This window comes from Spirosoma migulaei (assembly GCF_054776855.1).
In genome coordinates, this window is the sequence record NZ_BAAHBG010000002.1 from 258,718 (window position 1) to 315,820 (window position 57,103).

Genomic DNA, 57,103 nt, shown 5'->3' on the forward strand with positions numbered 1-57,103 from the left:
ATTATTTCTCATCTAAGTCAATGCAAACCAGCCTGTTGTTAATAGACACTTCTTAGCCTTAATTAGGTCTTACTAATGGATAAACTGCCGTTTACTTCTCTTTTAGCCTTCTTTTTACTGACTGGTTTTGTGCTTTATGCACGGCCCTATAAGCTTCTAAGCAGGAAAGTGGGCAGATTAACTTTACTAACTGTTACCCATAATTCCTTGCCTACTACTTTCAATTAACGCCTTTATGCAAATCAGGGAAACCAGTAACGAGGGGGCAGTCAGTAACCTGTACCGAAATTATGTCCTGGCGATGTTGACGCTGGTATACGTCTTCAACTTTGTTGATCGTCAACTCCTGGTTATCCTCCAGGAGTCGATTAAACGAGATTTACACTTATCCGATACCCAGCTTGGCGTGCTTTCTGGGTTTACGTTTGCTCTATTTTACGTCACCCTGGGCATCCCTATTGCACGTTTGGCCGACAAAACCAACCGCAGGAATACCGTAGCAGCCTCCTTAGCCATATGGAGTATAATGACTGCTGGCTCGGGTCTGGTAAGAAACTACATTCAGTTACTATTGGCCCGTGTTGGCGTGGGGATTGGGGAAGCAGGAGGAAGCCCTCCGGCTCATGCGATGCTATCCGATTACTTCCCGCCTGAAAAACGATCTACGGCACTCTCAATCTACTCAACAGGTATTTATTTCGGGATATTGACGGGTTTTTTACTGGGTGGTTATTTGAACCAGCGTCTTGGATGGCGAACCGCATTTTTCGTGGTGGGTATACCGGGCATTATTTTTTCATTTCTGTTTTACACGTCGGTGAAAGAGCCTCAACGTGGAGTAATGGATAGGGATGAAGCACTGGTAATTGACCCTCCTTCGTTGCGTGAGGTGCTAAAGCGGTTGTACTCAACCAAAACCTTTGTTTACCTGGCAATGGCTACAGGTCTGCATGTTTTTTGTATATATGGGCTGCTTAATTGGGCTCCTTCTTTCCTGGCGAGGCTTCATGGAATGACGCAGTCAGAAATAGGCGCTTTACTTGGTCCGATCTTCGGCATTGGTGGAGCAGTTGGTTCGTTCGCTGGTGGGCTCCTGACGGATTATTTGGGGAAAAGGGATAAAGGGTGGTACCTGAAAGCTCCGGCTTATGCAATTATTGTCTCTATCCCATGTGCAGCCGGAGCACTTTTTCTGCAGAATACAGTGTATTCGGTAATCTGTTTAGGCTTGAGTGCGTCGCTTCATAGTATGTATCTGGGGCCATCTGTTGCCGTAGCTCATAGTCTTGTTCCGGCTTCAATGCGTTCCCTTACGTCCGCTATCCTGTTTTTTGTGCTCAACTTTATCGGTTTAGGGTTTGGACCCCTGGTTGTCGGCATGATTAGCGATCAGCTCACCCCGTCTCTGGGTATCGAATCCCTGCGATGGGCCATGTCGATCATAATCATTATAAGTTTTGGATCGACCGCACTCTTTTTAATTGCTGCCAAAAAACTAGCAGTCGATCTAAAGCTGGCGAGATAAGCCTCTGTGCGATGAATTAGTCTGGCCCTGGAAATTACCTGGCTTTTCCGCTATTGCCCTTAAGTGATTTTATTAACTATCTGTTTTTGATACATCCCAACCTAAAAACTATGAATCGTTACGTAATCGCTCTGTTTTCTCTATTTGCCTTTATTCCGTACTCAACTACGGTACAAGCCCAATCAAAAGCCTTGACGGAAGCTGCTCCTGGGGCTGGTGGGTTTTCTGTAGCCCGCCTTGCTCGATTGGATTCAAGTATGAATGACTGGGTCAGGCAGAAATGGGTGAATGGTTCTGTGGTCCTTATTGCCCGACACGGCAAAATTGTTTTCTATAAGGCTCATGGATACAATGATCCAACTACGAAAGTGCCGCTCAATAGAAATGGGATCTTTCGTGTGGCTTCACAAACAAAAGCACTCACTACGGTGGCCGTAATGATGTTGTGGGAAGAAGGGAAGTTTTCGCTGGACGATCCAGTTTCCAAGTTCATTCCCTCCTTTGCTAATGAAAAAGTGCTGGCTACCTTCAATCCAAAAGATACCACATACACTACTGTTCCGGCTAAACGGCCCGTCTCTATTCGCGATTTATTAACCCATACATCGGGTCTGGGGTATCCAGCAATTGGTACTCCTGCGGAAAATGCCATTTATGCAAAAAACTATGTTACCGGAGGAGTTGGTGTTAAGGGGCAAAAACTTTCCGATGCAATGAACCGCCTGGGCAGCTTACCACTCTTTTTTCAACCCGGTGAACAATGGAAGTATGGGTTGAATATGGACGTATTAGGCTACCTGGTTCAGCTCTGGTCAGGTATGACCCTGGACGTTTTTTTTGAGAAGCGTATTTGTCAGCCCCTTGGAATGAAAGATACCAATTTTAATGTGCCGCCCGAAAAAGGCTCCAGACTGGTCAACTTTTTCCTGGGCGATTCTACCGGAACGATAAAAAAGCAGGAATCGGTTTTTGGCGGATCGCTTGATATGAATTATCCCCTCCAAAAAACCGACTATTTTTCGGGTGGTGGCGGTTTGTCATCCACTATTTATGATTATGCTATTTTCCTGCAGATGTTGTTGAATGGTGGGGAATACAACGGTGTGCGCCTGTTAGCCCGCAATACGGTTCGTATGATGACCATGAATCAAATTGGCAACATGAGCCCTACTATGGGTGACCATGCCAGTGAGAACAAATTTGGCTTTGGCTTTTTCATTATCTCTGAAAATGGCAGTAGGTTTACCCCCAGCCAAGCCGGTACTTACTCCTGGGGTGGGGTGTTTTCTACCTCTTACTGGGTTGATCCAAAAGAGAATTTGCTGGTATTGATATACCGGCAAATGTGGGGGCCTTATATTACGAATATAGACAAAGTAGTTAAGCCTTTAGTGTACCAGGCAATTAATGATTGATACGGAACGAATACGGGACATAGGGAACTGTATCGTGAAAGCAGAATCGGTTTGGCAGTCCGGCGCAACGTACACAAATAAGCTGTAAGTCTACTATAGAAAAGTCGAATATTCTTCTGATAATCAACTTTTTACATATAAAGTTATTTGGTCAATACGGGAGCTATTCCAGGGGTGTAATTGTTATTAATTCAGTGTGGGTAATGTGCTGTTTAGCTCGATAGTTACCCGCTCTTCTACTCCGTTATGACGTCTGAATTAATGCCTATTTTGCCAGTTCTATCAACCCCTCAGCCCCTTGTAAAGTCACCCCGTTTTTGGATGCCCAGGCGGGTCGTTTTTACGGCCGATGCCCTCAAGGAGCCCTATGGCCAGGCTATCTATGAACGCATATCGGCGCTTGATTTACCCATCGAAATCGCCAAAAACAACCGTATCATCGGGCTTCGCGGGGCCGATGAACGCGAGACCTATCGAATTGCCAAGAATACCTTAGCCATTGTGAATGCTCCGCCGGGTGCCTTTAAGTTCCAACCCATTCCCCCCTCGGCCGACTGGCAAATGAACCTGGCCGAAGGTTGTCCGGCCCATTGTCAATACTGTTATTTAGCCGGAAGCTTAGCTGGTCCGCCCGTCGTGCGGGCCTACGCCAATCTGCCTAAGTTGCTCGCGCACACTGCTACGTACGAGGGCACTTATCCACCCAACCGGAGCTGGCAGGGTTATGACGTGAACCGCCCCACCACCTTCGAAGTTAGCTGTTACACCGATGTGTTAGGCATTGAACACCTGACCGGTGGCTTAGCCGAGTCTATCCGTTACTTCGGAACACGGCTAGTAGGCCACCGTGAACGCGGGCAGTTGCGCTTTGTGTCTAAGTACGATCAGGTGGATAGCCTGCTCAACCTGCCCCACAATGGGCAGACCCGCGCGCGCATCAGCCTTAATGCCGATACCATAGCCCGGCGTTTGGAGGGTGGAACGGCTTCGGTAGAGTCGCGGTTGCAGGGCCTGCGCAAACTAGCCCTACCGAAGCAGTTGGGCGGTGGGGGATACCCCATTGGTGTTGTTATTGCGCCTATTATGCCCATTCCCGATTGGCGTGAGCACTACGCATCCCTGCTCGATCGCATCGCTGAGGTTATCGACTTCCCCTGCGATATGAATGCTGAGTTCATTAGCCACCGCTTTACACCTGGTTCCAGGAACATCTTGTTGGCATGGTACCCTAATACGTCGCTGGAGATGGACGAAACGAAGCGTGCCGAGAAGCGCAACAAGTTTGGTGGCACTAAATATGTTTATCGCCCCGAGGAGATGAAAGAGATGAAGACTTTCTTCTATGCCGAATGGCAGAAGCGTTTCCCCGAAGCGCCAGTACTTTATTGGACATAAGGGGAATGAGCCGTGGCTTTGCGACGGACCAAAGTTGGCAGCCGTACGTTTCCTGGCCTGTCTTGGGCCTAAACGGGAAAATAGGCACTAAAGGTAGTGCCCAGACCAGGTTGGCTCGTGGCGGTAATGGCTCCTCCATGATTACTGACTACCTTTTCGCAAATGGCTAAACCCACTCCCGTACCGGCAAACTCGTTTTTGCCGTGCAGACGCTGAAAGACCTGAAAGATCCGATCCAGGTATTTTTCATCGAAACCAATTCCGTTATCAGTCACATCAAGGCGGTGGTAAGCCAGGGCAGGGCGTTTTGGGCTAACGCTGGCTGGCAGGTTTTCAAAGGCAACCCAACTGGCGCTCACTTCAATTAGGGGCGCAACCCCAGGCCGACGAAATTTTAAGGCGTTACTGAGGAGGTTCCGAATCAGTTGCTGTAATTGTAAGCGGTCTCCTTCAAGTGTGGGTAACTGGCCAATCACAATTGTAGCCCCACTTTCTGCGATCATCAAGTCCAGATCGAGCAATACGGTCTGAACAATCGTGTCCAGCGATATGGGCGCACTGGTATCTCGGTGCGTAGAGATCCGTGAAAAGCTAAGTAAGTCCCGAATCAGCGTAGACATGCGGCTGGCTGCCGATTGCATTCGTTCCAGATAAACCAGTTCATCGCCTTCGGAACTGGCATACCTGGTCTTTAACAAATCGCCAAATTGCTGAATCTTACGTAGGGGCTCCTGTAAATCGTGACTGGCAATGTAAGCAAACTGTTGTAAGTTTTCGTTGGATCGCCGTAAATCCTCATTCGAAATTTCCAACTGCTGGGTACGTTGCGTTACCTGCTGCTCCAGAGCGAATTGGGCCCGCCGTTGCTGGGTCACATCCTGTACCATGCCGCTAATCTTGTAGGCCTGACCGGCCTGATTGACATACGCTTTTCCGTGGGAGTGCAAAATTCGTTCTGCTCCATTGGAGTCTGATACGCGGTATTCAACATCATAATGTCCATCAGAGCCGCCGGAAATGGCTTGCTGCATGGATGTCCGAACGAGTGCCCAGTCTTCTAACCGCACGAGTCGAAAAGCAAGCTCAGTGGTAATGGGTTCAGTGGGACCAATGCCATGCCAGGCGCGTAGCCTGGATGAGTACTCAATATGGCCCGTGGTCAAATCATAGTGCCAGGTGCCCAATTGGGCCAGCTCGATGGCCGATTGGAGTCCTTCCTGGGCCTCTTCTGTAAGCTGGCGGGTGAGTACCTGCTGGGTAATGTCCTGAGCGGTGCCCGAAAACCGATAAGCCCGTCCCTGCTCATCGAAATAGGCCTGCCCTTTGGCCAGTAACCAGCGGACCTGGGTATCGTCCTGACGGATAATTCGGTACTCGATTTCATAGTGCCCGCCCGATTCTGGATTCAATGCCCACTGCATGGCTTTCTGAACCCGTTGCTGATCCTCGGCGTGTACATACTGCATGAGCTGTTCGGGTGACTTAAAGTCCCGGACATCCGTTCCGGCAAACCCATAGAGTTCTTGAGTGCGCTGATCCCACCAGGCAACCTGAGTCCGGAAGTTTAAATCCCAGGTACCAATACCAGCTGCCTGGAGGGCAAATCGCAATCGTTCATTTTCGGCCCCCTGGTCTTGGTTGGGGGGTGTACTACTAACTGCCATCCGTCTCCTGTATTAGTGCCTGATGATTGCTACCCTGAACATATAGTTTACCTGTCTCAAGCTCAACTTTTCCTGGTGAGGTTTGTTTGGTCAGGTTTTAGTTTATGGGTTAGTGGTCATTTTTTGCGCGATAAGGCCGCTCCCTCACTCGACGGTGTTTAGTTAAAGCGGGGTATCTACAGGTAACGTTCTCCCTTCAGTTAATAAGCATAAATAAACTTGACGAGCTACGTATGGAAACAATCGATGAATTCTTTGAGCACACAATTCAGGATATCTACTCTGCCGAAAAACAAGCGCTGGAAACCATGCCCCAGCTTGTTGAGCGGGTACAAAGTGAACAACTTCGGCAGGCGTTGCAGGTTCATCAGCGCGAATCTGAAAGCCAGGTTACTCGGTTGGAACAGATAGCCAAACAATTGGGTATTGACCCGGATGGCGAAACCTGTATGGCCATGCAGGGGCTTATTGAAGAAGCTCAGGACTTGCTGGATCAATTGGAAGATGGTCCCCTGGCCGATGCGGCTATCATTGGCGCTGCCCAGAAGCTGGAGCACTACGAAATTGCCAGTTATGGTACGGCCCGAACCCTAGCCCTCCAAATCGGGCTGGAGGAGATTGCTAACTTGCTGGAAACAACGCTCAGGGAGGAAAAAGCGGCCGATGCCAAGCTAACGGTTATTGCTACTAAAACGGTTAACCCCAAGGCAGTTCTTTCCTAGAGGTATTGCGTTAACCTGGTGAAGGCTAATTTTATGGTTTACACCGTATATCCATGCGTTGTAAACCTCGCCAACCGTCGTTCATAAATAGGGGGGAACGACGGTTGGCGAGGTCCGTTGCCTCGTAGGAGACGGCCCGTTTCCAACTATAGGAAGTAGGAGATGTTGGACTCTTGAACAAGTGTTCCAGGTTTTCAACTAAACCACAAGGTCATGATTTTAAAAATGGACAGGCTTCCTATTGAGCTGCCTATACCCAAAAACCCTTCAGCCAACGATGCGGCAGCCATTCAGGAACTGCTAGGTGGAAAATTCGGTGAGATGTCAACGCTGATGAATTATACCTACCAATCGTTCAACTTTCGGGGGCGCAAGAAAATTCGTCCGTTCTATGACGTAATCGCGAGTATCGCTGGTGAAGAATATGGCCATATCGAAGTGGTAAGTTACGCCATTAATCTGTTGCTGACAGGGGTAACGCAACGGGGATTTGATCCCGTCTCGGCTCCGCTGGCTGATGCTACGAATTTTCGCAATACGTATCATACAATGGCTAGTGGACAGGGGGCGCTGCCAATGGATTCGATGGGCAATTTCTGGACCGGACAGAATGTATTTAGCAGTGGTAATCTGAAGCTGGATCTGCTCCATAATTTCTTTCTGGAATGTGGGGCACGGGCCAATAAGATAAAGGCCTACGAAATGGTATCGGACTCAACGGCCCGAACAATGGTAGGCTACCTGCTGGTACGTGGTGGATTGCACGTAGTGGCCTATGCCAAAGCGCTGGAAAAATTGACGGGTGTGGAAGTTACCAAACTCCTGCCGATTCCGAATCTGAGCAACAATGCCTTTCCTGAAGCTAAGAAGTTCATGGAACAGAAACTTCATTTGTCCTTATACACCTTCAGCCAGGAAGATTATACGCAGGCGGGTCTGATCTGGAATGGCCCGCACCCAGATGATGGACAAGAATGTTTCGTAGTAGAAGGCGGAATGCCCGGCTATCCCGTTCCTGACCTGGAGGAGGAGCCACAACAGAGTGCGCCGGGGGCGGAAGATTTTGATCCGCAGGTGTTCTCCGATATGGCTAAAAAGATGGGTATTAAATACGAATATTAAACGTCAAGCAGCCAATCTTTTTTACGATTTTCAGCACCCACTCCTGTTCCTGATTTTGTAAAGGCCTCACGTGGGTGATGTAAATCTAGTATTTGGACGGCTTCTACCCCTAAATCCCCTGAAGGGGACTTTGTCTAAGCATGAGCAAAGTCCCCTTCAGGGGATTTAGGGGTAAAAAAGCTTACTAAAACTCCTAGTGGATCAATTTCTCAAATCCCCTAAAAGAATAGGAATATGAGTGAGGGCTGGAAATATATAGAATCTGAATCCGTAAGCGGCTATTGGGGAAGTTGGATAACAACAGTAGCTATACCTCGGTTGAGCCCCGATTCCATTCCAGCCGGAGTCGTAAATGACCCTGAACCTGATACTCCTGATACGTTTTAGCGGTTTCGCTGGGCTTGAGTGGCTCACTGTTGGCAGCGTCTTCATCGTACAGATCTACCGGGGGGAGCGTTCCACTTTTAGCGAATAACCGCACCCGGCAAGTGCAACTGCTGGTGCCAGCCAGTCGAATCACCGCATAGCCACTCGTTTTCGTGATCAACTGGTATTCAGCCTGATAAACGGGATAATCCGAAAATGCCATGATCGGAACGTCTGGAAACCGCTTGTAGGCATAGCTGGTCAAAATATAGGCCAAAGCGCCCCCATACACTTCCTGCCCAACGGAACCGGCCTGTTTCCAGCCCGTCGGCATATCTTCCAGCGGAATGGGCAAGTCGCGAATGATGCGCCCTTCCTTGGGGGATTGACTGACCGAATCAGCAGCCAGTTCCGATGGATAATAATAGCGGCCCCGGTGTAGCAAGTATTTCATATACTCCGAAAAAAACAGTCGGATGGAGTCGGGAACATCACGCCCTACCTCCTTGAGATAGTTGATCATGGTAGCCACAATTTCACCCTCTTCGTAGGCCGCCAGATACGGGGCATCCCGGAGAGGAGCCACGCCCAGAAACGTACTCCGATCAGTGCCAAACCCGAACTGACAGTCCCAGATCCATAGTCGGGCAATAACGTTGGCCAGACCTAGTCGACTCAAATCGAAATACAATCGGTTGCCGGTAATTTTCCACAACTTGGCCAGCGTGAGCGCACTCATGATCGTGATATTGCTCTGATAGAGTAGTTCAAACCCTTTACCCCGGAGCCGCTCAGCCGAAGCGAAGGCTTCGTCCAGGTAACGGGCTTCTTTCGTGAATTCATAGACCTGTACCATCACGTGGGTGTACAGACCAGCTACGTCCAGCTCCCCGCCTTTCCCGGTATCGGTTTCGGCCTTGACCACCTCCAGCGTTCGTACATCGTAAAATACCGGCCAGTCATAGTTGAAATGATGAGCCGCCTTGATAACGAACTCCAGCGAGTTAACTAGTAAGTCCTTGGCCTGGGCATTGCCCTGATGGGCTAACCGACCTAAATTCATCAACGTATGCAACAGGTACCAGGAGTCGATTTTAGTTGGGTCTTGTTCCTCACTACGACTAGCCTTATCCTCGGTAAATGTACCGCCGGGTAACCATCGCATAAGCGTTTGCCGGTTCTCATCATAAAACGAGGGCAGGCTCTGTTGCAGGCTCTCGACCAAGGGCACCGGTTTTTCACTCCAGTGCTGATACTCCCAGAGCGGCACTAGAATAGCCAGTTGCACCATGCTTTCGGGTGGCTTATAGGTTGCATCGACGTAGGCATTCAGATAGAAGTGCTTTTTAATCATTCGCCCGCAATCCGCCGATTCGCTTAAAGCCTCGATTGTTCGTTCGGCCGCTTTGGGCCAGTGATAATACTGGGTTTGGGATTTAGGAAGATGAAGATAAATGCTGGCCATCGCGTCCAGAAACTGGTCCGCGGCTTCGAACTCGCTTTGGGGAATCCGGTCGCTTAAATAAAGAAAGGCATCCGAGATCGTCAGTTCCTGTCCGGCTGGCAATGGGGAGGTGGCCGCTGGTAAGGCGAAGCCTACTTCGGGCCACTGCACACTGACTGTACCGGAGGGTTCGGTTTGAGTTGTCTGGAAATAGTCATTCAGCGCCGTAAAGTTCTGGAAGTATACCAAGGACCCTTCGGCTGGATTGGCAACGGATAAATAGGCTAGTCCGGAGGTTGGCCCAGACTGCGTCACATAAACCATGCCCTGGGTTGTGGCCGGGTTATAGTCCTTATCCAGCACATACACATCCCGTGGGAACGCCTGAACAGTAAAGGGCTGATTGGGTGTCAATGAAGTTGTATAGCGGAGTAGCGGGTAATCACTCCTGGGCAATTCGACGGTTACCTGAAATTGCCCAAGAGCGCCCTCAATCAGGTACTCGACTTTTGTCTTACTTATTTTACCCACCTTGTAGCCCTTGATCATCTGCGGATCAAAGCAGGTGCGAATGGCTAACTGGCCCAACTTGCCAATGGTGTACAGTAGCCAAAATGAATTGGTCGTCAGGCAAATAGCTAAGTGTCCCGTTTCAAGTTGCACATGGGCGTCGGCCCGGTGGGTAGCCTGTTTAAGCTGGTCATTGATCCCCGTTACCCATTGGGATGTTTCTTCAGTTTTGGTAAAGGGTTGCCAGTAAGTCGGACTGTTGTACGGTTTAGTACGCATTGGCTAGTGCTTGGTCAACGTAGATTCTGTAGACTCTAATTGATTCTATCGCTTCTGATAATCAGTACAATAGGATCGGTAGAATCTAAATTAGGAGAGTACCAGGTAATCCGTTAGAAGTTGCCACTGGATTTTCTGATAAAATAGCCATCCTGTTTCGGCAATGAGCGTATTGACAAGGGCTCGATCGCCAGCCTGTGGCTGCTGGTTGTTAATGCCTTCCTGTTTGCCAATCTGGAATGCGCTGAGTGTACACCCCGCAACCTCTACCCGAAACGTGCTGCGAGCCTGATCATTAAAAAAATGCTCGATCTGGTCCGGCTTATTCGCCATCGGATCAGGGCTTGGTTGAACCGTGAACTCCGCCCGCGTTTTGTCTAGCGACTTATGGATGACGCGCACCCAATTTTCGGGCGTTGGGCCAGGTAACAGAATCTGAATAAAATCGCCCACGTCGACCGGGCCGTCTGGTTTTAATTTGCCAACCGGGCTATACAGCGCAAAATCTGCCGAAATACTGGACAGGGCCGACCAGCCATTCACATTCAGTAGTTTCGCTACCGACGAGCCGAACGCTGCGCCTGCCGCCAATTCATCCGGAAACGTAGTGTGACTCACATAGATACTGTCTTTGGTTGCCTCGCCCTGCACTACGTTCGCTTCGTGTTGAAGCTGATCAACAATCGACTTAAGTTTCATAGTCTCCAGGTGTCTTGAATCCTTTTCGTACTGGCTCCTTACCGGATCGACTTTTTCTTTTTACGAGATAAAAGGGCGATCACTGCCGTGGTAACAACGATGCCAACCAATAGATTTTTTACCAGCCCTTCGCGGTTATATTTCCAGTCCGCTTTCCAGCCTTTCTCCGCAAAAATATTCGGTATGTGGCCTTGTCGGAGATCATCGACGATTCCTTCCACCACATTGATCCGGTCGGCCAGTAGCAAGGGAAGCCAGTGGCCGTATTCAGACTCACTTGACTTGAAGGCATACCGCCGAATGATGCCACTAAGACCAGATGGGGGAGAAGACGTGCCAAAAACAGCCGTGAGATTAGGCCGTTCGTTGGACTTAAGGACTTCTACCGTTACAGCTTGAAGCGGAGGCCTTTCCCAGTTGAGCCGCTGGTGGTCGTCACCCGTATAGTTTTTTATCGGGTGGGTCGGCTCATTGGTTGGGTCGGCATCTACCCCCCAGCCATTAATATGCGCATACTCGTTTGGCGTTGATTCCATGATTTGATGGATTATTTTCTGGCGGATGGCGGAATAAGAATAGGTTTGATACAATTGTCCAGTTTGGCCGAAAAGATATGATAGGCATCGGCAACTTCTTCCAGAGGTACCCGGTGCGTAATGATTTCCTTTGGATTCAGTCGACCGGCCTGAATATGGTCGATGAGCCTGGGCAGCAGTCGTTTAACCGACGCCTGATTGGCTCGAATCGTGATGCCTTTATTAACCACGTTACCGATTGGTACCAGATTATCGGTAGGACCATACACACCCACAATCGACACAATGCCCCCTTTCTTAACGGAGTTGATTGCCCAGTGAAGCGCCGTGGCCGATCCTGCCTGGAGCAGTAATTTCTTTCCCGTGATGGTTTGTAAGGCACTGCCTGAGGCATCACCACCCACAGCGTCGATACAAACATCGGCCCCAAACCAATCGGTGGTTTTTTTGAGGAATAGAACCGGATCGTCCATCGACTTGAAATTGTACGCTTCACACTGGGCATAGTTCCGAACGAAGTCGAGTCGGTACTCCAGGTGGTCGATCACAATTACGCGGCCTGGCCCAAATAACCAGGCGCATTTGGCGGCCATGATGCCTACTGGGCCAGCCCCAAAAATGACCACGGTGTCGCCCGTTTTGATCCCGCCCATCTCGGCGGCCTGATAGCCCGTTGGTACCACATCGGTTAACAGAACCGCATCATCATGATCCATCCAGTCCGGAATGATAGTGGGGCCCACATCGGCATAAGGAACCCGAACAAACTCCGCTTGTCCACCATCATAGCCACCCGCTGTGTGGGAGTAGCCAAATATGCCTCCCACGGCTGTAGCCTGCGAATTTGATTCGTGGCAGTTACCAAACAGCCCTTGCTTACAAAAAGCGCAGGTGCCACAGGCCACATTAAACGGAACGATGACGTTATCGCCAACGGCCAGTTTTTGAACCGACGAACCAATTTCTTCGACAACGCCAATAAATTCGTGGCCGAACGTCATCCCCACCCGGGTGTCAGGCACAAGTCCATGGTAGAGGTGCAGATCCGAGCCGCAAATGCAGGAACGGGTAACCCGAACAATGGCATCGCCGGGATGAAGGATTTCTGGATACGGTTTGTGGGCAGCCCTGACCCGGAAGGGGCCTCTATAATTCATCGCTAGCATGAAGGTATGTCGTTTATGACTTGTCTTTTTTACTTATTGATTCCCCGTTTTCGATGAAGGATTTCCGGTTTTAGTAGTAGACTTGTGGCCAACACTTCGCTCCCGCTGAGCGGCATGACTTCCGGGTGTCTTAGCCTCTTGTGCTGCATCGGAGGTTTCAGGTCCAGAGCCAACCGATGAGGGTGGTATTGGGCCGCTTTTCTTTGTTGACGTTTGTTTGCCAAACTGTTGTTTGTCCTTATTGTAGGGTACTCCCGTACCCTTAAGCTGGCTGTTATTCGCTTTGCTGGTCTGACTGGTCGACGATGGCGCCTGTTTGTCCGCTTTGCTTTGGGCACTTGTCCCTGACTGAGCCCATCCGCTTAGACTGCCTACCAGCAACGTCATGGCAACTGTCATTGTGAATTTTTTCATTTGTTGAGTTGGTTTACGCAGGAGATAATCACCTTACTAGCAAACCTAACCCATACAACACATAGCACATCTGCTGCCGTTGGTTGTAAGGCAACGGTACCCTACCATTGACAGGGCCGATGCCTCACACCTCATCGTTTATCTTGGGTCACTTCCGGATTGAACCGGGTTGAGTAGCTATGAAGTTTTATGTTCCCTTTACCATCGGTGTTTCGCAGGCAGAACAGATCTATGCCGTTAGTAAAAAACGACTCGATGAAATTGGATTTCGGGTTAGCGCCCGGCGTATCAAAAGCCTGTCTTATTGGGTCAATGGTCAACTGGTTTGTCAACAGGTTGGTGATCAGGCTGCTAATGGGGAGATCATTGCCGCCATTTTTGAGAGCGATGTTGGCTATTTTATCAGTACGTATACGGCCAATAAGGAATTGGCTGAGCCCTTGGGCGTGCGCTACTCCATGCTGATTATGCGTTCAACTGTGGAACACATCGACAGGTTCGATCAGGAATAACCCATTAGATCACTTACTTTAAAATTGCCTGTCAAAGAAGTACTAACCAGGGCGCGGATGAGTTTAGTTGAGTAATGAAGCGGCTAGACAAGTACTATATCCTTATGGAACCCATTTTGTCAGATTCTCCCCAGCCCTTATCGGCTATTGTCGCTTATTTGTTCGCACAGCGGGAAACCATTTTAAACAACTGGCGAACGGTTTGTCAGGCAGATAGCACGTTAAAAAAAGGCTCCTCGTTGAGCCGGGAGGAATTCAATAATTTACTTCCCCTGATTTTAGACATTCTGGAAGCGCGTCTGCTCGGAAATGCTCCCGAGGCCGACCCGGCTCTGACGGCTCAGGCGCATGGTCTGCATCGCTGGCAAAAATCATTCTCCTTACTCGATACGATGCGGGAGGTTTCTCACTTAACCCAAATTCTATACGATGAATTGAAGCGTTTTCAGGGGTTGTTTCCCCAAACAGATGCGCAACTCATGCTGACTGTTATCCAGAAGATTTCCCAAATCATGCAGGAAGCCATGGAGGGTAGTGTGGTCAAATACGATGAACTGCAACGACTGGAAGCCGTTCAGCGGTCGGCTACGCTTCAGCAGGTTATCGAAAAAATGACGGCTTTATCGGATCAACGGATCAATATGCTTCGGACATCCACCCATGACCTACAGGGCGGCTTAGGCATCATTAACGGGGCGGCTTATATGCTCAAACTGGAGGGATTGCCGGACGACCAACGACAGCAGTATCTGGACATGTTGAGCCGTAATCTGGCTAATGTGGAGGTAATGCTGGCAAATTTAATGGACCTCTCCCGGTTGGAAGCGGGTGAAGAAAAACTGCAGCTTGAGTCGATTGATGTGGCTCCGTTCCTGCATGAAATGGTCCAGGCCGGGCAGCCACTCGCTGCTGAACGAAACCTGTTACTCAGGGCCGAGGGGCCTGCCTCGTTATCTGTCGAAACTGATCCTGTCAAACTGCAACGGATTGTGCAGAATCTATTGCTGAATGCCTTAAAATATACCGCCAGCGGATTTATCTCGATTTCCTGGGCGCTGGAGAATGATGCCCGCTGGATCGTGAGTGTTCAGGATTCGGGGCCGGGTTTGCCCTCTACACTAGCAGGCGTATTTGGTGATCAACTAAAGCCGACCGTTGAAGCAACCAGCGTCCTGTCGGTAAATGCGGCAGAGCCTGTGGCCGTTTTGCCCACCAATGTGCCAACCATTCCTTCGCCTGATCAACTGAATGAATTAGGCCATCGGCCTAATCAGGGGGAGGGGATTGGGTTACAAATTGTGAAGCGCTTATGTGAACTATTGAGTGCTAATCTGGAAATCGAAAGTATTCCGGGCCGGGGTACCTTATTTCGTATTCGCCTACCGTTGCGTTATACTTCTAATAAGTAGTTGACTACGAATCCTGCCTGTGTATCAACCACTATACAAGTACTTACGTATTGACATGAACACCTATAGTAACTTCTTTTCGCCTGAACTATCCCACTTTTTGCAAGGCGAGACACCAGTTGAAAACTAGTCCTGAGGGCCTTTTCTTTAGCAACTCCCTGGCTCCATCCCTTAGCTAGTACGTTAGTTATGTTTTTAACCATTAGTTAAGTCTGCCTGATGAAGCCTTTAATTTATGTAATCGATGATGAAGCCGATTATCTTCAACTGGTTCGCTATGTATTTGGTGAATTCTTGCCTGAGTATACCGTTTTATCATTTCCAGGCGGTGAGGCCATGCTAAACAGCCTGGAGACAGAGCTGAAACGGCCCGCTTTACTGTTGCTTGATTTACACATGCCCGGTATGAGCGGCCTACAGACGCTGGGGCAACTCAAGACCCGGGCAGACTGGAAACTAATTCCGGTAGTGATGGTAACCAGTGCCACCGCAGAAGGCGAAATCCAGGCGTGTTATCAGGCAGGTGCCAATTCCTGTCTGGTAAAACCCATGAGTATAGTATCCATGACGAAGCTATTTAAACAGGTCTGTGCCTACTGGGTTAATACCAGTGGGTCAGTAATTCCCTGATCACCTGTGATTTTCTCTACCTACAAACCGAAACAAACGTGCTATTAATTCACCAACTTCTTGAACAGCCGTCCTTACTGGCCTACTTCATTGGAGCGGATAATTATGCCTGGCTTCAGTTTCGCAGTGGCGAACGACGATTACTGGCCAAACCACTAATTTATTTCGAAGAACGGCTCCCGTCTTTCATTCGCATTCACAAAACAGCCCTCATTAACCCGACTTGCATAGCCCATATCCAACAGCCGCCCCGGCCTAAAATGGCAGGATCGGTACGGTTGGTGGATGGCACGGAACTACCCGTGAGCCGTCGGCGATGGCGGCAGGTAGCTCAGTTCTTACAAACTGGCAGTGTGCCAGTTCAAGTCGATAGTTCCCCGTTAGCTATTCAGGCCGACCTGAATGAAGTGACACCACTCCAGATACAGGTAATTATGAGTGGAGATACCTTACTGTTAACAGAGCAGTGCCTTCGTGAACTAGGCGTACCCTATGTGTTGCAATCGGCCAAAATAGGTTCAGAACTGGCCTCTGCCTTACTGCTTAGCCCCTCCATACAGTGGCCAAAACTCATTCTTATTGATTCCCGATTGAACCGGACTGATAGCCTGTTGACGTTACAAACGCTGAAGGGAAACGCTCGCTTGCGGGCAATTCCAGTGATTTATCTGATACCCCCGACAGAGAATATGATGCAGGCCTACCAACTGGACGCCAATTCGGTGGTAGTTGTTCCCGACGATCCAAGTGCACTGGCTCGAATCCTCAACCAGGTAGTCGATTATTGGCTGAGGATCGTTCAATTGGTAGACTAACCAAACCGCTTTCGGCTAAAATAAAGAAATCTCAACCTTAGGTAACGTAACCGTTTCCCACCAATACGTGCGCAGGCTTTGAAAATAACGCAGCCAGTCGGCAGCCAACCGGGGTTTTATTAAATACGATGAGCAGCCGCGCTGGTAGGCTTCGAGAATATCCTGCTGGTTACTAGATTGACTTAATAGTACAACTGGTATTTTGCCCATGGCTGCTGGCATCGCTTTAATTTGCTCCAGAAGTCGCCAGCCATTCTGGCGTTCGGGCAGGTATAGATCCAGCAGAATTAGTTTCGGATAGTTCCATTCTTCGGTGCGGCACTGGTTCAAAAAGAAAAGAGCTTCGGCTTCGGAAGACACCAGCGCAGCGTTCACTTCAGGCAAACACTGGCCGATCGAATCCTTCATTAGCTTCCCGTGGTCGGGATTATCTTCAATAATTAATAGGTTGGCATTTCTAAAATTATCCCGAAGGGCTGGGTTAGTAGAGGCTAGATTTTTCATGAACGTTAATTAGGTGTTTTAGTAGTCAAAAATACAACATAATGTAGCTAAAAACTAGGGACTTACTAGATAAATAGGCTCATTTTAAACTAAGCTGATCGGCTACTGGTAGGAGCCGTTCCCTCACTTGCAGACGAAATGGGGACATTAAAATTCGGTCCAATGGGTTGAGTTTATATAAGTTATCTACTTAACTAAACCGGCTCCTATAGCCGATTAGCCCTGACCCGCTTACGTATGAACTCAATGTCTGAACCGGCCCCAACCTTACCGTACAAGGGTAAGCAAACCCAACCCATCCTTCATAAACGGCCAACCCGATTGGCTGATTCTACGTCAATAACTAGTCCAGGCTCAGCACCGGGATTTACGGATCTACTTTGTTTTGCCCACCTTCGATGGAATTTTGTATATCAACGCCCACAGCACCTCCTTAGCCGAGCGGCCCACCAGTGCCGGGTTTGGTATATAGAAGAGCCCGTCTGGCAGGATACGTTAGCCCTCGACATACGTAAAGTGTCTGAAAATATTACTGTTGTGGTGCCCCAGCTGCCCCGCGGCATTGACGAACCAACGGCCATTCGGCTCCAGCGGCAGTTAGTCGATCAATTGATTGATCAGCAGACGATAACCGATTATATGACCTGGTACTACACTCCAATGGCATTTCCGTTCACGGATCATCTTCGCCCAAAGTTGGTTTTGTATGATTGCATGGATGAATTGTCGGCCTTTCTGGGTGCGTCGCCACAGTTGATTGAGCAGGAGCAGCGTCTACTGAACCGGGCCGATGTGGTGTTTACCGGGGGCTACAGCTTATATGAAGCCAAGCAAAAACGTCATCTGAATGTGCATGCGTTTCCAAGCTGTATCGATTATGATCATTTTTCTCAGGCCCGAAAAAGCGCTGGACACATCGGTCTGGACGATCCGCACGATCAGGCAGCCATCCAGGGGCCGCGTATCGGCTACAGTGGTGTCATTGATGAACGACTGGATCTGGCGTTACTGGATAACCTGGCAAAACAGCAGCCCGATTGGCAGTTCATTTTATTGGGGCCAATTGTCAAGATTGATCCCGCTACGTTGCCAAAGGGCTCTAATCTTCATTTCCTGGGCATGAAAGCGTATACCGAGTTGCCCGCTTATTTTAGCAACTGGCAGGTAGCTATGATGCCCTTCGCCATCAATGAGGCAACACGGTATATCAGTCCAACGAAAACCCCGGAGTATTTGGCCGCTGGTTTACCAGTTGTGTCAACCCCGATCCGGGATGTGGTACGCACCTATGGTGGTTGGGATCGGGTGGTTATTGCCGATTCTGTATCTGCTTTCCAGCGCGGTATTTCTCTGGCATTGCAGCAGCCATTGGGCAATGATGAATTGGCATTGGACCAGTTTTTACGTAAACAGTCCTGGGACCGAACCTGGCAGCATATGTATCGTATCCTTAGTGAACAGACTGCTCCTGTAACCTGGGTGTAGTCCACTAAACCATTACCCTCGCGTCAACTTGCCTCCTGACTAATCAGCGTTATAGAACCGGCCTAGGGATAGTGCTAACCAGCTGTGAGGCAGAAGGTTGTACTTTTTCGAGCCGGTCCTATAGCGAGAGTGGCTGTTTAATCTTGCCAGCCTTCGGGTTTATACGGTGTTCGGCTATCACTGGAGACGCAAACGGCTAGGGGAGGGCGATCCCGACCAGATGGGGGCTCATTGTAGGGAGGATGCCCGTTCATAGCTACAAATAAGCCAGGGGCAGTACCAGTGGCATCACTTCGGGTTAACCAGTAACGAACGGAAGAAACACTCGATACGGTGAAATAACCCACTACGGGTTCATTTTGCTTAGCCACATTATGCACGTTGCCGACTAATAGAGCAGGCTGGCCGCCCGCCACACCGCCTGTAGTCTGGGTCTGGTCGTTCAATCGCTTCAGGTAATCGTAAGCATTTTTTGTTAAGGAGCTTTGTCTAAGTTCAATCAGGCAAGCTTCTTGCGAGTACAGAGGTACCCGGCCAATGCGTATGCCTTTGACTGGATTCCCATTGCTGTACGCATCAGTGAATAAAACCAAATCATGACTGTAAAGAATTTCCCAACAGCTCGTTCGACAATTGTAATCAAAAGTAGCCGCGTAGGAGTAATTTAAATTAAAGCTGACACAATCTTCGATTAGCTTGCCTTGAGCATCCTTGATTTGGTAAAGTCCGCCATTGCAACTCCGGCACCATTCCTGTCGTTCCCAATCAATCCAGTCCCACCGGTAATAATTGGTTTGGTCAGCCGGATCGGTAAAGTCCACGTAGAAATCATGAGCCGCCGTGTACGTATTGTTTAACCGCTCTGTTGCACTTAAACTGGTGGGATTAAACAAGGCACGCACTTGCCCAATGGGAGCTACAGGCTGTAATTGCTCCGGGTTTGATTCGTATCGGGTGCCATCCGATAGTGTGAACCTGAGTTGGTAAACATGACCAACTTGCCCCTTGAAGTCGGCGGGCAGTTGATAGCGGCCATCGGTCGTTTCCTCACAGATCACGACCTCTACTGAATCAACAACGATCTGCACGTTCGCCTTAGTAACGGGTACGTACCCAAATCGACCCGTAAGTCGATCTGCCTGGGAGCGATTCAGCCGAACAGCCTGAGTCTCTGCTTTATCGGTAATGGTGCAATCAACAATTAAGACATTCAACGAGCTATTGATGGTTGATTCAACCGGATCCACACAGGTAAGTAAGCTTAGACCAGTGCTTAAGCAAATCAACAACTTCACCGCCAGTGAGCGCATAGTTAGCTAAAAACAATCCATCTGATAAAGAGGATTAGTAGGCTAACCTACTTCTATTTTGCGGCTTCTACGAAAGAATCAACTGATGTCCAAATGCTGACAATTTACTTTTTCTATTGCTCACTTAGCTAATCCTTGGTAATCTGGCTTTTGGGTTACCTGAAAGCCTAACGAGACTTGCCTTACTATACTCCTCTATGAATAACATACAAATTGGCACTTGCGGGCTTAGCGGATCTAAAGCAGGGTATGCCGAGCTATTTTCCTGCGTTGAGATTCAACAAACCTTTTATCAACCGCCCCAACTTACCACGCTGGAGCGCTGGCGGAGGGAGGTGCCAGCTGATTTTGAATTCACACTGAAAGCGTGGCAACTCATTACGCACCCAGCCAAAAGTCCAACCTATAAACGGCTGAAACGAAAATTATCGGAGCGGGAGCAGGCAGAGGCTGGATTTTTCAAGCCGACTGTCCTCGTCGATGAGACCTGGAAATACACACTGGCCTGTGCGCAGGCATTGGGCGCTAAAATGATTCTATTTCAATGTCCAGCCAGTTTTACACAGACGTCAGAACATATCCACAATCTGGTTCATTTCTTTTCCCGTATTGAGCGGAGCGGCTTTACCTGCTGTTGGGAACCTCGTGGCTCCTGGGATAAGCACGTTATAAAAGATCTGTGTGAAGATCTTCAGTTGTGGCATGTTGTTGATCCGTTTGTCACGACAACCATGACCCCGGAACAGTGCTACTTTCGGTTGCATGGCCGACAGGGCTGGCGGTATCAATATGAGTCTGATGAATTAGCAGACTTAGTGGAGCTGTTACCAAAGGAAAAAGCCGGATACGTTTTCTTCAACAATATTCATATGCGGCAAGACGCTTTGGTATTAAAGAAACTACTGGAAGCAAGTGTTCATTGAGTCAGGGCTTACGCAAAAAGGCGTGCCACCATCGCGGAGGCACGCCTTTTTGCGTAACTTCACCACCTTATGCGCCGGCATCAGGGGTAAAATGAATTAGCCCTATACTACGTCATGGAACGATTCTGCCCCTACTAGTTTCTTATAGAGTGTTAACGCCTGTGCCACAACCTGATCCATATTGTAGTAGCGGTATGTTCCTAACCTTCCTACGAAATGCACATCCTGTAGTGAGTCTGCGAGTTGCTTGTATTGACGATAAAGCTCCGCGTTTTCGGGACGTGGCACCGGGTAGTAGGGGTCGCCTTCATCCTGCGGGTATTCGAAGGTAAGGCTGGTTTTGGGGTGCTGCTGGCCGGTTAATTTTTTATACTCTGTAATGCGGGTATAAGCATGGTCGTTGGGATAATTGACTACCGCAACGGGCTGATAATCGGCTACATCCAGCGTTTGATGGTCAAACCGAAGGGATCGATAGGGGAGCTTGCCATAACAATAATCAAAATATTCATCGACTGGACCCGTATAGATTAGCTCATCGAATGAGATCTGGTCTTTTACCTCCTTAAAGTCGGTGCTCAGCATCTGATGGATATTGGGATGAGCTACCATCTTTTCAAACATCTTTGTATAGCCCTGAAGCGGCATGTACTGAAATTCATCCGTAAAGTAGCGGTCATCCTGATTAGTGCGGGTCGGAATTCGGGAGGTCACCATTTTGTCCAGTTCCGATGGGTCAACCCCCCACTGCTTCCGGGTATACCCCCGGAAGAATTTTTCGTACAGATCACGACCTACCTGACTCACTACAACATCTTCGGATGTCCGAATGTCATTGACCGGTTCACCTACCGACTTGAAATAGTCGGCCAACTCCTCGGACGTAAACGTATAGCCGTAGAGCTTGTTGACCGTATCGAGATTGATTGGAATGGGAAGCAGTTGACCATCTACCGAAGCCAGCACCCGGTGTTCATAGGGTCGCCATTCGGTAAACTGCGATAGGTAAGCGAACACATCGGGCGAATTGGTGTGAAAGATATGCGGCCCGTACTGGTGAATCAGAATACCCTCTTCATTGGGGCAATCATACGCGTTACCGCCTATATGGGGTCGTTTGTCGATCAATAATACTGTTTTTCCCGATTGACTGGCTAAACGCTCAGCCAGGACACTTCCGGCAAAACCGGCACCCACAATAGCAAAATCGTATGTCATAAACAGAAAGTATAGTATGAATGGTACTATTCATATAAGATCAACATCAGGGCTTACACAACGGCTTTTCGAATCGTTCCTGTGTGAGGGAACGGTCCCTGTTGGCCACGACCTATTCAACTCTATAGAGGTCCATTCCCTAACTTTATAGTGCATTGCGAGCGTATCTATGTTGTCATAAAGAGACCTCAAATTTTGCCATGAAACGTGTATATGGGTCATCTCAGCCTTTAGCAGGTTTATACCTCTGGTTAGACAGGATGAAGCATTCTGTCTGCTTTGGAATCCTGCCATGCTTTCTCTTCGTTGGCTGTACCAAAAATTCCATTTCGAATTGGTTTGTCGAAGAAGTCTCAAAACCTAATGCCACCGAGGTTACCGCCGTGCGTCTAACGCCAGCCTATACGATTCTGGATGTACAATTTACCAATCCTGGAAAAACCTTTTATACCCAAAAAAAGCAATCCTTACCAATTGGCTACATTTGTGTCAGCCCCAATAGTAAGCTAATTGCTTCATCGGTAAATCGAACTTATTCACTCATCAAAGCGAAAGGCATTCGCCTATTACCTCATGTCGTCAGGGTAGACCCTTTTGAGCAGGTGAGCTTCTCGCTGTATTTTGAGCGTCTGGATAAAGGAATTGAATCCTTTGACTGGATTGACACAATCGTGACTGACACGTATACGTTTCACTATGAATTTCCTGGTTTGTCTGTTGAGAATCCAGGTGATAATACCCACGCTCGCTAGCCATGGGCAATCTACAGCCCCAGCTTATTAAATGGTGATTTAGCCACTCTATTCATCAGGTGTTTAGGCGTTAGTCTATAATTGATACGACCCACTCTTAGTAAAGTTTTTACTTAACTGCGAAAGGTGGTAATACCCTCTTCGTAGATGCGTACTCCTGGTATTTCCCGCACACCATTGGCGATATCGGCTTTAATAGCTGTTTCATCAATGACCCAATATCCGTTGGGCACTTGATTGGGGTCCAGGATGTCAAAGGTCCACCGCATTTGTACGCCTTTCGGTTTAGCAACCAGAGCGACTTCCGGAGTGAGCCAGTTGGTCTCCCCAGGCTTAGCCAGCGAGGCTTGCTGAGCGGCCTCCGCCTGCTGGTGTTCCCGCACACGCAGGAGTTCCCGGTTATAATGCTCTACAGCATCTTTAAGGGGTTGCATAGCTGCTAGGATAGGAGCCGTCATTTCCTTTTCCAACTCCATCCATTCATGTTTCTGCTGATCGAGTTGACGCGTAATCTTGAGCCGTTCTGCCGCCACGAGTTTAATCAAATCGTGCCCCTGAGCAACGTGCTTGATAAGGGCTTCCTGTTGCTCAGGAGTTCCACATACAGCGGGTTGTCGACGTAAGAATATAACGTAATCCGAAAGTGTTGCCTGAAGTTGCTGGCGCCCGCTGGAATCATTGAGTGAGAGGCCAGTGGCTGGAGTAGTTTGGGTAGTCATACTGCTAAAAGCAATGAAGGGGTATAAATGTTGGCTAAATCATATAGCTGGTTAATCATTATACTTCCATGAATAGGGCAAGGAGAACGAGACACTTAACTACCTGGCTACCGAATCGGCCTGTTTAGCCATTAATTCAATTCCGCTTTAGGTTGGTTAAGCGGGACTATTAAATGACTTGTATGAACAATCCGGTATAGCCGCTGTTAGGAAGTACTAACTCCGGCGGTTTTGTCCGCTAGGTAAAACCCAGATGATCATGTTTGAAACCATCTTGAATCTTGTCCGCCAGCATGCTGGACAGTCTGTTGTTAACAACTCAGCCATTCCCAATGAGAAGAACGATACGGTTCTGCAAACGGTCACCAGTAGCATCATGAACGGATTGGGCCAGCAAGCCCAGAGTGGCGGCTTAGGTAGTTTATTAGGAATGGTAACTGGTCAGGGGGGAAGTGTAGATGACCATCCTGTCTCCCAGGGGGTTCAACAGACGGTACAACAGGACCTGATGAGCAAATTGGGAATCTCACCCCAGGTAGCTATGTCGGTGGCCGCAGCTATAGTACCTATGGTGCTCAGTAAGTTGATGCATAAAGCCAATGACCCTACTGATTCAAGTGTTGATGCCGGAAGTCTGCTCAATTCACTGGGTGGTCAGGGAGGTGGCCTTGGCAACATACTCGGTGGTCTGTTCGGTGGCCACTAAAATCGCTCTCAACTGGTCAGGCAGAGATCAGCGATGATAATTTGAGTTGAGACTGCTAATCAATCAGACATACGAAAGCAGAATTAGCCTCCTCTACGGTGGTGACTTTCTTTGTGTAATGGAATCTAAATGATATTGACGCATAGTTTAAAGCCCGTGATGCACTCTGCAACCGGGCTTTTTTATGACGTTCAGGCTCAGGCAGGTTTCTATCTATCCATATTGAGTTAGCTCAAGGGTAATCAAAAGAGAGGGGGCTTTCCTAAACTTGGAAGAAGCGAATGGGAGGGGCAACCGATTGGTCTACTTGATCCATGTCGGTTTTATCGCTTTGAGTAGGCTGTAATGGTCGTAACCATCGGTACCGTTAAGGCATGAGCCAGTTCGTCAAGCTGGGTAAAAGCGGGTCCACGCATATCATTCTTACCCGTTCGGTAATCAATAGGCTTCCCTTTATCCACAACAGTCTTTTTTCGACGGGTAAACTTTAGTGTGTTTCGCAGCACACCCGTAATCTTAATGGTTCCTTGATGAATGACGAGGTTGGCAGAATAGTGAAAAGCAGGCGAATCGGGCAAGGGCCGTTCAGTGGTGATAAACAACAATAGGGCTTTGTCTGATTTAAAGGTATAGCCCTCTTCAAGCAGCGTATGGCCAATCGTTCTGTACATCACCGAATCGGGCAGTGTGGTGGTTAACTCAATGACCTTAGCTCCCCGAGCGGGCTCTATCGGTTGTGCATAGACCGCTACTTTTGCCAGAAGAAAAAGAAACAGTAGTCCACTTGGGCGATGATTCATCGGCGATGATTTTGTAGTGTCCCGGAAACAAGAAAGTTATCACGACTGACTAACCCTTAAAGAGCAAAAGTCTGAGGTGGACGGCCATAATTACCCCTAAAACAATAGACGGTGGGAACAGTTTATAAACTGCTGATTTCCTCAGAGAAGCCAACTGCTTTTAAGTCGTTGGTTTTTTAATTTCCTCTGAATTTGTTGCAACCATCTTGACTCTTCATTCCATGCATATTCTACTTTTGCTCTCCCTATCAGGCTTCTGGCTCAACGTATCGTCAGATCGACTCCATACTCCCAAAGCTGCTTTGAAAGCGGAGCCTAAATCGGTGAGCGTAGCACAAGGTGAGGTAGCCCGCTGGGCAGGAAACTGCCTACGCTGTAGCTTTGAGAAACGGGCCTGGTCGGCCGTTAACGGTACCTGCTACTACCCCGTTGATATGGATATGAAACCGGGCTCGTATACTATCTCCCGCCGAACGACCGGTGGAAAACTGGAAACGGCTACCATTCATGTCACCACTAAAGCCTGCGTCCAGGAAGATATAAAAAACTTTCCCAAGAAGGAATACGTCAATGTATCCCCTCAAAATCAGTCTCGTGCTGCCAAAGAAGCCGCTATTGTTAATCCTCTGATTCGCTATAAAGCAACCGTGCGTCCTGCCGTTTTCGATCTGCCGGTGGGTAAGCCTGCCAGTCCACTGCCAAAAGGGGAAGGCAACTTTGGTGCTTGCCGGACGTTTGACGGCCAGCCCCGCGATCGGCATACGGGACAAGACTATCCAGTTGAGCTAGGCGAGTCTGTATTAAGTGTTGGAAATGGCCGTGTATTGCTGGCGGCCAACCAGTTCTATAGTGGAAATGCAGTCTACATTGACCACGGCAATGGCTTAATTTCAGAGTATTTTCATCTGAAGAGCTATTCGGTTAAACCCAATCAAACTGTTACCAAGGGACAGAAGATTGGCCTGGTTGGAGAAACGGGTCGGGTAACGGGTCCTCACCTGCATTTTGGGGTACGCTGGCACGGGGCTTGTATCAATCCAGGCTTTTTACTAATTGATCCTTCTGACATGCAGCAAGTTCAATAAAGGAGAGCCAATAGTCCGGTCGTTCTTTCGGTTGAAGAAATCAACTGGTTTTGTACAAAAATGGGCACCAGGAACCGGGAGCATAGCAGCTGAATGAGAAATCATGGTTGAGATGTTCGTTGCTAAGAAAACAAATCTCTGTAGAGGATTGATCGGATTCTATTTACGACGCAGCACAGGCTTGCTTCCTGGCTGACTCGTATAAACGCGATTACTAGTTGTTCTGGTACGAGTAGAATCTACAGTTCCAGTGGCGATACCCCGCGTGGCAGCTTCATAACGATCATACGTAGGCCCCGTATAGCGCGTAGGAATAAATGGATTCCCTGATTTTGAGACTTCAGTGATATAGTAAACGCCTGCATAGCCAATCTGCCCCAACATGTCGATGCGCCAATAACTGTAATCATGCCGCCTTACCTTTAGAACGGCTCCTTTAGGTAGCTTGAATAGCGTCTCGGATCGTGAATTTGGTTCTTTTTGGATAGGGCACGACACACTAACCCGCCCGTACCAAGTAGTTGTATCGGGTGGGAGAGGAGGGGAAGCCACTCCCTTACTCTTGATTTCATCAATCGGTTTGTGGGGATAATTGCGGCTTTTAAACGTTTCGTAATCCTTTTCAAGGAAAATGTAAGGGATATAGCCAGTCCTGTTATTGTAGATTACTTTATAGAATTCGCTATCTTTTTGAATAATACTTACCTCTGCCTGTGCAGGCACTGTTACCAAAGTTGGAGAGGTGATAACAGGCTTTTCTTTTAAGGGGGCGTCTGCTAATATATTCTTGCTAAGAGGGTATCTAAATTGATATCTGTCTTGTAGTGTGTCGCTTTGGGCTAACCCAGTTTGGGACAGCAAAAGCAATAAAAGCACGACAGTTTTCATACTACATCGTTCCCGCACAAAGCATACCAATTCTCTCGGCTACACAGGGCGATTTTACTAAACGGTTATGGACTTACCTATTATTTTAAAATGAAACGACTATTTAGGTTATATGTTACTCATTGGCTCGATTATTGCCTATTTTGTTTACGATTGTATCTCCATAGGCGGGGTTACAAGTTCTTATGGGTTAGGTTTAAAACGCTGACCTTACTAAGGTCGGCGTTTTTTGTTAGCACGAGCCCTGAGAAATTTATTAGAGACTCCCGTAGATGTAAATAAATCAGCCTCGCTATACTTAGTGGGGCTGATTACTTTTTTGGGCTATGGTTAATTGATAGTCAATGGATTGATTTCTAATTCACTAGCTACCTGAGTCTTACACTTCTTTATAGTTGCTGAAGAGATGTGTTTCCGGTGTTTGATCTGGTTAAGGGGTTAGAAGAAAGAATACTACAACAAAGGAGGGTGAGCCAGAAAAGCATATACGTCTGGTAGATTTTACAAACTACCTTTTGAATTGGCAGGATTTTGGAGATTCGTATTTTTTACGAAACTCAGCAAGTATGGCCAACCAAATCAACGTAGACTTACTCAAGGAATATATTAAGACCCTGATTGCCTCTGAGGTAGTATTTCCAGGTACACTACCTCGCCAGTGGGGCAAAGAATTTAGTAAGGATGAGTTGGAAGATATTAATCTTGGCCTAAAAATGATACTCAGGATGGCTGATCCCAGTGTTGATAAAGAACTTCTTCGGGAGTTTAAGCGGGTGGATGCATCGGGTACGTATATCCACTGGTTTCTGTGCAATAACTGGCGAAAGATCGTTCAGTTAATGGCCGAATATCCTTATTTATCTACCCGCGCTAATTTGAAGACAACCCCAAATTTGCCCAGAAGATAGATGGTATCGTAGCTCCATTATTATTGAGAAATAGCCGGGAATAACGATGCTTATCAACAATAAATCGTTTTTCGAATCCAGGGTTATTTATAAACAATTGTGGGTTAATCAGGTGATGCCTTACCAAAAAAACGCTGACTTCATTGAGGTCAGCGTTTCCGATTCTATCCACACCATCCATACACAAATAGGTGCATGGATATAGTTTGTTAAAAAGAGAAGGCCTTCAGTAACTTACCCTATTATCTGTAAAAAAATAGTATTCCTTCTGTGGTTCACAGAGTTAACAGCAACTTGATGGTCTGTCAGCGCCAATACCTCCATACGATAACAATTCTGGCGTGGGTATGCCTGGCTGGTTAAACTACCTGAATACGTATATAGGGACTGGTAAGTCGTAACATAATTCCTATTAATGCGGTTAACTAGGTCTGATTCTTATAGCAACTAGTTTGGTGGTCATTTTACGAAATATAGTTATCAAAATTTGCCAATGGGTAGGCGTAATAGTTTTGGTAACCTCGTTTTCAGTAGCACAGTCGGCAGAACCCTGGCCGTTGCAACCCGGAATTTATTTCCCACAGGCACCTCTTCCCGGAAAGTGGCGCAAATCTGTTGGCGCGGTATTTACGACCACACCGCCTGAACTAACCGAAGAGGTTCGGGTGAGTGTGCCCGCTATTGATTTCAATATTCAGCGAGGATTAACGAAGCATTTGTTTTTGACCAGCCGGTTTCAAACCCAGTTTGTGCAGAGCAACCTGGGCCTGGGCCTTCGGTGGGCTACTCCGTTAACGAATCGATTATTCCTGTCAGCTGGGTATGAAATTACAGGATGGCTTGGTGCCTTGCAGGTCAAGGATGTGTTTGCCAGCCAGGCCTATGGAGTTGAAACGTTTCCCAGTGTATCAGTAGGTTATAAGCTTACAAAGGACCTTCGGCTAACGGTTAGGTCAGAGGCTATCATCGACCTGTATTACCGCTCACAGGTAGGTTCGCTGGCCGTTGTGTATAATCGCCGGGAAATTAATGGGGTGGCCTTCACTTTTATGCTGGAGCAACCCTTTTATTACAAGCGCCATGTTTCGGTAGGAATACGGGCCGCTTACTCCAATTTCAACTGGCAGCTTTGGTCACTCTACGACACCTTTGACCGAAACCTGTTTTACCCACAACTTATTTTTGGCTTTATCCTGTGAAACTGTCTTTTTATATAGTACTAGGCTCATTAGTTATACTCTTTGACGGCTGTCGAAAGACCTATGAAGCAATCGTTCCTTATGACTTTACAAACCAACCGGGTTCAGGACAATTTGTGCCGGCTATTCGGAAGTCAATGGAAGGTGTTTATACCATTTCAAACGGAGCCAGCCAATTTGGCGAGCTGGCGGCTTTAAAATGGACCTACCTGCTTAATGGAGCCGATACCACTCACTATCTATCCATTTTCACCGGCACTGATGCTACTTATTTTAATCTGGAAAGTGCGCCCGATGCCGACAGTCTGGTGTTGAACGGCTATTGGCGTAAGCTGGTGAATGAGGAAATTGGTGAAGTTCGCCTGATTCTGAGGGAGAAGCATAACGGAAAGCTGCAACTCTTCAAGGGTAGTTTGGCCCAAGGCGACACGCTGGTTGTAGATGGATTATATGGTGATAAATCCGCAGAGCCTAATCATCAGATTACCCTAACCTATAACCGACCCTTAAACCCCAGGCCATTTTCTATCATGGCCCACCGGAGCGGTGGACGAACATCGGACCTGTTGCCTGCTTCAGAAAATTCTATAGAAATTATTAAGCTGGCTTCCCGGCTGGGCGCAACAGGGATTGAAATTGACGTGCGCTATACCAAAGATGGTGTTCCCATTTTATACCACGACAATACCCTGAATCTGCGGCTCATTCAGAAAAGCGGCCTGACTGGCCCTGTTGAAGACTATACCTATCAGCAACTGAGTACCCTGGTTCGGCTGGTTAATGGGGAGAAAATTCCGACTCTTGAAGAAGCGCTGGAAACGGTTGTGAACAACACATCCCTGAATTTTGTCTGGCTCGATACCAAATACATTGGGCCAATGGATAAAGTACAGGCTCTTCAGCAGAAATACCGGCAGAAGGCGATTCTGGCCCGTCGGGATCTACGAATTGTCATTGGCTTGCCCAGTACAGAAGCCGTAGATTCCTACCAGGCACTGGCCGATAAGTCCAATACGCCCATTTTGTGCGAGCTGGATACGGCTATTACAAAAGGATTAGGTGCTCGTATCTGGGCACCTCGCTGGACACTTGGCCCTCAAACGGAGGAAGTGCTGGCCATGCAGGCGGCTGGCCTGACGGTTTTCGTCTGGACACTCGATGAGCCTGAATTTATTCGGGAGTTTATTAGTCAGAATCATTTCGATGGTATTCTGTCTAACTATTCGCCAGTGGTTGCGTATTATCATTATATCGAACAACAGTAAGCGCATGACTATCCGTTTACAAACAATAGTAGGGCTGGTTTTTCTGTTTAGTATGAACCTGACCGTACAGGCACAATCGAGAACTCGCCGAATGCGCCAGTTGCCCGTTTTAACGGATACAACACGCGGGCCTTATACGATTGTCGTATCGGCCGGTGGCGGGTTATCTTATTACTCAACACATCTGGGAGTCCCGGCTGCGTTGGAGCAGACCCATGTTAGTCGGTTTGGAGTTCCGGGATCACTGCGTGTGATGTGGTATCCCGATCATCGGCTACGAGTGGGGCTGGAAACGGGCTGGACAACGATGTATAGTTACCGGGGGCAAGTGGCAGGCGACAATGCCCATGTATATGTGTCGGCTGTTCCAATTCTGCTGGTATTCTCGATGCCGTTGGCCTGGTTAAGGGGAACGGATAAAAGCCTGGTCCGTCGGCTTGCCATAACCGCCGGAACGGGTATGTATGTGAATCACTCGCGGCTCGATTATGCCGGAACCGTGTTCAGCAATACAAATAGTCTGGGCTGGATGGCTGCCGCTTCGTATACGTACCCCATTGGGCGCAAGTTTCGGGTGGCGGGTGAGTTAAAGTGGTTCGATGCCGTGGCGGCTGAAAACGCTGCGTTTACCGCAGAGCTTCAGCTGGTATGGCGGGCATTTTCCTGGTAACTGGAAGCACGTTATGGAACAAGATACAAACAAACGCGAAATTCTGTTTTTAAGCGATACACAGGCTCCCATGTGGGTAGAACGCCTGGTGCTGCGAACGCATCAGAATACAAAAGCAACCCAGGCAATTTTCAACGAAATCCTGCGAATTCGTCCGGCTGTGCTGTATTGGCTGGGCGATATTGTTTCTCTGGGGTATCGCAACAATAAGTGGCGGATCATTGACCGGTTCCTATTACAATGCACAGAGGTCCGAACGGCCGTGTATGCTATCATGGGAAATCATGATGTGATGGGCCGCCCCCGAAAGGGCGCTAAGAATTTCCAGCAGCGATTTCCTGAACACATTCATACGGGCTATGTAAAAACTACCGATGAGATTGCCGTGGTGATGCTGAATTCCAATTTCAGTACGCTCTCCATTGCTGATCTGGTAACGCAACAAACCTGGTATGAGCAAACGTTAAAGGATCTGGATAACGACCCATCGGTAAAAGTCGTTATTGTGACTTGCCACCACGCGCCCTATTCGAACAGTAAATTAGTGGGTTCATCTAAACTGGTGCAACAACGATTTGTGCCACCGTATGTCAAATCGCAGAAAGCACGCTTATTTATTACGGGCCACTCGCATGCCTTTGAGCGGTATGAATTTGAGGGAAAAACATTTCTGGTTATCGGCGGTGGCGGTGGATTGCGTCAGCCCCTCAATACCTCGCCAAGTCGTTTGCCCGATTTAGCTTTAACCTACAAACCAATGTTTCACTACCTCGCTGTTCGGCGAGAAGGTGATGGTTTAGTGTTGAAGTCATACTGTCTCAAAAATGATTTTTCAGGTTTTTCTGAGGGGTATCAATTCGAAATTCCATCCGAAGTATCCGCCTGAGCAGCTCAGCAAAGGTATCAGGGCTTTATACTTACAACTGATTCGCCATTGCTGGGGTCTGGTAGGTATGAAACGAACATTAGCTGGCTTGCTTCTTTTTAGTACATTGTTTAGCTGCCACAAGGAGTCCAGTGTATTTGGTAGCATTGCCAACTGTCAGGTAGCAAACCCGCTCCTTGATTTACCCTGGCTAAAACGTATTATAAATGAACAGTCTGTTCCTTATCTGCAAATTGAGCAGGGACAGTACCAGCAGAAAACTGTTTATATTGTTAGTACCTGCGGTTTATGTTTTGCGGGAGGGATTGCTACTGTTTACCAGTGTGATGGTACTGAAATCTGTCATACCGGCACCTATATACTGGAACCAAATCCATCGTGCAGACAGCTCAACGAGGCAATCACCGATAGAAAAGTATTGTTAAGCCGATAGTCACTCTTCATTCAATATACCAGCGCCTAAGGTCGAAAACAGCGTTTGCCAATACTGCGTTACGGCAGGGTTGTTTTCTTTAATGGATGCATTGGGTTCGAAGGGCAGAATCATCGTAATATCGGGGCTGCCAATGGTGTATCGCTTGAGCTGCTCGGCATCGGCTTTGGCCCATTCGTCGGCCTGAGCGTTGTCTTTTGGGGCTTTTACCTGAAAATCGCGTCGTCCCGGTCCTTTCACACTCTCGATCATATCGCTCAGGTAATAGACCTTGACCGTTGCACCGGTTTCATTCGCTTTCGCAATAACGGGCAAGCTGGCCCAGATGTCCGTTTCCTGATTCGACTTCCCCGTATTTTGAGCAACTAATTGCTGGAGCACCCGCTGCCGTATCTGCGCTTTTTCACGCGTCAGCATCAAATTGAATTCAGTTTCGGCGGCTTCCCGATCTGTTGGGCTAGCCGATGATACGTCCTCCATTTCAGAACGAACAGTCAAATTCAGCGCACGAGCTTTGGACGTATTTTCATGGATGAAGTACACGTCAAGTTTATCGCCTTTCTGGCGAATGTTTTCGTCAATAATGGCGGTTAGTGCCTGTTGGTATTTCTGAGCGACAAACGCTTTATTGACATTGACACTACGAGTCTTATCCAGAAAAATCAAAGTGTAAACTGGCCCATCGGTAAGGGTTTTCGTTTTGTCGCTACCATCGGAACAGGAAAAGAAAAGGCTAGTACACAGAGAGAAAAAGAGGATGAGCGTGGCACGAAGACTTCGTTGAGTAGCTCTTGTATATCTCTGTGGCATAACAAATTGTTGCATAAGCTTAGTTGATTAATTCCTTGCGTAACGTGCTGTCGGCGGGGGCTTTATGATTCCAGTAATCCGTTTGACTCGTCTTCTTAAGAACTGCCCGCGAGGTCAGAAGGTTATCTTTGGTGTCGTAGGTTTCTTCCCAGCCAACAATTTTATGCGGGAACAGCTTCTCGAAAATAATTACCAGTGTCCGGTCGTCAGTTGGGTATTCAATAGTGTACGATTTAAGAAACGTACCCGGATACAGAACGCCTTCGTAGTTGGCCAGGGTGGCTTTGGCGGGTAGTGGTTCGAGCGATTTGTGCCGTAAGTGCACGGCCATTGTGCCGGGAATCAACTGGATTTCGCCCGTAGGCAATTTGTCCGGATTCAGCCGAATACGGTTCCAGAGTTCATCTTCGAATAGCGCTTTGGCAATGGTATAATTTTCGTCAACCGCTTTTTCCTGATAAGACTTGCCACTTACCTGATACCCATTGTTGCGGTAGTTCACCTGCAGATAGCTGTGACCATCCCACTCCTGATCAGATAGGCTGACTTTCAGTGTATTCGGGAAAAGGGGCGGGCCATCAGTACGGGCGTTAACTGGTGTAAAAACAGAGGTAAGAAGGGAATACTCATAAAGCCCGGTTGAAAATTTTTTTGAATAGGATGTCTTCAGAACGGGTATGGTGTTGTCACCTTTTTCAGCTCTCACCTGCTTGTCGGGCCGGAAATCTTCGGTCATGAAGATCAGCATGGCCTCTCCGGCATTCAGGGCACCGTTTTTAGCCTGCTTAAGTTGGTAGGTATTCAACTCGGCTTTTCCCGAAAACCAGTAGCTGGTGAATTCGGCTGGCAGTGTATCTGCCGGTTTTGGTTTTGTATCGGGTTGTTTCTGAAAAATAGTTGCTTTCTTAACGAAGGCAACTACCACGGCTAGTATCAGAACAATCAGCAGGAAATTTTTGGTAATAATCTGTTTCATAAGATGCCAGCTTCGATCCGGCCACATTGCAAAAGTCAGGCAGATTCGTTTATCTTACAACTGTTTACCAAAACGATTTGCCCAATCATGATACAACCTCTCGCTCGACTCTTCTTTATTCTTCACTTTTCACTCATCACGCTTCACGCCCTTATTGCTCAGGTCGAAAAATCACCGCCACGGCATGAAGGCGATGGCCCGTTTGGGAAACTCATCATTCGGGGTGTTACGCTGGTCAACAGTACAGGTGCCCCGCCTGTTGGACCCGTCGACATTGTGGTCGAGAAAAATAGGATTACTCAGATCCGTCAGGTGGGCTATCCTGGGGTTCCAATCGATCCGCGAAGCCGGCCACAGGCTTCGCCCGGCGATAAAGAACTAAACTGTGAAGGCATGTACCTGATGCCGGGTTTTGTGGACATGCATGGTCATATTGGCGGACAGGCGCAGGGAGCGAATGCCGAATATGTGTTTAAACTCTGGCTAGGGCATGGTATCACTACCATCCGTGATCCATCCTGCGGAAACGGTCTCGACTGGGTACTTGAGCATCGGGCTAAAAGCGAACGGAATGAAATTACGGCCCCTCGCATCAAAGCGTACACCGTGTTTGGACAGGGGTCAAAAGAACCCATCAGTACGCCCGAACAAGCCCGTGCCTGGGTACAACAGAATGCCAAACGTGGTGCCGACGGCATTAAATTCTTTGGCGCCGAGCCGAACATATTTCGGGCAGCCCTGGAAGAGAACAAGAAACTTGGTCTTCGGTCGGCTTGCCACCACGCCCAACTGGAGGTAGCCCGTATGAACGCCCTTGCCACCGCCAAAGCCGGGCTGACTTCACTCGAACACTGGTATGGCCTCCCCGAAGCTCTTTTTGAGGACAAAACCGTACAGAATTACCCGGTTACCTACAATTACAGCAATGAACAGAACCGATTTGAGGAAGCGGGAAATCTTTGGCAGCAAGCGGCTAAACCGGGTTCCGATCGCTGGAATAAAGTGATGGATGAACTCATTGCGCTGGATTTTACCCTCGATCCAACGTTTAATATATACGAAGCCAACCGGGAATTGATGCTGGCCCGGCGCGCCGAGTGGCACGAAGATTACACCATGCCGAGCTTGTGGCGGTTTTATGGGCCAAGTCGTATTTCGCATGGGTCGTATTGGCAGTCGTGGGGTACGGAGCAGGAGGTGGCCTGGAAAAAGAATTACCAACTCTGGATGGCGTTTATTAACGAGTACAAAAACCGGGGAGGGCGCGTTACCGCAGGGTCAGACTCCGGCTTCATCTATCAACTTTACGGATTTGCCTACATCCGCGAACTCGAACTCCTGCGCGAAGCCGGTTTCCATCCGCTCGAAGTAATCCGGGCAGCTACCTTAAAAGGTGCAGAAGCCCTGGGAATGGCCGATCAGATTGGTTCGGTTGAGGTTGGCAAATTGGCCGATTTTGTGATTGTCGATCAGAACCCACTGGCGAATCTGAAAGTTCTTTACGGAACGGGAGCCATTCACCTGAACGAAAAAAACGAAGTTGAGCGCGTGGGTGGCGTAACCTATACCGTAAAAGATGGCATTGTGTATGACGCCAAAAAACTTCTGGCCGACGTTCGTAAACTGGTAGCTGATGCCAAGGTGAAAGAAAATTTCGAGATTACTCAACCGGGCGTTCCGGCTAAGGCTGGGAAAGTGGGTGGAGGGAAGAATGACTAAAATTGAGTTGTGCCATACGCTATATCCCCAAGATATAGCGTATGGCACAACGCTAAAACTCAACTGTTACAGTGGTTCCCTGGCCGGGGATACTGTCAATGAGCAGTTGGCCTTTGTTTAGCCGTACAAACTCCCGGCTAATTTCCAGACCCAGGCCAGTACCTTTCTCACCCGCGGTACCATAGCTTGTAGCACCAATGCTGGTTGTCTGCTCCAATTGTTCGGCAGCAGTCATGCCTATACCTGAGTCCTGAATAATAAACTGGGACCGGCCGTTTTGCTGACGCGTACTAAGTTGGATGTGTCCACCTTTAGGCGTAAACTTAATGGCATTGTGGAGCAGATTACGCGCTATAATCGTTACCTGATGCTCGTCGGCGGCAACGGGGGCCGTTTCATAATGTGTTGTTACCGTTAACTGCTTGCCGGGAAGTTCGGCACTGTACAGTTGAAGGATGGATTCGCCTATTTCCGACAAGTCGAAGTGCGTCGGATGAACGCGTATGCCTCCCCGCTGGAGTAATGCCCAGTTTAGCAGATTATCCAGCGTAACAAACACCCCATCGACCGTTTGCTGCAATTGAGCGCTTGCCTTCTCATACTGCTGGGCAGTTGCATATCCCTTCTGTACATTCATGAGCTGAATTTTGAGACTCACAATGGGGCTGCGAAGATCATGGCCTATTATGGCAAATAGTTTGTCCTTTACGTGGTTGAGTTCGCCAAGCTCATGGTTTTTCTGTTGTAACTGTTTGTATTGTTGTTGTACAACCTCCTGAATAGTCCCGGCTATTTTCTTAACGGTGTAGGTAACATAAGTAAGTACAATAAAGACGCCTATACCAGAGTTGAATTGTCCAATTTCAAAAGGAAGATTTAACTGCCTAAATACGAGTAGTCTGGCTGTTGCATAACTAATTGCCATTAAAATTGAGACAATCACCGATATTTTACCTTCCAATAAAAGTATTGAAAAGAGAGCAATCATGATAAAATACATCTCAATATGTACATCTACGTGGGCCAGCAGTCTGGTATAAAGACCCCAGACTGCTGCGACGTACATCGTACTGATCCAATACCATGAAGCAAGCTTTAATTTATATCGATAGGTTAACCATAAAGTTGGGAATACATATAAAGAAATGGTTACCAGATTATTAAGTGCTCGGTCATAGTTTTTGAAAACAAGGTTGATGGTTATCAGAAGTGCCAACAGCGGTATACCAAACCAACCAATATTAACTAACGTTACAAATCTGACCTGATCAAACGTAGGAAGTTCATCAAGGCGCTCTTTCGGATAAAGTCTTGCCCAAAGACGAGTTGCCCAGTTCATAGCACTGTTAATTATTGGTAACTACGACACCTGCTTGTTGCATAAACTGGAGTACAGCCGGGCGGTATGTGGTGCCAATTGGGAACTTTTTCGTTGACACTTGCACTTGGTTGGCTTCCAAATTGCTAAGATGCTGGACATTAATAATGAAGGACTTATGTATTCTAACAAAGCGGTCGCTGGGTAATTCGTTTTCCAGCGTTTTTAAACGCTGATTCAATACTACGGGACCATTCTGCGTATATACTTTTATGTATGTACCGTAGGCTTCAGCGTATAAGATATCATCGAGTACAAATCGATTCAATTTCCGGCCCGATTTAAAGAACATGTGCTTTTTTTCTTCGACGACTGGAGCTGGCTCTACCACCTTCGTAACAACGGGTTGGGGCTGGAGAGCTAATGCCCGACGAATACCCCGCAAAAAACGGAGGTAATTAAATGGTTTAACCAGAAAATCGGCAACTGAATCCAGGTCGTAACAGGATATGGCTGGCTCAACGTGAGCACTTATCATAATAACAGGAGGTAGATTGATCAGACCCTGAAGGAGTTCGACTCCGGTCATACCCGGCAGATTATAATCTAAAAGCAGGAGATCGACGCTGGTATTATTCAGTAGTGAAAAGGCCTCCATGGCCGTGGAACAAACTAACGGTGGCTCAAAAAGAGTTGTCTGAGCCAGATACGCCCTAAGTTGATCAACAAAGGCGGAATCATCCTCAACAATAAGACACGAATACATGAGAAGTTACGGTTTATAACAAGTTACTTGGTAAAGACCATAAATATCAGGCCAAAATGACTGAATAAGTTATGGTTAATGGCATAAAAAAGATTTTTACTGTCAGTAACCGCTAATATGCATAGAATAAGGGCTTATTGATATACTAACAAGTGTATTGTTATATCAATATTTTATTGAATAATATACATAGGAAAGATTTAGTGCCAAACTTAAAAGGTGCAAACGTAGCAGGTATTCTCAACCCAGATAGCCATGCTAGCCGTAGTGAGTGAGCGGTTAGTACGAAGGGTTAATAGGTAAGAAAGTGTGAATGAGTTCTGTTGGTAGGTAACATATAATTTGCATTAAATATAGGATCAGTCTTTGTTATAAAGTATAAGTAAAATAGTGGTCAGATTGGGCGCTATAAATATCGGGCCAAAATTCAATGTCGCTCTGAATACCAATGACCTAAACCTTCAGATTTTATCATCTAAAAGCGGTGAATTGGCCCTTATAACGCTGTTTTGGCATTGAAAAGAAGTAAATAGACGCAAGTATGTTTGCTGAAAACTATCCTATATATCTCGGTATCGTTCATAAGGGAAAATGCCATATACGTATACTAAAAACAGCTGTATACCTATAATTTCTTCTAAAATGGCCTAAAGTAAATCTTACTAAGACTCATTGGCATCAGTTTAGCTAATCATATAGTAACTGATTTCTTATAATGAATACCTATTTCTAGAAAAAGAATCGGTTTTAGTATAACGATCAATATTTGTCACTTAAACACACATATATATATGGCTACATGCACTCATGGTAGGTATATCGTTGATTGACACCACAGATTACAGGTTTCTGAGTGTGTAATACAATTCGCCATTCGGTGCCTGGTCACAAGGGTTTTAGTGCAACACCCACCGGTTACTTGTCAATAATCATGGAAGAGTTTTACGCTATTGAAAACGTATATAAGCAACCGGTTAATATCATGCGTATTGGTATGCGATGCCCCTTACTTGTTTTGGTACTGATTTTTTGCCGGGGAATTGGCGCAGGCACAACTGTATCTTGTTAATGGTAGATGAAGCATCCGGTATTAATTGGTACCCTGCTTACGGAAACACCAGCGGGCTCGGGTAAGTACCAACTGTCATTTACCCATGAAGATAATGTAGGCTATAAGGTAAAGGTGAGTAGGCGATACCATTACTGTTAAACTACTGATTACACCTACCGATATAACCCAATGCTCGTTCACAGTTATACAAACGGTGCTCATCAGTTCGGTGGAGTGTACCCCATTGCTTGGTAGTATTGGCGATTTCGTCTGGAATGACCAGAACAAAGACGGGCAACAGGATTCGAATGAACCCGGCGTTGATGGCGTAATCGTAAGGCTATTACAGGAAACAACCCCCGGTAACTACACCGTCGTTTCAACAACCGTGACCTCAGGTAATGGCACTTATCTGTTCCCGAGCTTGCCAGGAGGAACCTATGTGGTTGAATTTGACAAAACAACGTTGCCCGCCAACTTTACCTTAACCACTGTTAACGCATTAGGCGTAACTAGTTCATTGGATAGCGATGCTGACCCCGTTACCGGACGCTCTGGTTTGATTGCGTTAGTGCCTACGAATCCTGCCCTGCGCGATAGGTTAACAATCGATGCTGGGATTGTTAATACAGATTGTCCACCTACTGTGAAGTGCATACCTATTGCGATCAAACGAATTCGATAAACAAGCCGTAACTCCGTTTTCTTAACCTAAAAATGTATTATGTCTCCTACCGTATTTCTTGAATCACTGAATTCCTTTTTTAATCTGTCTAACGCAATACTCCATCAAACCCATCTTGATAGAAAAAACACGAGTGTTTTGGGCGATATGGTGGGATTGAGCCACAATAGTGTACGGAATCGATACCGTAATCCTAAGCTTTGGCGCATTAGCGAAATCAAAGTCCTGGCAGATCATTACCATCTGCCCACCCGCAGTTGCACGCATATGCATAATACACTGCCGGATTTGGTTGGGTATCTACAGCAATTGCCTTCTCAGGAACGTCGTAAATTTGAGCGGTTGAGCCAGGTCAAAACGATTAATATGGCAAAGCGCTTAAATGATGACTGGTCACTTCTGGATCTCGAAAAAATACAGAGCGGATTTAAACAATGGGTTGCTAAATAGCTGTTTATCAGGAAGCTAACTAAAGTAAGTTCTGTAGATTCTCCTGGATGCCGTTGATTCTTTATTGGTTGATTATCAGCATGGTTCATGAGAATCTATAGAAACTAGTTTGGGAAACGCTAGGATTGCGTCTTAAATGCATTGGCTAAGGCCTGCAAGGTTGGACTAAGATTGGATAGCTTGTAGCAGATAGCGGCATTGATGACAACCTCCGTGAGGGGTGATCCATCCGCATTGACCAGGTCTTTACAAACGACACCCGGAATAGCGGAGGTATCAAAAAAGGTAGGTACTACGGCAATCCCAATCCCTAAACTGACCAGCCCACTGAGTAATTCGATTGACGAAACCTCCTGAACGATAGCGCCTTCCCGACTGAATCCGGCTTTTTTGCACATTCGCTCAATATCATCGTAAACGGTGTGAATGGCCCGGTTAATATCTACCCATTTTTCATCCCTGAGTTGCTCAACAGTGAGTATATCCTTGTGGGCGAGCGGATGGTTCCTGGCTAACATCACTTTAAGATAACCCGGTTTTAACGCAATGCCATCCAACTGATTGTAGTGGAAAGGCAGCAACGTTACCCCCAGATCAAGTTGCCCATCCATCAGGGCATCCTGCACCGCCAAGTGAGTTGGGAACTCAATGATTTTTAGGTCTATATCCGGAAAACGTTGCGAGCAAACGGTCAGAATGTCCAGAATTCGGCTCCGGATCATCATTCGGTAGGTACCCAACTTTATTTCTTTCTGAGTCAGCCCAATTTTCCGGGTAGCCTCAATTGCTTTTTCTGAGGCCTGTAAAATCTTTTTGGCCTCCTTTAAGAAAAACGTTCCAGCTTCAGTGAGCTCAACTTTACGAAGCAACCTGCGTTTCTCCCGTAAAAATAGTTCTACGCCCACTTCTGCTTCCAATAGCTGGATTTGTTGACTAAGAGCGGGTTGTGAAACGGAAAGCTTGTGAGCTGCCCGGCCAAAGTGCAATTCTTCCGCAACAGCCACATAATAGCGTAATCGCCTTAGCTCCATCGGTACGTTTAGTCCAATAAGTTTTTCTTATTACAAGATTACAAAAAACGATTAGACTTTAGCTTTATTTTTTTAGATTATTGTAAGCTATTGGTGGTTGTAAACAACTACCTCCTTTTGACTTCACATGATGAGTCATCTACTTAAATCGGGATGTATATTTATTCTGCTGATTACAATCAGTAGGTATACGGCAGCGCAAAAGGCGGAGAGTCCACCCGCGCCGGGATTATCGTTTGTTGGTCAATTGAACGTGAAAGTAGGTGCACCTTATGTGGTAGGCGAAACCCCGCATGGTCTACGCCGGATTATTCCGATCCTTGGCGGCACCGTTGATGGCCCCAATCTAAAGGGCGAAATCCTGAGCGGTGGAGCCGACTGGCAAATTGTTCGGAAAGATGGGGTAGCCGAATTGGAAGCCCACTATCAGTTTAAAACCGACGATGGCGTTATTATCTATGTCAAAAACGTGGGCTTGCGTGTTGCCACGCCCGAAGTAGCCGCCCGTATAGGCCGTGGCGAACAGGTAAGTCCAACAGAATACTATTTCCGGGCCGTTCCCAGGTTTGAAGCACCACCCGGAAAGTACAACTGGATGAACAACGCGATTTTTATCTGTACGGCCTTTCGGAACCCGGAAACCGTAGTTATTCAAGTTTGGAAGGTCCTTTAATCGCTTCTTTACCTCTTTATCTTACTTTCCGCATGGCTGATCAGTCGAAATGGCTAAACGTTGAGCAACGAGACGACCTCCTGCTGGTTCAACTTACCCGACCCGATAAACGGAATGCCATCAATGACACCTTGTTGCTCAGTCTGGAGGCTGTTTTTTCGACGGTTCCGGAAGACGTAAAATGCGCTGTTCTGTATGCTGAAGGTCCACATTTTAGTGCGGGGCTTGATCTGTCGGAGTTACAGGAGCGGGATGTGATCGAGGGATTGCACCATTCGCGGATGTGGCACCGGGTGCTGGATCGGATTCAGTTTGGTACAGTGCCGGTAGTGGCCGTGCTGAAAGGAGCCTGTGTGGGCGGTGGCCTCGAAATCGCTTCGGCCTGCCATATCCGGGTTGCTGAACAAAGTACATTTTATGCCTTGCCGGAGGGTCAGCGAGGCATTTTTGTAGGCGGTGGTGCTTCCGTCAGACTGCCGAAGCTGATTGGGATGGCGCGGATGGCCGATATGATGTTCACCGGTCGGGTTATTTCGGCTGATGAAGGCATCTGGATGGGCCTGTCACAGTATCTGGCGCTTGATGGCGACGGGCTGACTAAAGGGATTGAACTGGCAACTAAAATTGCCCAGAACGCGCCCATGACCAATTACGCCCTGATGCATGTACTACCCCGCATTGCCGATTCGACCCAATCGGAAGGGCTATTGCTCGAAAGCCTGATGGCCACCATCGCGCAATCATCGCCAGAGGCCAAGCAACGGCTCCGTGATTTTTTGGAAGGACGAGCGAAAAAAGTTGGAGAATGAAACAGGTATACGGTTTATTGTTTTCGGTGGCTACTACGCCATATCCTCAGTCTGTGAGGATACAGAATCATTATAAACCTCAAACCGTAAACCAAAAACCATATACCAATGTCTTTTAAACAGATAGCTTTCGGTCCAACCAAAACCCACAAGACGATTCATCCCGACGGGTCAACCCGATTGCGGCTGGATCAACCGTTGGGTTCGTATCCCGAGAAGCTGACGGGAAAGCTGGTTTATTGGGCACAAATCCAACCGGATCACACATTTCTGGCTCGCCGGGATGCGTTTGGGGAGTGGGTTCGGTATTCGTATAAACAAACACTCGATGCTGTCAGGGCGATTGCGCAGTATTTGCTGGATCAGAAGCTGGGGCCGGATGATACGATCGTTATTTTGTCCGAAAACAGCCTTGAACACGCATTACTGGCCTTCGCTGCGGTTCACGTAGGGATCACCTATTCGCCGATTTCGCCCGCCTATTCGCTGATGTCGAAGGATTTGGGGCGCTTGCAACACTGTTTGGAATGCATGACGCCAAAGGTCATTTTCGCGCAGGATAGTCGAGTTTACAGTCAGGCATTGGCACTAGCGAAGTCGTTGTTTCCGGAGGCTGTTAGTAGTTCGACAGATTCGGGCAGCGAAATCAACTTTGCGGAAATACTCCAAACAATACCTACTCCGGCTGTTGAACAGGCATTTGCCAACGTGAAGGCCGATACGGTTGCGAAAGTCCTGTTTACGTCTGGCTCAACCGGGCTGCCGAAGGGCGTCATCAATACGCAGCAGATGTGGTGCGCTAACTTGCAGCAGATTACGCAGGTGTTTCCGTTTATGATGACCGAGCCACCCGTAATGATCGACTGGCTTCCCTGGAATCATACCTTCGGAGGTAACCATAACGTTGGGCTGGCCCTTTATAACGGCGGAACGCTTTACATTGACGATGGCAAGCCGACGCCCGCAGGCATTGAAACGACGGTGAAGAACTTACGGGAGATTTCGCCGACTGTTTACTTCAATGTACCAAAAGGGTTTGAGATGCTCATTCCCTATTTCGAACGCGAACCTAGGCTTCGTCAAACGTTTTTTGCCCAGATGAACATGCTGTTTTATGCGGGGGCCAGCCTGGCGCAACCCATCTGGAATCGCTGGGAGGAGTTGGCAGTTGAAACCATCGGCGAGCGAATTCCAATCATCACGGGGCTAGGCTGTACCGAATCGGGGCCATCAGCCTTGTTTGCCAACTGGGGTGGTAGTTTTTCGGGCTTGCTGGGTGTACCCGTAGCGGGCATGGACGTGAAGCTAGTACCCGACGGCGATAAACTCGAAGCTCGCTACAAAGCGCCCAACGTCACGCCTGGTTACTGGCGAAATGCCGAAGCCACGCAAAAGTCGTTTGATGAGGAAGGCTTCTACCAAACCGGCGACGCCGTAAAATTTCTCGACGAGAGTAATCCTGATAAAGGCCTTGTCTTTGATGGCCGTATTGCCGAAGATTTCAAACTCTCGACCGGAACCTGGGTCAATGTGGGCATTCTGAAAGCTAAAGTCATAGCGGCCGGTTCACCCATTGTGCAGGATGTAGTGATTGCCGGTCTCGACCGCCATTATGTTGGAGCTATCCTGTTCCTGAATGTTGATGCCTGTCGAAAACAGACTAATCTTGGTCCTGAGGCAGCACATGCCGAGGTGCTTCGGCATCCCACCATCAATGATTTTGTGAATGAATTGCTGATCCGGCTTAACCAAACCGCTAAAGGTACCTCTGATCGGATTGAACGGGCCGTTGTTGCGCTTGATCCGCCCTCCATCGATCTGGGCGAGATTACCGACAAAGGTTCGCTGAATCAGCGGACTATTCTGAAATATCGAACACAATTGATAGACGAGCTTTACCAACCTATGAACAGTGCCCACTTCCCGAAAAGTTAACTTTTCGGGAAGTTTTAACCTCAAACCATCCTATGAAAACTCCTCCTTTTCGTGCCGACCACGTTGGCAGTTTACTGAGAACCCCCGAAGTCAAAGAAAATCGCCTGAAATGGAAAAAAGGCGAGATTTCTGCCGAAGAACTACGGGCGATTGAAGACATGGCGATTGCCGAAACCGTTAAAAAACTTGAGTCGACCGGCATGCGCTCCATTACGGATGGCGAGTTTCGGCGAGATTATTTTCACCTCGATTTTCTGAAAGAATTATCGGGTGTAACCGTTACCGGTGGTATTGACGCGAACCCCAACGCCAAAGTGGCTGCCGATGGGTTTACACCCCCGGTCCTGAGCGTGACGGGTAAACTCAAACACGTGAAGGATATTCAGGTCACTGATTTTAACTTTCTTAAATCGGTGGTGACCCAAACACCTAAGGTATCCATTCCTTCACCGACGATGATTCACTTCCGGGGTGGGCGCAAATCCATCGACATTAATTCGTACCCGGATATGGATGAGTTCTTCCATGATTTGGCCGTGGCGTATCGGGAGGAAATTGACCATTTATACAAAGCTGGCCTTCGATACCTGCAATTGGATGATACCAACCTGGCCTACCTCTGCGACCCTAAAATGCGGGCTGCTGCCGTTGAACGGGGCGAAGACCCGAATGAGTTGCCCCGAACCTACGCTGCCCTGATCAATTCAGTTATCGACAATCGTCCTGACGATTTGACGGTGGGTATTCACCTGTGCCGGGGCAACTACCGGAGCACCTGGTTTGCCGAAGGGGGCTATGAACCGGTGGCCGAAGTGCTGTTCAATGAGATTAACGTCGACGCTTATTTTCTGGAATACGATGACGAACGCTCGGGCGATTTTGCACCCCTGCGATTCGTACCCAACGACAAGATGGTTGTGCTGGGCATTGTGTCATCGAAAACACGCGAACTGGAAGACATCGACGACCTCTGCAAACGCATTGACGAAGCGGCCCAGTACATGCCGCTCGATAACCTGTGCGTCAGTCCACAATGCGGGTTTTCGTCAACCCACCACGGCAATGACCTAACCCACGACGATCAATGGAAAAAACTAGAGTTGGTTGTGAATACAGCCGTGAAGGTGTGGGGAACGGCGTAAATATGGTTTCGTTACGTGGTTTTCTGTCATTCCGACGTCAGGAGGAATCTCAAGTCTCACATACTTCAAGCTTGAGATTCCTCCTGACGTCGGAATGACAGAAATTCTCAAAGTTCAATCCTTTAAAAACATGAAACGTTACTTCGGCCTCCTAATCACCTTAAGCTTCATAATCCCTGCCTTTGCCCAGAATCCCGTTGCCAAAATCGACTCGGGTAGCATCAGCGGAGCCAGGTACGTTATCCTTTTTCCCGAAAACTGGAAAGGGAAGCTGGTGATGTACGCCCATGGCTATGAATTTATGGGCGCTAAACCCCGGCAGAGCCAAAACCCAGGTTTCGCCAAAAATATGAAGCCGTTTCTGGAACGAGGGTTTGCGGTGGCAGCGTCGGATTATCAATATCAGGGATTTGCCTTGCCGCAAGGTGTAGACGATACCGAAGCCCTCCGGCAGTTGTTCGTAAAAACGTACGGTAAGCCAGATACCACCTATATGGTTGGGCATTCGATGGGCGGTGGCGTAACATTTGCGATGCTCGAAAACTTTGGATCGAATTACAACGGCGGTTTGCCGCTTTGCCCTCTATCGAGTCGACCGTATCTGCAATGCCGGAAGGAGTTTGATATGTACGCAACCTTCAACGGGTTGTTTCCAGGTATTGTAACGTCGTTGACTGAGATTTTTGACCTCTCGAAACCCTATCAGGCTCAGGCACAACAGTCGATGGTAGCCCGTGCTATGGCGATTAAAAAGGCGATTTTAGCTAAAGACTCGACGCTGGCGATTGCCTTTGCCAAGCGTTTTGACCTAAAACTGGATGACCTGCCATTTTCATTGTTTTTCAACGAGAATGTGCTGCGCGATCTTGCCCAGAAAGCCAAAGGTAATCCATTCGATAATACGAATACCCTGTACAGCGGCTTTCCTAATGATCTGGACGTTAATCAGAAAGCTGAACGCCTTAAGGCGACGGTCAATCCTAACGTTCTGTTTGCTAAATATGATCGAACGGGTAACATTAACAAACCGGTGGTGGTCATGCATACGATTTACGATCAGCTTATTCCGCCAACGTACGGCGTTGTTAACATCGAAAACATGGTGCATCAGCAGGGTAAGGATCAATACTTTACCGTCAAGTATACCAACGGGCAAGGGCATTGTAATTTCACCCCTCAGCAAACGGCTCAGGCATTCGACGCGCTCCGGAACTGGGTAAAAACAGGAGCTAAACCAACGGCTGGATTTCTGAATTAAAGAGTGAAAGAGCGAAAGACTGAATGAGTGGCATAATCGCTCTTTCAGTCTTTCACTCTTTCGCTCATTCACTTACATGATCGACCTCGACAAGATTATCGCTATTGATGTGCACACCCATGCAGAAGCCTCCTGCTGGCATCCGCACGACGACTTCCGACCGGAGCTGGACGAGGCTTTCGCCAAATTTTTCAAATCTGACCACAGGCCAACTATTCAGGAGACAGCTGATTATTACCGGGAGCGGAACATGGCCTTTGTGATGTTCACAGTCGATTCGGAGTTCAACGTAGGCAAGCACCGGATTCCGAACGAGGAAGTAGCCGAAGGAGCGCAGAAAAACGCGGATGTAATGATTGCCTTCGCGAGTATAGATCCGCACAAAGGCCGCATGGGAGCCCGTGAAGCCCGGAATCTGATCGAAAATTATGGGGTAAAGGGCTTTAAGTTTCACCCAACTGTGCAGGGTTTTTATCCCAACGACCGCATGGCCTATCACCTGTACGAAGTCATTGCAGAGTACAAACTGCCGATGTTGTTTCATTCGGGGCATTCGGGTTTTGGTTCGGGCGTGCGCGGGGGCGGAGGGTTGCGGTTGGAATACTCTAACCCAATTCATCTGGACGATGTAGCCATTGACTTCCCCGACAATCCCATCATTATTGCGCACCCGAGCTGGCCCTGGCAGGATGAAGCGCTATCGGTAGCGATGCACAAACCCAATATATATATTGATTTGAGCGGCTGGTCGCCAAAGTATTTCCCAAAGCAGTTGGTGCAATATGCCAATACCCTGCTGAAAGATCGGATGCTATTCGGTACTGATTTCCCGCTGATTACGCCCGATCGCTGGATGAAAGATTTTGAGGAAGCTGGCTTTAAAGAGGACGTCAAGCCGCTGATTTTAAAGGAAAATGCGATTCGGATGCTTGGTCTGAGGTAGACTACCTGAAAAACCTCTTTCTACAGATAACCCCTTGATCTGAAATGGAAGTAAGTGCTAAATCCCTGATTGACCAGCGACCGATTTCGCGGCTGCAATATGCAACCATCGTGATCTGCTTCCTGATGAACATGCTCGATGGCATGGATGTGATGGTCATTTCCTATGCGGCCCCGGCCATTGCCAAAAGCTGGAGCGTCAGTCCCGAAGCCTTGGGTATCGTTTTTAGTGCCGGATTATTTGGCATGACCTTCGGGGCTTTGTTTTTGGCTCCGTATGCTGATCATATTGGCCGAAAATCTATGATTCTGCTCAGTGCCGCTATCATGGGCATTAGTATTTACCTGACTTCCCTATCCGCAAGCATTATTCCCCTCATCGCGTTTCGTTTCATTAGTGGTCTCGGCATCGGTAGTATGCTGGCGAGTACAGCTGCTCTGGCTTCTGAATATACGCCCAATAAAACCCGTGATTTCTGGGTGAGTTTTGTCATTTCGGGTTACCCCGTTGGGGCTGTGTTATCGGGATTGGTAGCGGCTAAGGTTATTCCCGCTTCGGGATGGCAAACCATGTTCCAGATTGCGGGCGTTGCCACCTTTCTGGCCTTGCCACTGATTCAATTCTTCCTGACCGAGTCGCTGGATTTTTACCTGAAATCGCAACCGCATCAGGCGCTGGAAAAAGCGAATAGTATACTGGCCAAAATGAGCCATACCCTGGTGGATACCCTACCGAATAAACCCACCAAACGAACTGGGATACCTATCAAATCATTGCTGGAGGATGAGTATAAATTGCCGACCATTCAGTTGTGGGTTGCCCTGTTTCTGGCGTTCGCTACGCTCTATTTTCTGACTAGCTGGATTCCCAAACTGGCGACAAATGCCGGGCTTCCCATAGAACTGGCTATTTATGCAGGAACCGTCTTCAATGTTGGGGCTTTTTTCGGCATTACAATGCAGGGCTATTTTTCCAGTCTATTCGGACTGAAAAAGACGATCGGGATATTCCTGATTATGACGGGTGTTGTCATGGCATCTTTTCAACTCTTTATGGGATCATCTACCTTGCTGCTGGTCTTTGCCCTGCTAGGATTCGGTATTCAGGGGGGATTTGTGGGACTCTACGCCGTGGCGGCCCGCATGTATCCAACCGAATTTCGTACGACAGGTGTTGGCTGGTCAATTGGGATTGGAAGATTGGGGGGTATCATTGGACCCGCCGTGGGCGGTGTGCTCATTGGAATGGGTTTGTCGATGGTGACGAACTTCCTGATTTACGCCGTTCCAACGATCTTTGCGGGCATCATGACCATGTACATTTCGTCGAAGAAGATAAGTTGATAAGCTATGGAAAAAGGAGATGCTATAGATCTAATAGAATGAGGTCCAGGCCATCAACTTTCGCGAAACCTGAATCGAATGTTAGGAGCGGTATCCCTAGGAAGAGGGCAGTAGCGGCAATAATGGCATCGGGAAGTTTGATGCGGTGGCGTCTGCGGATTTTTATCGTTTGCTCTTTGATAGCAGAGATCAATTCGATTAGTCGGCAGCTCTCATCATCAATAAAGTACCGGATTTGCTGTTCACTTTCTTCATCGAGCTGAGAGAAGCTTAATAATTCGATTTCCGTAATGGCTGAGATATATAGAATTTCTCCGTCAATAGCGTTAGTTACTTTTTCATTACCATTGAAGTAATAAATCAGCGCATTCGTGTCGACCAAAATTGCTTTATTCCCATTCATCTCTTACTTTTTTCTGATAAGTAAGTCCATCCATTGGGAATTTAATTTTTCCTGCATACTTCGTAGGGTCAAAGCCTTTGCGAGCCGATTTAGGCTGGTTAGCAATCGCTTTCAGGGCATCATCGACAGCTGATGCGGGTGCATCTTTGGGAATCCGAATAACCATATGTGGTTGTGTTTTTAACAAATATAACCAGATTAACTCATTTTTGATACTGACTAGTCTATGCAACTTGTACATAACGCCATTCATAACGTTGACTTAACGGCCATTGTATCAGACGGCAAATCGTATACCTATCAGCAGTTACTTGATTCGTCCAGGGCCTTTGCGGAACGCCTGCTGAACGGAGCCACCGACCTCAACGAAGCTCGTGTAGCTTTTATGGTAGCGCCGGGATTCGATTACGTGCGGGTGCAGTGGGGCATTTGGCGGGCGGGGGGAGTGGCCGTACCACTGGCGTTGTCCTATCCATTGCCATCGTTGCGGTACGTAATTGAAGATACCGGTGCTCAGATCGTTATTGCTGATAAAGCCTATGTGGATATCCTTGCACCTTTAGCCGAAGAAAAAGGGTTTCGCTTTATCACGCCAGGCGATGAAACAGAGTCAGTCATAGACCAGTCTCTACCCGAGTTGGATGCCAGTCGCCGGGCAATGATTCTGTACACCAGTGGCACGACCAATCTGCCCAAGGGCGTTGTAACCACCCATGCCAACCTTGAAGCGCAAATTTCAACCCTGGTGAATGTCTGGCAATGGTCATCCAGCGATCATATCTTGTGTGTACTGCCGCTGCATCATGTGCATGGTATCATCAACGTGATTTGCTGTGCGCTATGGGCCGGAGCCACCGTCGAATTTCTGCCTAATTTCTCGGCCGAGGCAGTTTTCGATACGTTCCAACGTGGTCAGGTCAATGTGTTCATGGCCGTGCCGACTATTTATTTCAAACTCATCGCCTACTGGGAAAGCCTTCCCATTGAGCGGCAACAGCAAGTAACAGACACCCTGTTCCGATTCCGGCTCATGGTGTCAGGTTCGGCGGCATTGCCCGTTTCGGTGATGGAGAAATGGAAAACCGTTAGCGGACATACGCTGCTCGAACGCTATGGGATGACCGAAATTGGCATGGGCATCAGCAATCCTTACGAAGGTGAACGGCGGGTAGGTTATATCGGTCTGCCGTTGCCCGGTGTCAGCGTCCGGCTGGTCGATGAGGAAAATGCGGTCGTCGAAGACGGTCAACCCGGAGAGATTCAGATAAAAGGGGACACCGTTTTTCTGGACTACTGGAATCGGCCCGAAGCCACGCAAAAAGCATTTACCGACGATGGCTGGTTCCGGACAGGCGATATCGCTGTGGTAGAAGATGGCTACTACCGCATGCTGGGCCGCGATTCCATCGATATTATTAAATCGGGTGGTTATAAAATCTCAGCCCTCGAAATCGAAGAAGTGCTCAGAACCCACCCTGCCATCAGCGATTGTAGTGTTGTCGGTATTCCGAACGAAGAATGGGGCGAGTTGGTAGCCGTAGCCGTTATCCTAAGCGATCAAACGGTTTCGGCAGATACCTTACCGAACTGGCTTCGCGAACGCATGCCTGCGTATAAAGTGCCCCGGCAGTATCGGATCGTTGAGGAACTCCCCCGAAATGCCATGGGGAAAGTCACGAAGAATGATCTGAAACCCCTTTTTAAATGACTACTATACAATAGATAAAGTAAAATGAGTGATGGGTCATGACAAACCATTATCCATTATCCATTAGTCATTATGCATGTCTAAACTTGTACCTATATGATAATTTACGGGGTTGGTATTCTGGCCTTCTGCTACGTAATCGGGCAGTTGACGGGCGAATTACTTGGCAGGCTGATTGGTGTAGAGGCCAATGTGGGTGGAGTTGGTTTTGCGATGCTGTTGTTGATTTTCCTGAATGACTGGTTTACTAAAAAGGGCTACACCGACAAACTCACCGACAACGGTATTCTGTTCTGGAGCCAGATGTACATTCCCATTGTGGTAGCCATGTCGGCGATTCAAAACGTAAAAGTGGCCGTTTCAAGCGGGGTAATTGCTCTGGTAGCCGGTATTGTTCCTGTCTTGATTTGCCTCGCCATGATTCCCCTTCTTGCTAAATTAGCTAAACCCAAATCCGCCGACCAACATGGAAATTATCACCCGATTTCTTGAAAAAAATGGGTTGATTGTTGCCTTCCTGATCGTTGCGTTGATCATGTATGGCTCGGCAATTATCTCCAATCGGCTCACTAACAAGAAAATCCCGGCTTCCGCCATTGCCATTGTTAGTGGCTTGATCCTGGCTTATATTGGCGGTAAGTATTCGGGAGGTGAAAAAGGCATTGCTGACCTAAAGATATTCTCGGGGTTTGGGCTGATGGGTGGGGCTATGTTCCGCGATTTCGCCATTGTCTCAACAGCCATGGGAGCCAGCTTCGTGGTCATGAAACAGACAGGCTGGGTGGGCGCCTTATCGCTGTTTCTTGGCATTGTTCTTTCTTTTATAGGTGGTGTTGCAGTAGCGTTGCTCTGGGGATATACCGATGCCGTTAGCCTAACTACGATTGGGGCTGGTGCCTGTACCTACATCGTTGGGCCCGTAACGGGCGCTGCTATTGGGGCAAGTTCCGATGTGATGGCGCTGAGTATCGCTGCTGGCGTTGTAAAAGCAGTTTTTGTAACGATTGGAACACCCCTGGTGGCCCGATACATTGGCCTTGATAACCCACATACGGCCATGATTTTTGGCGGATTAATGGGAACCACCAGTGGGGTGTCGGCTGGCTTGGCTGCTACCGACCCTAAATTAGTACCCTACGGTGCGCTGACCGCTACGTTTTATACCGGACTTGGCTGCCTGGCTTGTCCATCGGTGCTGTATCTGCTGATGCGATTTTTCTTCATATAGCAGGGCTTTCTCACAAAAGAGATAAGGGGGTATGCTACCACTAGGTTTTCCCCATTTTACGAAACTGGCCCGGAGACAAGCCCGTTTGTTTTTTGAACAGTCGCGAAAAATAGGCTGGGTCTTTGAAATTCAGTACATACGAAATTTCGGATAGGGAATAGGTGGTATTAAGCAGGTACTTCTTGGCTTCATTGGTTAGATTATCGTGGACAATTTGCAGCGCCGACTTTTTTACAACCGACTGGCAAATCCGGTTAAGGTGAACCGACGTAATGTTCAATGAACTGGCGTACTCCTGAATCGTTTTTAACTTATGAATCGACTGCCGGATGAGCTTTTGAAAATCGTTAAAATACTGAAGCGTCCGATTAGGTGAAGTAGGTGATGGAATTTCCGACTCCTGCTGCGTTCGGTATAAGCAGATCAATAGCATCTGAAGTACTAATTGCAGTTGTGTTTTCTTTTCGAGATGATCTTCATTTAACTCCTGAACCAGCCGATTCTTTAACCAATATAATTGATCAAAAACAGCTGGCTGACCTGCAAATGGGTACTGACGAAGCTGATTCAATTCCAGAAAAACGTGGGGCTTTGACTTGAAAAAAGCATCAAGCGCCTGTTCGGCAATGGTGAACACTTCACCAACCATATCCGATTGAAATGCAAATCCATGCAAGGTATTCGTCGGAATCAGTACCACACAGGGAGGAGTTAGGGCAACTCTCCGTAGTTCCGATAACAGTATCCCATTCCCCGATGTAAAAAAGAACAGCTGGATTAAATCAGTGTGCAGGTGTTCGTTGATGTCCCAATCATACAATCGGCTTCGAACCTCCAGTAATTCATGATGAAGAAAGCTGTCTAAAAATGGGTGCTGGGTGTCGCCATACAAGCCCTCGAAGTTTTTTAAACGGGTAGGCATTTATGTTTAAAAAGGATAAATAGTAAGCTAAAAATGAGTATAATGTTTGATTTGTACAAGTCAAATTTTTATTAATCCAAGATAGTTTATAATCATGCTCATAGCTTTGTAGAGAGATTTTCCTAAACCGAAACGCGTTCATTATGAGCGATCTTAGTTACAATCAGTTTGATCGGGAGGTGCAACCGCCCTATCTGGCACCTGACTATAAATCAACGGTGTTACGAGCTCCCTCCAGGCCGTTGGTGGTTATCAAACAATCACTATCGGAGCTTTCTGGGCCGGTTTTCGGCGAGACGCACGTTGGGCCGTTGGATCATGATTTAACCAAAAACGCGTGTATAAACGGCGCACCTCTGGGTGAACGAATCGTGGTTCACGGCAAGGTGATGGACGAAAATGGTCGGCCCATTCCGCACACGCTCATTGAGATCTGGCAGGCTAATGCGGCTGGCCGCTACGTGCATAAAGTGGATCAGCACGACGCTCCGCTCGATCCTAATTTTCTGGGAACAGGTCGTGTATTGACGGATGCGGAAGGCAATTATCGATTTTATACAATCAAACCGGGGGCGTATCCCTGGGGCAACCATTACAATGCCTGGCGGCCTAATCACATCCATTTTTCTCTGTTCGGGCCGAATATTACGACGCGTCTGGTCACCCAGATGTATTTCCCCGGCGACCCGCTGTTACAGTATGATCCACTTTTTCTGGCGGTACCGCTAAAAGGACGCGACCTATTGGTGTCCCAGTTCGATTTGAGCCTTACGGAACCCAGTTTTGCTTTAGGGTATCGGTTTGATTTTGTTCTCAGAGGACATAATTCAACGCCATTTGAAACGGTATAGACCGCAGATTTTTATGATCATTATGATGTTTTATGATTTTACAACTAATTGAAATGACATATGGGGCTGATTATCAACACATAAATTTTATGTGATTGCTTTTAAAAGAAAAATCATTTTTGATCATTAGAATCATAAAAATCTGCGTTCCATCATGTTGCAAACACCTTCGCAAACTGTCGGCCCTTATTTTGCCTACGGCCTGACGCCGGAGCAATATCTATATAACTTTAAAAGCCTGGTCGACAATCAATTGGTAAGCCCACTTGATCAACCCGACGCGATTACCATTACAGGAAATGTATTTGATGGACAGGGGCAAGTTATAACCGATGCCATGATCGAAATCTGGGACGCGCAGAATAAGCGTTTTGGTCGATTCGGGACGGGTACCGACCCTAAAAATCGGTTTGTTTTTCATACCCTCAAGCCTGAGCCGACAGACGGCCAGGCACCCCATGTATCCGTGATCGTATTCATGCGTGGGCAACTGATCCATTCATATACTCGGCTCTATTTCTCCGACGAACCCGACTTGAACGAGAAAGACGACGTATTGAATGCGGTGCCTGCTGAACGACGCCATACACTCATTGCCCAAAAGAATGCGGCTGGCTATGAGTTCAATATCTACATGCAGGGTGAGCAGGAAACCGTGTTTTTCGAGGTATAAGCTGTACTAAGTAAATGGACAATGTGAAATGAACAATGCTTAATGCAAATACTTTGATTATCAGGCTGTTTTTCATTTTACATTGTCCATTATCCATTATCCATTATCCATTATCCATTATCCATTTACTTATTGAGTCATGAGCCTATACACCTATCTATTTTATAGTGCTGACGGACAATCGCTATTATCCGATGATGCTACGCTCGCGCACATGCTTCAGTTTGAAGGGGCATTAGCGCAGGCGCAGGCAAAAAATGGTCTTGTTCCGGTGGCATCGGCAGAAATGATAGTAGCTTGCTGTCAGGCAGATTTATTGGATGTAGATCGGCTCAAAAGGGATAGTTCGCTCAGTGGTAATGCTGCTATTCCACTCGTCAAACAATTGACCGTGCTGGTCCGCCAGCGCGATGAGGAAGCCGCTAAGTTCGTGCATCTGGGTGCAACCAGCCAGGATGTAGTCGATACGGCAACGGTTCTGACAATCAAACAATTTATTGATTGGCTGGACGGTAAGCTCTCGGCGTTGGAAAACAGCCTGGTTCGATTGACGAAACAGTACCGCCAAACCGTCATGATTGGCCGAACGTTGTTGCAGCAGGCAAAACCCATCACGTTTGGACTGAAGACGGCTCTGTGGCTGGAGGGCATCGGTCGTAGTCGGCAGCGACTGGCCGATGTAAAGAAACGGGTATTGGTGTTGCAACTGGCTGGTGCTGCTGGCAGCCGCAATAGGTCGATTTCGGCAGAAGTGCATGAGAATCTGGCGACCCAACTGGGGCTAAGACCTTCTGTTTCCTGGCATACGCAGCGGGATAATCTGGCTGAGTTTGCCTCTGTACTGGGTATTTTAACGGGTAGCCTGGGTAAAATCGCCAAAGATGTTTCACTGCTGATGCAGACCGAAATCGCTGAAGTACTGGAAGGTAAAGCCGAAGGCAAAGGTGGGTCGAGTACAATGCCCCACAAACGGAATCCTGTAACCTCTACGGCAATTCTGGCCAATGCCAATCGGGTTCCCAATCTGGTAGCTACTCTGCTCGCGGCTATGCCCCAGGAACACGAACGCTCCGCCGGACTCTGGCATTCGGAATGGGAGGTGCAAACGGAACTTATGCAGCTAACAGCAGGAACCGTAGAACGCAGTCTTGAATTGCTCAATAATCTGGACGTGGATGAACAACGGATGCGGCAAAACCTCGAACTCACGAACGGCCTGATTTACGCCGAAACTGTTTCGCTGGCACTGGCTCCTAACCTTGGCAAAGCTCAGGCGCATGAACTAGTCGAAAAAGCCTGCTCGCTGGCCGTATCGCAGAAGAAATACCTCAAAGACGTACTCCTTGAGCAACACCTTGATCTATCAGATTTGGATGAGCTTTTCAAACCCGAAAACGCCATTGGCCAAAGCCTCGACATCATCGACTCTATTTTAACGCATTATGACCCTCAACTATAAATTGCAAGGAACTCCCAATAGTCCGGTCCTGATTTTCTCCAACTCGCTCGGGGCGGAACTGATGATGTGGGATGAATTAGTGCCGTATCTGCTGCCCTACTTTCGAGTACTTCAGTACGATACGCGTGGGCATGGGAGTAGTGATGTTACGCCAGGGCCCTACACCATCGATCTGCTGGGACAGGATGTTGTTGATTTACTGGATAAGCTGAGCATTGATCAGGCTTATTTCTGTGGCCTGTCGATGGGTGGTCTCATTGGGCAATGGCTGGGTATTAATCATCCAGAGCGCATAAAAAAACTAGTAGTCAGCAATACAGGTGCTAAAATTGGAAACGACGACCGCTGGAACGGACGTATTGCCACTATTACTGAGCATGGTATGCAGGCTATTGCGGATGACATGATGGACCGCTGGTTTACGAACGACTTTCGAGCCCGCAACCCACAACGTGTAGCCGACATGAAAGCAATGGTTTTGCGGGCTCCACTCGATGGGTATGCTTCCTGTTGTGTAGCCATCCGTGATGCTGATTTCCGAGAAACCCTGGATCAACTGAAACTTGAAACGCTGGT

57 protein-coding genes (1 of these 57 cut by a window edge) are annotated in these 57,103 nt (G+C 47.9%); 37 read left to right on the top strand and 20 right to left on the bottom strand.

Features of this window, described 5'->3' with window-relative positions; translation table 11 throughout:
* The first annotated feature begins 235 nt into the window (after window positions 1-235).
* The 3 genes from ACYVGO_RS02175 to ACYVGO_RS02185 all read left to right on the top strand — a co-directional run bounded on the left by ACYVGO_RS02175 (window position 236) and on the right by ACYVGO_RS02185 (window position 4,335).
* Window positions 236-1,525 (top strand): spinster family MFS transporter, encoded by a 1,290-nt coding sequence (locus ACYVGO_RS02175; protein ID WP_460967222.1) that lies wholly within the window; start codon window positions 236-238, stop codon window positions 1,523-1,525.
* 110 nt (window positions 1,526-1,635) lie between these two features.
* Entirely contained in the window at window positions 1,636-2,940 is a 1,305-nt protein-coding gene (locus ACYVGO_RS02180; protein WP_460967224.1) for a serine hydrolase domain-containing protein, read from the top strand.
* Window positions 2,941-3,261: 321 nt separating this feature from the next.
* Window positions 3,262-4,335: a spore photoproduct lyase family protein gene (locus tag ACYVGO_RS02185; RefSeq protein ID WP_460967226.1), complete on the top strand. Its 1,074-nt coding sequence runs from the start codon at window positions 3,262-3,264 to the stop codon at window positions 4,333-4,335.
* A gap of 68 nt (window positions 4,336-4,403) precedes the next feature.
* On the opposite strand, the gene ACYVGO_RS02190 is transcribed toward ACYVGO_RS02185, so the two are convergent.
* Window positions 4,404-5,999: a sensor histidine kinase gene (locus tag ACYVGO_RS02190; protein ID WP_460967228.1), complete on the bottom strand. Its 1,596-nt coding sequence runs from the start codon at window positions 5,997-5,999 to the stop codon at window positions 4,404-4,406.
* Window positions 6,000-6,232: 233 nt separating this feature from the next.
* Here ACYVGO_RS02190 and ACYVGO_RS02195 point away from each other — a divergent pair, with 233 nt between their 5' ends.
* Both ACYVGO_RS02195 and ACYVGO_RS02200 read left to right on the top strand, forming a co-directional pair.
* The gene (locus ACYVGO_RS02195) at window positions 6,233-6,721 is read left to right on the top strand and encodes a YciE/YciF ferroxidase family protein (protein WP_460967230.1); all 489 of its coding nucleotides are present in this window, start codon (window positions 6,233-6,235) and stop codon (window positions 6,719-6,721) included.
* Window positions 6,722-6,934: 213 nt separating this feature from the next.
* Window positions 6,935-7,843 (top strand): manganese catalase family protein, encoded by a 909-nt coding sequence (locus tag ACYVGO_RS02200; RefSeq protein WP_460967232.1) that lies wholly within the window; start codon window positions 6,935-6,937, stop codon window positions 7,841-7,843.
* 307 nt (window positions 7,844-8,150) lie between these two features.
* On the opposite strand, the gene ACYVGO_RS02205 is transcribed toward ACYVGO_RS02200, so the two are convergent.
* From ACYVGO_RS02205 to ACYVGO_RS02225, 5 genes are all read right to left on the bottom strand, one after another.
* Window positions 8,151-10,442 carry a hypothetical protein gene (locus tag ACYVGO_RS02205; RefSeq protein ID WP_460967234.1) on the bottom strand — a complete coding sequence of 764 codons (2,292 nt, stop codon included), beginning with the start codon at window positions 10,440-10,442 and terminating at the stop codon, window positions 8,151-8,153.
* Between the two features lie 90 nt (window positions 10,443-10,532).
* Window positions 10,533-11,141 carry a hypothetical protein gene (locus ACYVGO_RS02210; protein WP_460967236.1) on the bottom strand — a complete coding sequence of 203 codons (609 nt, stop codon included), beginning with the start codon at window positions 11,139-11,141 and terminating at the stop codon, window positions 10,533-10,535.
* Window positions 11,142-11,179: 38 nt separating this feature from the next.
* Entirely contained in the window at window positions 11,180-11,677 is a 498-nt protein-coding gene (locus ACYVGO_RS02215) for a hypothetical protein (RefSeq protein WP_460967238.1), read from the bottom strand.
* A gap of 11 nt (window positions 11,678-11,688) precedes the next feature.
* Window positions 11,689-12,843, bottom strand: coding sequence for a zinc-dependent alcohol dehydrogenase (locus tag ACYVGO_RS02220; RefSeq protein ID WP_460967240.1), 1,155 nt, complete (start codon window positions 12,841-12,843; stop codon window positions 11,689-11,691).
* Window positions 12,844-12,876: 33 nt separating this feature from the next.
* Window positions 12,877-13,257: a hypothetical protein gene (locus ACYVGO_RS02225; RefSeq protein WP_460967242.1), complete on the bottom strand. Its 381-nt coding sequence runs from the start codon at window positions 13,255-13,257 to the stop codon at window positions 12,877-12,879.
* Between the two features lie 179 nt (window positions 13,258-13,436).
* Here ACYVGO_RS02225 and ACYVGO_RS02230 point away from each other — a divergent pair, with 179 nt between their 5' ends.
* The 4 genes from ACYVGO_RS02230 (at window position 13,437) to ACYVGO_RS02245 (ending at window position 16,623) form a co-directional block, all read left to right on the top strand.
* On the top strand, window positions 13,437-13,769 hold the full coding sequence (locus ACYVGO_RS02230) for a hypothetical protein (protein ID WP_460967244.1): 333 nt from the start codon (window positions 13,437-13,439) through the stop codon (window positions 13,767-13,769).
* 104 nt (window positions 13,770-13,873) lie between these two features.
* A complete protein-coding gene (locus tag ACYVGO_RS02235; protein ID WP_460967246.1) occupies window positions 13,874-15,178 on the top strand; it encodes a sensor histidine kinase in 1,305 nt (434 codons plus the stop codon).
* Window positions 15,179-15,397: 219 nt separating this feature from the next.
* Complete coding sequence (locus ACYVGO_RS02240; protein ID WP_460967248.1) at window positions 15,398-15,808, top strand: response regulator; 411 nt, start codon at window positions 15,398-15,400, stop codon at window positions 15,806-15,808.
* A 38-nt stretch (window positions 15,809-15,846) separates the two neighbouring features.
* Window positions 15,847-16,623, top strand: a complete 777-nt coding sequence (locus tag ACYVGO_RS02245) for a LytTR family transcriptional regulator DNA-binding domain-containing protein (protein ID WP_460967250.1) — start codon at window positions 15,847-15,849, stop codon at window positions 16,621-16,623.
* 15 nt (window positions 16,624-16,638) lie between these two features.
* Here the strand turns inward: ACYVGO_RS02245 and ACYVGO_RS02250 are convergent, their stop codons facing one another.
* A complete protein-coding gene (locus ACYVGO_RS02250; RefSeq protein ID WP_142770225.1) occupies window positions 16,639-17,127 on the bottom strand; it encodes a response regulator in 489 nt (162 codons plus the stop codon).
* A 237-nt stretch (window positions 17,128-17,364) separates the two neighbouring features.
* Here ACYVGO_RS02250 and ACYVGO_RS02255 point away from each other — a divergent pair, with 237 nt between their 5' ends.
* Window positions 17,365-18,612: a glycosyltransferase gene (locus ACYVGO_RS02255; RefSeq protein WP_460967252.1), complete on the top strand. Its 1,248-nt coding sequence runs from the start codon at window positions 17,365-17,367 to the stop codon at window positions 18,610-18,612.
* Between the two features lie 137 nt (window positions 18,613-18,749).
* Here the strand turns inward: ACYVGO_RS02255 and ACYVGO_RS02260 are convergent, their stop codons facing one another.
* A complete protein-coding gene (locus ACYVGO_RS02260) occupies window positions 18,750-19,922 on the bottom strand; it encodes a DUF4249 domain-containing protein (protein WP_460967254.1) in 1,173 nt (390 codons plus the stop codon).
* 197 nt (window positions 19,923-20,119) lie between these two features.
* Here ACYVGO_RS02260 and ACYVGO_RS02265 point away from each other — a divergent pair, with 197 nt between their 5' ends.
* A complete protein-coding gene (locus tag ACYVGO_RS02265) occupies window positions 20,120-20,845 on the top strand; it encodes a DUF72 domain-containing protein (RefSeq protein ID WP_460967255.1) in 726 nt (241 codons plus the stop codon).
* A 102-nt stretch (window positions 20,846-20,947) separates the two neighbouring features.
* Here the strand turns inward: ACYVGO_RS02265 and glf are convergent, their stop codons facing one another.
* Window positions 20,948-22,063 carry a UDP-galactopyranose mutase gene (gene glf, locus ACYVGO_RS02270; protein WP_142770228.1) on the bottom strand — a complete coding sequence of 372 codons (1,116 nt, stop codon included), beginning with the start codon at window positions 22,061-22,063 and terminating at the stop codon, window positions 20,948-20,950.
* Between the two features lie 200 nt (window positions 22,064-22,263).
* On the opposite strand from glf, the gene ACYVGO_RS02275 reads away from it, so the two are divergent.
* Entirely contained in the window at window positions 22,264-22,815 is a 552-nt protein-coding gene (locus ACYVGO_RS02275; RefSeq protein ID WP_460967257.1) for a hypothetical protein, read from the top strand.
* 113 nt (window positions 22,816-22,928) lie between these two features.
* Here the strand turns inward: ACYVGO_RS02275 and ACYVGO_RS02280 are convergent, their stop codons facing one another.
* Window positions 22,929-23,534, bottom strand: a complete 606-nt coding sequence (locus ACYVGO_RS02280) for a hypothetical protein (protein WP_460967259.1) — start codon at window positions 23,532-23,534, stop codon at window positions 22,929-22,931.
* Window positions 23,535-23,793: 259 nt separating this feature from the next.
* Between ACYVGO_RS02280 and ACYVGO_RS02285 the strand changes: the two genes are divergently transcribed.
* Entirely contained in the window at window positions 23,794-24,240 is a 447-nt protein-coding gene (locus ACYVGO_RS02285; RefSeq protein ID WP_142770231.1) for a hypothetical protein, read from the top strand.
* A gap of 323 nt (window positions 24,241-24,563) precedes the next feature.
* On the opposite strand, the gene ACYVGO_RS02290 is transcribed toward ACYVGO_RS02285, so the two are convergent.
* The gene (locus ACYVGO_RS02290) at window positions 24,564-25,040 is read right to left on the bottom strand and encodes a hypothetical protein (RefSeq protein ID WP_460967261.1); all 477 of its coding nucleotides are present in this window, start codon (window positions 25,038-25,040) and stop codon (window positions 24,564-24,566) included.
* Between the two features lie 221 nt (window positions 25,041-25,261).
* On the opposite strand from ACYVGO_RS02290, the gene ACYVGO_RS02295 reads away from it, so the two are divergent.
* A complete protein-coding gene (locus ACYVGO_RS02295; RefSeq protein WP_460967262.1) occupies window positions 25,262-26,125 on the top strand; it encodes a M23 family metallopeptidase in 864 nt (287 codons plus the stop codon).
* Window positions 26,126-26,284: 159 nt separating this feature from the next.
* Here the strand turns inward: ACYVGO_RS02295 and ACYVGO_RS02300 are convergent, their stop codons facing one another.
* Complete coding sequence (locus ACYVGO_RS02300; RefSeq protein ID WP_460967264.1) at window positions 26,285-27,013, bottom strand: hypothetical protein; 729 nt, start codon at window positions 27,011-27,013, stop codon at window positions 26,285-26,287.
* 566 nt (window positions 27,014-27,579) lie between these two features.
* Here ACYVGO_RS02300 and ACYVGO_RS02305 point away from each other — a divergent pair.
* The 6 genes from ACYVGO_RS02305 (at window position 27,580) to ACYVGO_RS02330 (ending at window position 32,374) form a co-directional block, all read left to right on the top strand.
* Window positions 27,580-27,921, top strand: a complete 342-nt coding sequence (locus tag ACYVGO_RS02305; protein WP_460967266.1) for a hypothetical protein — start codon at window positions 27,580-27,582, stop codon at window positions 27,919-27,921.
* Window positions 27,922-28,433: 512 nt separating this feature from the next.
* Window positions 28,434-29,120 (top strand): hypothetical protein, encoded by a 687-nt coding sequence (locus ACYVGO_RS02310; RefSeq protein WP_460967268.1) that lies wholly within the window; start codon window positions 28,434-28,436, stop codon window positions 29,118-29,120.
* Complete coding sequence (locus ACYVGO_RS02315; RefSeq protein WP_460967270.1) at window positions 29,117-30,385, top strand: glycerophosphodiester phosphodiesterase; 1,269 nt, start codon at window positions 29,117-29,119, stop codon at window positions 30,383-30,385. Before ACYVGO_RS02310 ends, ACYVGO_RS02315 begins: the two co-directional genes overlap by 4 nt.
* A gap of 4 nt (window positions 30,386-30,389) precedes the next feature.
* Complete coding sequence (locus ACYVGO_RS02320) at window positions 30,390-31,055, top strand: hypothetical protein (RefSeq protein ID WP_460967271.1); 666 nt, start codon at window positions 30,390-30,392, stop codon at window positions 31,053-31,055.
* A gap of 13 nt (window positions 31,056-31,068) precedes the next feature.
* Window positions 31,069-31,941, top strand: a complete 873-nt coding sequence (locus ACYVGO_RS02325) for a metallophosphoesterase family protein (protein WP_142770238.1) — start codon at window positions 31,069-31,071, stop codon at window positions 31,939-31,941.
* Between the two features lie 67 nt (window positions 31,942-32,008).
* Entirely contained in the window at window positions 32,009-32,374 is a 366-nt protein-coding gene (locus ACYVGO_RS02330) for a DUF6970 domain-containing protein (protein ID WP_460967274.1), read from the top strand.
* On the opposite strand, the gene ACYVGO_RS02335 is transcribed toward ACYVGO_RS02330, so the two are convergent.
* Window positions 32,375-33,199 (bottom strand): hypothetical protein, encoded by an 825-nt coding sequence (locus ACYVGO_RS02335; RefSeq protein ID WP_460967276.1) that lies wholly within the window; start codon window positions 33,197-33,199, stop codon window positions 32,375-32,377.
* A 4-nt stretch (window positions 33,200-33,203) separates the two neighbouring features.
* Window positions 33,204-34,160, bottom strand: a complete 957-nt coding sequence (locus ACYVGO_RS02340) for a hypothetical protein (protein WP_142770240.1) — start codon at window positions 34,158-34,160, stop codon at window positions 33,204-33,206.
* A gap of 87 nt (window positions 34,161-34,247) precedes the next feature.
* Between ACYVGO_RS02340 and ACYVGO_RS02345 the strand changes: the two genes are divergently transcribed.
* The gene (locus ACYVGO_RS02345; RefSeq protein ID WP_460967277.1) at window positions 34,248-35,879 is read left to right on the top strand and encodes an amidohydrolase family protein; all 1,632 of its coding nucleotides are present in this window, start codon (window positions 34,248-34,250) and stop codon (window positions 35,877-35,879) included.
* Window positions 35,880-35,931: 52 nt separating this feature from the next.
* Here the strand turns inward: ACYVGO_RS02345 and ACYVGO_RS02350 are convergent, their stop codons facing one another.
* On the bottom strand, window positions 35,932-36,804 hold the full coding sequence (locus tag ACYVGO_RS02350) for a sensor histidine kinase (protein ID WP_460967279.1): 873 nt from the start codon (window positions 36,802-36,804) through the stop codon (window positions 35,932-35,934).
* 421 nt (window positions 36,805-37,225) lie between these two features.
* A complete protein-coding gene (locus tag ACYVGO_RS02355; RefSeq protein WP_460967281.1) occupies window positions 37,226-37,963 on the bottom strand; it encodes a LytR/AlgR family response regulator transcription factor in 738 nt (245 codons plus the stop codon).
* 1,265 nt (window positions 37,964-39,228) lie between these two features.
* Here ACYVGO_RS02355 and ACYVGO_RS02360 point away from each other — a divergent pair.
* Together ACYVGO_RS02360 and ACYVGO_RS02365 are read left to right on the top strand one after the other, a co-directional pair.
* A complete protein-coding gene (locus tag ACYVGO_RS02360; RefSeq protein ID WP_460967283.1) occupies window positions 39,229-39,699 on the top strand; it encodes an SdrD B-like domain-containing protein in 471 nt (156 codons plus the stop codon).
* Window positions 39,700-39,738: 39 nt separating this feature from the next.
* A complete protein-coding gene (locus tag ACYVGO_RS02365) occupies window positions 39,739-40,149 on the top strand; it encodes a hypothetical protein (RefSeq protein ID WP_460967285.1) in 411 nt (136 codons plus the stop codon).
* A 119-nt stretch (window positions 40,150-40,268) separates the two neighbouring features.
* On the opposite strand, the gene ACYVGO_RS02370 is transcribed toward ACYVGO_RS02365, so the two are convergent.
* Complete coding sequence (locus tag ACYVGO_RS02370; protein WP_460967286.1) at window positions 40,269-41,180, bottom strand: LysR family transcriptional regulator; 912 nt, start codon at window positions 41,178-41,180, stop codon at window positions 40,269-40,271.
* 127 nt (window positions 41,181-41,307) lie between these two features.
* Between ACYVGO_RS02370 and ACYVGO_RS02375 the strand changes: the two genes are divergently transcribed.
* The 7 genes from ACYVGO_RS02375 (at window position 41,308) to ACYVGO_RS02405 (ending at window position 49,283) form a co-directional block, all read left to right on the top strand.
* On the top strand, window positions 41,308-41,853 hold the full coding sequence (locus ACYVGO_RS02375; RefSeq protein ID WP_460967288.1) for a DUF3237 domain-containing protein: 546 nt from the start codon (window positions 41,308-41,310) through the stop codon (window positions 41,851-41,853).
* Window positions 41,854-41,885: 32 nt separating this feature from the next.
* Window positions 41,886-42,662 carry a crotonase/enoyl-CoA hydratase family protein gene (locus ACYVGO_RS02380; RefSeq protein ID WP_460967290.1) on the top strand — a complete coding sequence of 259 codons (777 nt, stop codon included), beginning with the start codon at window positions 41,886-41,888 and terminating at the stop codon, window positions 42,660-42,662.
* Between the two features lie 108 nt (window positions 42,663-42,770).
* Entirely contained in the window at window positions 42,771-44,597 is a 1,827-nt protein-coding gene (locus ACYVGO_RS02385; protein WP_460967292.1) for a feruloyl-CoA synthase, read from the top strand.
* A 32-nt stretch (window positions 44,598-44,629) separates the two neighbouring features.
* Complete coding sequence (locus ACYVGO_RS02390; RefSeq protein WP_460967293.1) at window positions 44,630-45,739, top strand: 5-methyltetrahydropteroyltriglutamate--homocysteine S-methyltransferase; 1,110 nt, start codon at window positions 44,630-44,632, stop codon at window positions 45,737-45,739.
* 130 nt (window positions 45,740-45,869) lie between these two features.
* The gene (locus ACYVGO_RS02395; RefSeq protein ID WP_460967295.1) at window positions 45,870-46,997 is read left to right on the top strand and encodes an alpha/beta hydrolase family protein; all 1,128 of its coding nucleotides are present in this window, start codon (window positions 45,870-45,872) and stop codon (window positions 46,995-46,997) included.
* A gap of 76 nt (window positions 46,998-47,073) precedes the next feature.
* Entirely contained in the window at window positions 47,074-47,940 is an 867-nt protein-coding gene (locus ACYVGO_RS02400; RefSeq protein WP_210422427.1) for an amidohydrolase family protein, read from the top strand.
* Between the two features lie 44 nt (window positions 47,941-47,984).
* On the top strand, window positions 47,985-49,283 hold the full coding sequence (locus tag ACYVGO_RS02405; protein WP_460967297.1) for an MFS transporter: 1,299 nt from the start codon (window positions 47,985-47,987) through the stop codon (window positions 49,281-49,283).
* 22 nt (window positions 49,284-49,305) lie between these two features.
* Here ACYVGO_RS02405 and ACYVGO_RS02410 read toward each other — a convergent pair whose 3' ends face one another.
* Together ACYVGO_RS02410 and ACYVGO_RS02415 are read right to left on the bottom strand one after the other, a co-directional pair.
* Window positions 49,306-49,686, bottom strand: a complete 381-nt coding sequence (locus tag ACYVGO_RS02410) for a type II toxin-antitoxin system VapC family toxin (RefSeq protein WP_142770253.1) — start codon at window positions 49,684-49,686, stop codon at window positions 49,306-49,308.
* Window positions 49,673-49,852, bottom strand: a complete 180-nt coding sequence (locus ACYVGO_RS02415) for a hypothetical protein (RefSeq protein WP_142770254.1) — start codon at window positions 49,850-49,852, stop codon at window positions 49,673-49,675. The genes ACYVGO_RS02410 and ACYVGO_RS02415 overlap by 14 nt, the downstream gene beginning before the upstream one ends.
* A gap of 60 nt (window positions 49,853-49,912) precedes the next feature.
* On the opposite strand from ACYVGO_RS02415, the gene ACYVGO_RS02420 reads away from it, so the two are divergent.
* From ACYVGO_RS02420 to madM, 3 genes are all read left to right on the top strand, one after another.
* Window positions 49,913-51,394 carry an acyl-CoA synthetase gene (locus tag ACYVGO_RS02420; protein ID WP_460967300.1) on the top strand — a complete coding sequence of 494 codons (1,482 nt, stop codon included), beginning with the start codon at window positions 49,913-49,915 and terminating at the stop codon, window positions 51,392-51,394.
* Between the two features lie 96 nt (window positions 51,395-51,490).
* Window positions 51,491-51,886, top strand: a complete 396-nt coding sequence (gene madL, locus ACYVGO_RS02425) for a malonate transporter subunit MadL (protein ID WP_142770256.1) — start codon at window positions 51,491-51,493, stop codon at window positions 51,884-51,886.
* The gene (gene madM, locus ACYVGO_RS02430; protein WP_460967302.1) at window positions 51,861-52,622 is read left to right on the top strand and encodes a malonate transporter subunit MadM; all 762 of its coding nucleotides are present in this window, start codon (window positions 51,861-51,863) and stop codon (window positions 52,620-52,622) included. Before madL ends, madM begins: the two co-directional genes overlap by 26 nt.
* Before the next feature lie 40 nt (window positions 52,623-52,662).
* Here the strand turns inward: madM and ACYVGO_RS02435 are convergent, their stop codons facing one another.
* The gene (locus tag ACYVGO_RS02435; RefSeq protein ID WP_460967304.1) at window positions 52,663-53,544 is read right to left on the bottom strand and encodes a helix-turn-helix domain-containing protein; all 882 of its coding nucleotides are present in this window, start codon (window positions 53,542-53,544) and stop codon (window positions 52,663-52,665) included.
* Window positions 53,545-53,687: 143 nt separating this feature from the next.
* Here ACYVGO_RS02435 and pcaH point away from each other — a divergent pair, with 143 nt between their 5' ends.
* The 4 genes from pcaH to pcaDC form a co-directional block, all read left to right on the top strand.
* Window positions 53,688-54,395: a protocatechuate 3,4-dioxygenase subunit beta gene (gene pcaH / locus ACYVGO_RS02440; RefSeq protein WP_460967306.1), complete on the top strand. Its 708-nt coding sequence runs from the start codon at window positions 53,688-53,690 to the stop codon at window positions 54,393-54,395.
* A gap of 154 nt (window positions 54,396-54,549) precedes the next feature.
* Window positions 54,550-55,068: a peptidase associated/transthyretin-like domain-containing protein gene (locus ACYVGO_RS02445; RefSeq protein ID WP_460967308.1), complete on the top strand. Its 519-nt coding sequence runs from the start codon at window positions 54,550-54,552 to the stop codon at window positions 55,066-55,068.
* A gap of 139 nt (window positions 55,069-55,207) precedes the next feature.
* Entirely contained in the window at window positions 55,208-56,527 is a 1,320-nt protein-coding gene (gene pcaB, locus ACYVGO_RS02450; RefSeq protein WP_460967309.1) for a 3-carboxy-cis,cis-muconate cycloisomerase, read from the top strand.
* On the top strand, window positions 56,511-57,103 hold the 5' portion of the coding sequence (gene pcaDC / locus ACYVGO_RS02455; protein WP_460967311.1) for a bifunctional 3-oxoadipate enol-lactonase/4-carboxymuconolactone decarboxylase PcaDC. 529 nt of this gene lie beyond the right edge of the window; only the first 593 of its 1,122 coding nucleotides appear in the window; the start codon lies at window positions 56,511-56,513; its stop codon lies off the right edge, out of view. Before pcaB ends, pcaDC begins: the two co-directional genes overlap by 17 nt.

Coding starts and splice junctions, on each gene's coding strand:
- ACYVGO_RS02185 (WP_460967226.1), top strand. CDS start 3,262: ATGCCCAGGCGGGTCGTTTTTACGGCCGATGCCCTCAAGGAGCCCTAT.
- ACYVGO_RS02220 (WP_460967240.1), bottom strand. CDS start 12,843: ATGCTAGCGATGAATTATAGAGGCCCCTTCCGGGTCAGGGCTGCCCAC.
- ACYVGO_RS02235 (WP_460967246.1), top strand. CDS start 13,874: ATGGAACCCATTTTGTCAGATTCTCCCCAGCCCTTATCGGCTATTGTC.
- ACYVGO_RS02305 (WP_460967266.1), top strand. CDS start 27,580: ATGGCCAACCAAATCAACGTAGACTTACTCAAGGAATATATTAAGACC.
- ACYVGO_RS02335 (WP_460967276.1), bottom strand. CDS start 33,199: ATGCAACAATTTGTTATGCCACAGAGATATACAAGAGCTACTCAACGA.
- ACYVGO_RS02355 (WP_460967281.1), bottom strand. CDS start 37,963: ATGTATTCGTGTCTTATTGTTGAGGATGATTCCGCCTTTGTTGATCAA.
- ACYVGO_RS02230 (WP_460967244.1), top strand. CDS start 13,437: ATGAAGTTTTATGTTCCCTTTACCATCGGTGTTTCGCAGGCAGAACAG.
- pcaH (WP_460967306.1), top strand. CDS start 53,688: ATGAGCGATCTTAGTTACAATCAGTTTGATCGGGAGGTGCAACCGCCC.
- ACYVGO_RS02370 (WP_460967286.1), bottom strand. CDS start 41,180: ATGGAGCTAAGGCGATTACGCTATTATGTGGCTGTTGCGGAAGAATTG.
- ACYVGO_RS02340 (WP_142770240.1), bottom strand. CDS start 34,160: ATGAAACAGATTATTACCAAAAATTTCCTGCTGATTGTTCTGATACTA.
- ACYVGO_RS02350 (WP_460967279.1), bottom strand. CDS start 36,804: ATGGCAATTAGTTATGCAACAGCCAGACTACTCGTATTTAGGCAGTTA.
- ACYVGO_RS02320 (WP_460967271.1), top strand. CDS start 30,390: ATGACTATCCGTTTACAAACAATAGTAGGGCTGGTTTTTCTGTTTAGT.
- glf (WP_142770228.1), bottom strand. CDS start 22,063: ATGACATACGATTTTGCTATTGTGGGTGCCGGTTTTGCCGGAAGTGTC.
- ACYVGO_RS02400 (WP_210422427.1), top strand. CDS start 47,074: ATGATCGACCTCGACAAGATTATCGCTATTGATGTGCACACCCATGCA.
- ACYVGO_RS02200 (WP_460967232.1), top strand. CDS start 6,935: ATGATTTTAAAAATGGACAGGCTTCCTATTGAGCTGCCTATACCCAAA.
- ACYVGO_RS02190 (WP_460967228.1), bottom strand. CDS start 5,999: ATGGCAGTTAGTAGTACACCCCCCAACCAAGACCAGGGGGCCGAAAAT.
- ACYVGO_RS02395 (WP_460967295.1), top strand. CDS start 45,870: ATGAAACGTTACTTCGGCCTCCTAATCACCTTAAGCTTCATAATCCCT.
- ACYVGO_RS02205 (WP_460967234.1), bottom strand. CDS start 10,442: ATGCGTACTAAACCGTACAACAGTCCGACTTACTGGCAACCCTTTACC.
- ACYVGO_RS02250 (WP_142770225.1), bottom strand. CDS start 17,127: ATGAAAAATCTAGCCTCTACTAACCCAGCCCTTCGGGATAATTTTAGA.
- ACYVGO_RS02290 (WP_460967261.1), bottom strand. CDS start 25,040: ATGAATCATCGCCCAAGTGGACTACTGTTTCTTTTTCTTCTGGCAAAA.
- ACYVGO_RS02330 (WP_460967274.1), top strand. CDS start 32,009: ATGAAACGAACATTAGCTGGCTTGCTTCTTTTTAGTACATTGTTTAGC.
- ACYVGO_RS02325 (WP_142770238.1), top strand. CDS start 31,069: ATGGAACAAGATACAAACAAACGCGAAATTCTGTTTTTAAGCGATACA.
- ACYVGO_RS02300 (WP_460967264.1), bottom strand. CDS start 27,013: ATGAAAACTGTCGTGCTTTTATTGCTTTTGCTGTCCCAAACTGGGTTA.
- ACYVGO_RS02375 (WP_460967288.1), top strand. CDS start 41,308: ATGATGAGTCATCTACTTAAATCGGGATGTATATTTATTCTGCTGATT.
- ACYVGO_RS02415 (WP_142770254.1), bottom strand. CDS start 49,852: ATGGTTATTCGGATTCCCAAAGATGCACCCGCATCAGCTGTCGATGAT.
- pcaB (WP_460967309.1), top strand. CDS start 55,208: ATGAGCCTATACACCTATCTATTTTATAGTGCTGACGGACAATCGCTA.
- ACYVGO_RS02390 (WP_460967293.1), top strand. CDS start 44,630: ATGAAAACTCCTCCTTTTCGTGCCGACCACGTTGGCAGTTTACTGAGA.
- ACYVGO_RS02215 (WP_460967238.1), bottom strand. CDS start 11,677: ATGGAATCAACGCCAAACGAGTATGCGCATATTAATGGCTGGGGGGTA.
- ACYVGO_RS02265 (WP_460967255.1), top strand. CDS start 20,120: ATGAATAACATACAAATTGGCACTTGCGGGCTTAGCGGATCTAAAGCA.
- ACYVGO_RS02285 (WP_142770231.1), top strand. CDS start 23,794: ATGTTTGAAACCATCTTGAATCTTGTCCGCCAGCATGCTGGACAGTCT.
- ACYVGO_RS02255 (WP_460967252.1), top strand. CDS start 17,365: ATGAACTCAATGTCTGAACCGGCCCCAACCTTACCGTACAAGGGTAAG.
- ACYVGO_RS02345 (WP_460967277.1), top strand. CDS start 34,248: ATGATACAACCTCTCGCTCGACTCTTCTTTATTCTTCACTTTTCACTC.
- ACYVGO_RS02405 (WP_460967297.1), top strand. CDS start 47,985: ATGGAAGTAAGTGCTAAATCCCTGATTGACCAGCGACCGATTTCGCGG.
- ACYVGO_RS02435 (WP_460967304.1), bottom strand. CDS start 53,544: ATGCCTACCCGTTTAAAAAACTTCGAGGGCTTGTATGGCGACACCCAG.
- ACYVGO_RS02180 (WP_460967224.1), top strand. CDS start 1,636: ATGAATCGTTACGTAATCGCTCTGTTTTCTCTATTTGCCTTTATTCCG.
- ACYVGO_RS02210 (WP_460967236.1), bottom strand. CDS start 11,141: ATGAAACTTAAGTCGATTGTTGATCAGCTTCAACACGAAGCGAACGTA.
- ACYVGO_RS02175 (WP_460967222.1), top strand. CDS start 236: ATGCAAATCAGGGAAACCAGTAACGAGGGGGCAGTCAGTAACCTGTAC.
- ACYVGO_RS02275 (WP_460967257.1), top strand. CDS start 22,264: ATGAAACGTGTATATGGGTCATCTCAGCCTTTAGCAGGTTTATACCTC.
- ACYVGO_RS02295 (WP_460967262.1), top strand. CDS start 25,262: ATGCATATTCTACTTTTGCTCTCCCTATCAGGCTTCTGGCTCAACGTA.
- ACYVGO_RS02385 (WP_460967292.1), top strand. CDS start 42,771: ATGTCTTTTAAACAGATAGCTTTCGGTCCAACCAAAACCCACAAGACG.
- ACYVGO_RS02445 (WP_460967308.1), top strand. CDS start 54,550: ATGTTGCAAACACCTTCGCAAACTGTCGGCCCTTATTTTGCCTACGGC.
- ACYVGO_RS02365 (WP_460967285.1), top strand. CDS start 39,739: ATGTCTCCTACCGTATTTCTTGAATCACTGAATTCCTTTTTTAATCTG.
- ACYVGO_RS02240 (WP_460967248.1), top strand. CDS start 15,398: ATGAAGCCTTTAATTTATGTAATCGATGATGAAGCCGATTATCTTCAA.
- ACYVGO_RS02280 (WP_460967259.1), bottom strand. CDS start 23,534: ATGACTACCCAAACTACTCCAGCCACTGGCCTCTCACTCAATGATTCC.
- ACYVGO_RS02410 (WP_142770253.1), bottom strand. CDS start 49,686: ATGAATGGGAATAAAGCAATTTTGGTCGACACGAATGCGCTGATTTAT.
- ACYVGO_RS02225 (WP_460967242.1), bottom strand. CDS start 13,257: ATGAAAAAATTCACAATGACAGTTGCCATGACGTTGCTGGTAGGCAGT.
- ACYVGO_RS02260 (WP_460967254.1), bottom strand. CDS start 19,922: ATGCGCTCACTGGCGGTGAAGTTGTTGATTTGCTTAAGCACTGGTCTA.
- madM (WP_460967302.1), top strand. CDS start 51,861: ATGGAAATTATCACCCGATTTCTTGAAAAAAATGGGTTGATTGTTGCC.
- ACYVGO_RS02420 (WP_460967300.1), top strand. CDS start 49,913: ATGCAACTTGTACATAACGCCATTCATAACGTTGACTTAACGGCCATT.
- ACYVGO_RS02195 (WP_460967230.1), top strand. CDS start 6,233: ATGGAAACAATCGATGAATTCTTTGAGCACACAATTCAGGATATCTAC.
- ACYVGO_RS02380 (WP_460967290.1), top strand. CDS start 41,886: ATGGCTGATCAGTCGAAATGGCTAAACGTTGAGCAACGAGACGACCTC.
- madL (WP_142770256.1), top strand. CDS start 51,491: ATGATAATTTACGGGGTTGGTATTCTGGCCTTCTGCTACGTAATCGGG.